The 57,463-nt window shown below is 73.0% G+C and carries 47 protein-coding genes; 33 read left to right on the top strand and 14 right to left on the bottom strand.

Annotation, left to right across the window (positions count from 1 at the left end; genetic code table 11):
* Window positions 1–14: 14 nt before the first annotated feature.
* The 7 genes from hisD to hisF all read left to right on the top strand — a co-directional run bounded on the left by hisD (window position 15) and on the right by hisF (window position 5,844).
* Window positions 15–1,355, top strand: coding sequence for a histidinol dehydrogenase (gene hisD / locus AB0J67_RS09790; RefSeq protein WP_363478822.1), 1,341 nt, complete (start codon window positions 15–17; stop codon window positions 1,353–1,355).
* Window positions 1,352–2,434, top strand: coding sequence for a histidinol-phosphate transaminase (locus tag AB0J67_RS09785; RefSeq protein WP_363478819.1), 1,083 nt, complete (start codon window positions 1,352–1,354; stop codon window positions 2,432–2,434). Before hisD ends, AB0J67_RS09785 begins: the two co-directional genes overlap by 4 nt.
* 61 nt (window positions 2,435–2,495) lie before the next feature.
* Window positions 2,496–3,110: an imidazoleglycerol-phosphate dehydratase HisB gene (hisB, locus tag AB0J67_RS09780; protein ID WP_363478816.1), complete on the top strand. Its 615-nt coding sequence runs from the start codon at window positions 2,496–2,498 to the stop codon at window positions 3,108–3,110.
* A gap of 70 nt (window positions 3,111–3,180) precedes the next feature.
* Window positions 3,181–3,810, top strand: a complete 630-nt coding sequence (gene hisH, locus AB0J67_RS09775; protein WP_363478813.1) for an imidazole glycerol phosphate synthase subunit HisH — start codon at window positions 3,181–3,183, stop codon at window positions 3,808–3,810.
* Between the two features lie 74 nt (window positions 3,811–3,884).
* Complete coding sequence (locus tag AB0J67_RS09770; protein WP_363478811.1) at window positions 3,885–4,217, top strand: hypothetical protein; 333 nt, start codon at window positions 3,885–3,887, stop codon at window positions 4,215–4,217.
* Entirely contained in the window at window positions 4,217–4,936 is a 720-nt protein-coding gene (gene priA, locus AB0J67_RS09765) for a bifunctional 1-(5-phosphoribosyl)-5-((5-phosphoribosylamino)methylideneamino)imidazole-4-carboxamide isomerase/phosphoribosylanthranilate isomerase PriA (protein ID WP_363478808.1), read from the top strand. Before AB0J67_RS09770 ends, priA begins: the two co-directional genes overlap by 1 nt.
* 149 nt (window positions 4,937–5,085) lie before the next feature.
* On the top strand, window positions 5,086–5,844 hold the full coding sequence (hisF, locus tag AB0J67_RS09760; RefSeq protein WP_363478805.1) for an imidazole glycerol phosphate synthase subunit HisF: 759 nt from the start codon (window positions 5,086–5,088) through the stop codon (window positions 5,842–5,844).
* Window positions 5,845–6,127: 283 nt separating this feature from the next.
* Here hisF and AB0J67_RS09755 read toward each other — a convergent pair whose 3' ends face one another.
* Window positions 6,128–6,850, bottom strand: a complete 723-nt coding sequence (locus AB0J67_RS09755) for a Bax inhibitor-1/YccA family protein (RefSeq protein WP_363478862.1) — start codon at window positions 6,848–6,850, stop codon at window positions 6,128–6,130.
* A 266-nt stretch (window positions 6,851–7,116) separates the two neighbouring features.
* Between AB0J67_RS09755 and AB0J67_RS09750 the strand changes: the two genes are divergently transcribed.
* The 3 genes from AB0J67_RS09750 to AB0J67_RS09740 all read left to right on the top strand — a co-directional run bounded on the left by AB0J67_RS09750 (window position 7,117) and on the right by AB0J67_RS09740 (window position 15,405).
* Complete coding sequence (locus AB0J67_RS09750; protein WP_363478802.1) at window positions 7,117–10,752, top strand: efflux RND transporter permease subunit; 3,636 nt, start codon at window positions 7,117–7,119, stop codon at window positions 10,750–10,752.
* Window positions 10,753–10,780: 28 nt separating this feature from the next.
* On the top strand, window positions 10,781–13,936 hold the full coding sequence (locus tag AB0J67_RS09745; RefSeq protein WP_363478799.1) for an efflux RND transporter permease subunit: 3,156 nt from the start codon (window positions 10,781–10,783) through the stop codon (window positions 13,934–13,936).
* 182 nt (window positions 13,937–14,118) lie between these two features.
* Entirely contained in the window at window positions 14,119–15,405 is a 1,287-nt protein-coding gene (locus AB0J67_RS09740) for an alpha/beta hydrolase (protein ID WP_363478796.1), read from the top strand.
* Window positions 15,406–15,555: 150 nt separating this feature from the next.
* On the opposite strand, the gene AB0J67_RS09735 is transcribed toward AB0J67_RS09740, so the two are convergent.
* The 4 genes from AB0J67_RS09735 to AB0J67_RS09720 form a co-directional block, all read right to left on the bottom strand.
* A complete protein-coding gene (locus AB0J67_RS09735) occupies window positions 15,556–17,499 on the bottom strand; it encodes a multicopper oxidase domain-containing protein (protein WP_363478793.1) in 1,944 nt (647 codons plus the stop codon).
* A gap of 501 nt (window positions 17,500–18,000) precedes the next feature.
* On the bottom strand, window positions 18,001–19,287 hold the full coding sequence (locus AB0J67_RS09730; RefSeq protein ID WP_363478791.1) for a ketosynthase chain-length factor: 1,287 nt from the start codon (window positions 19,285–19,287) through the stop codon (window positions 18,001–18,003).
* Entirely contained in the window at window positions 19,284–20,552 is a 1,269-nt protein-coding gene (locus AB0J67_RS09725) for a beta-ketoacyl-[acyl-carrier-protein] synthase family protein (RefSeq protein ID WP_363478788.1), read from the bottom strand. The genes AB0J67_RS09730 and AB0J67_RS09725 overlap by 4 nt, the downstream gene beginning before the upstream one ends.
* 226 nt (window positions 20,553–20,778) lie before the next feature.
* Window positions 20,779–21,633, bottom strand: a complete 855-nt coding sequence (locus AB0J67_RS09720; protein WP_363478786.1) for an AfsR/SARP family transcriptional regulator — start codon at window positions 21,631–21,633, stop codon at window positions 20,779–20,781.
* 283 nt (window positions 21,634–21,916) lie between these two features.
* Between AB0J67_RS09720 and AB0J67_RS09715 the strand changes: the two genes are divergently transcribed.
* From AB0J67_RS09715 to AB0J67_RS09675, 9 genes are read left to right on the top strand one after another with little or no spacing between them, the layout of a single operon-like run.
* Window positions 21,917–22,846, top strand: a complete 930-nt coding sequence (locus tag AB0J67_RS09715) for an SRPBCC family protein (protein WP_363478784.1) — start codon at window positions 21,917–21,919, stop codon at window positions 22,844–22,846.
* Window positions 22,839–24,770 (top strand): AMP-binding protein, encoded by a 1,932-nt coding sequence (locus AB0J67_RS09710; protein ID WP_363478781.1) that lies wholly within the window; start codon window positions 22,839–22,841, stop codon window positions 24,768–24,770. The genes AB0J67_RS09715 and AB0J67_RS09710 overlap by 8 nt, the downstream gene beginning before the upstream one ends.
* A 33-nt stretch (window positions 24,771–24,803) precedes the next feature.
* A complete protein-coding gene (locus AB0J67_RS09705) occupies window positions 24,804–25,064 on the top strand; it encodes an acyl carrier protein (RefSeq protein WP_363478778.1) in 261 nt (86 codons plus the stop codon).
* A 26-nt stretch (window positions 25,065–25,090) separates the two neighbouring features.
* The gene (locus tag AB0J67_RS09700; RefSeq protein WP_363478859.1) at window positions 25,091–26,800 is read left to right on the top strand and encodes an acetyl-CoA carboxylase carboxyltransferase subunit alpha; all 1,710 of its coding nucleotides are present in this window, start codon (window positions 25,091–25,093) and stop codon (window positions 26,798–26,800) included.
* Window positions 26,797–27,417, top strand: a complete 621-nt coding sequence (locus AB0J67_RS09695; protein WP_363478775.1) for an acetyl-CoA carboxylase biotin carboxyl carrier protein subunit — start codon at window positions 26,797–26,799, stop codon at window positions 27,415–27,417. Before AB0J67_RS09700 ends, AB0J67_RS09695 begins: the two co-directional genes overlap by 4 nt.
* Window positions 27,418–27,426: 9 nt before the next feature.
* On the top strand, window positions 27,427–28,812 hold the full coding sequence (locus tag AB0J67_RS09690; protein WP_363478772.1) for a biotin carboxylase N-terminal domain-containing protein: 1,386 nt from the start codon (window positions 27,427–27,429) through the stop codon (window positions 28,810–28,812).
* The gene (locus AB0J67_RS09685; RefSeq protein ID WP_363478769.1) at window positions 28,805–30,073 is read left to right on the top strand and encodes an FAD-dependent oxidoreductase; all 1,269 of its coding nucleotides are present in this window, start codon (window positions 28,805–28,807) and stop codon (window positions 30,071–30,073) included. Before AB0J67_RS09690 ends, AB0J67_RS09685 begins: the two co-directional genes overlap by 8 nt.
* 57 nt (window positions 30,074–30,130) lie before the next feature.
* Window positions 30,131–30,970, top strand: coding sequence for a cyclase family protein (locus AB0J67_RS09680; protein ID WP_363478766.1), 840 nt, complete (start codon window positions 30,131–30,133; stop codon window positions 30,968–30,970).
* 30 nt (window positions 30,971–31,000) lie between these two features.
* Complete coding sequence (locus AB0J67_RS09675) at window positions 31,001–31,459, top strand: nuclear transport factor 2 family protein (protein WP_363478763.1); 459 nt, start codon at window positions 31,001–31,003, stop codon at window positions 31,457–31,459.
* A 101-nt stretch (window positions 31,460–31,560) separates the two neighbouring features.
* On the opposite strand, the gene AB0J67_RS09670 is transcribed toward AB0J67_RS09675, so the two are convergent.
* The gene (locus tag AB0J67_RS09670; protein ID WP_363478760.1) at window positions 31,561–32,706 is read right to left on the bottom strand and encodes a ScyD/ScyE family protein; all 1,146 of its coding nucleotides are present in this window, start codon (window positions 32,704–32,706) and stop codon (window positions 31,561–31,563) included.
* 170 nt (window positions 32,707–32,876) lie between these two features.
* On the bottom strand, window positions 32,877–33,509 hold the full coding sequence (locus AB0J67_RS09665) for a hypothetical protein (RefSeq protein ID WP_363478856.1): 633 nt from the start codon (window positions 33,507–33,509) through the stop codon (window positions 32,877–32,879).
* Window positions 33,510–33,677: 168 nt separating this feature from the next.
* On the opposite strand from AB0J67_RS09665, the gene AB0J67_RS09660 reads away from it, so the two are divergent.
* Together AB0J67_RS09660 and AB0J67_RS09655 are read left to right on the top strand one after the other, a co-directional pair.
* The gene (locus AB0J67_RS09660; RefSeq protein ID WP_363478757.1) at window positions 33,678–35,129 is read left to right on the top strand and encodes a PLP-dependent aminotransferase family protein; all 1,452 of its coding nucleotides are present in this window, start codon (window positions 33,678–33,680) and stop codon (window positions 35,127–35,129) included.
* Window positions 35,130–35,316: 187 nt separating this feature from the next.
* Entirely contained in the window at window positions 35,317–35,919 is a 603-nt protein-coding gene (locus tag AB0J67_RS09655) for a DUF1349 domain-containing protein (protein ID WP_363478754.1), read from the top strand.
* Between the two features lie 182 nt (window positions 35,920–36,101).
* On the opposite strand, the gene AB0J67_RS09650 is transcribed toward AB0J67_RS09655, so the two are convergent.
* Together AB0J67_RS09650 and AB0J67_RS09645 are read right to left on the bottom strand one after the other, a co-directional pair.
* The gene (locus AB0J67_RS09650) at window positions 36,102–37,925 is read right to left on the bottom strand and encodes a long-chain fatty acid--CoA ligase (RefSeq protein WP_363478751.1); all 1,824 of its coding nucleotides are present in this window, start codon (window positions 37,923–37,925) and stop codon (window positions 36,102–36,104) included.
* A 151-nt stretch (window positions 37,926–38,076) separates the two neighbouring features.
* Window positions 38,077–38,709, bottom strand: coding sequence for a TIGR03085 family metal-binding protein (locus AB0J67_RS09645; RefSeq protein ID WP_363478748.1), 633 nt, complete (start codon window positions 38,707–38,709; stop codon window positions 38,077–38,079).
* A 179-nt stretch (window positions 38,710–38,888) separates the two neighbouring features.
* Here AB0J67_RS09645 and AB0J67_RS09640 point away from each other — a divergent pair, with 179 nt between their 5' ends.
* Complete coding sequence (locus tag AB0J67_RS09640; protein ID WP_363478853.1) at window positions 38,889–40,709, top strand: ABC transporter ATP-binding protein; 1,821 nt, start codon at window positions 38,889–38,891, stop codon at window positions 40,707–40,709.
* 49 nt (window positions 40,710–40,758) lie between these two features.
* Window positions 40,759–42,558 carry an ABC transporter ATP-binding protein gene (locus tag AB0J67_RS09635; protein ID WP_363478745.1) on the top strand — a complete coding sequence of 600 codons (1,800 nt, stop codon included), beginning with the start codon at window positions 40,759–40,761 and terminating at the stop codon, window positions 42,556–42,558.
* Between the two features lie 121 nt (window positions 42,559–42,679).
* Here the strand turns inward: AB0J67_RS09635 and rpsD are convergent, their stop codons facing one another.
* Complete coding sequence (rpsD, locus tag AB0J67_RS09630; protein ID WP_363478742.1) at window positions 42,680–43,288, bottom strand: 30S ribosomal protein S4; 609 nt, start codon at window positions 43,286–43,288, stop codon at window positions 42,680–42,682.
* Between the two features lie 79 nt (window positions 43,289–43,367).
* Between rpsD and AB0J67_RS09625 the strand changes: the two genes are divergently transcribed.
* Complete coding sequence (locus tag AB0J67_RS09625) at window positions 43,368–43,835, top strand: hypothetical protein (RefSeq protein WP_363478739.1); 468 nt, start codon at window positions 43,368–43,370, stop codon at window positions 43,833–43,835.
* Between the two features lie 9 nt (window positions 43,836–43,844).
* Here the strand turns inward: AB0J67_RS09625 and AB0J67_RS09620 are convergent, their stop codons facing one another.
* The 4 genes from AB0J67_RS09620 to AB0J67_RS09605 all read right to left on the bottom strand — a co-directional run bounded on the left by AB0J67_RS09620 (window position 43,845) and on the right by AB0J67_RS09605 (window position 48,398).
* Window positions 43,845–44,462 carry a TetR family transcriptional regulator gene (locus tag AB0J67_RS09620; protein WP_363478736.1) on the bottom strand — a complete coding sequence of 206 codons (618 nt, stop codon included), beginning with the start codon at window positions 44,460–44,462 and terminating at the stop codon, window positions 43,845–43,847.
* Between the two features lie 159 nt (window positions 44,463–44,621).
* Window positions 44,622–45,350, bottom strand: a complete 729-nt coding sequence (locus AB0J67_RS09615) for an ABC transporter permease (RefSeq protein WP_363478733.1) — start codon at window positions 45,348–45,350, stop codon at window positions 44,622–44,624.
* On the bottom strand, window positions 45,347–46,108 hold the full coding sequence (locus tag AB0J67_RS09610) for an ABC transporter ATP-binding protein (RefSeq protein ID WP_363478730.1): 762 nt from the start codon (window positions 46,106–46,108) through the stop codon (window positions 45,347–45,349). The genes AB0J67_RS09615 and AB0J67_RS09610 overlap by 4 nt, the downstream gene beginning before the upstream one ends.
* Window positions 46,109–46,427: 319 nt before the next feature.
* Window positions 46,428–48,398 (bottom strand): hypothetical protein, encoded by a 1,971-nt coding sequence (locus AB0J67_RS09605; RefSeq protein ID WP_363478727.1) that lies wholly within the window; start codon window positions 48,396–48,398, stop codon window positions 46,428–46,430.
* Window positions 48,399–48,673: 275 nt separating this feature from the next.
* Between AB0J67_RS09605 and hisI the strand changes: the two genes are divergently transcribed.
* From hisI to AB0J67_RS09560, 9 genes are all read left to right on the top strand, one after another.
* A complete protein-coding gene (hisI, locus tag AB0J67_RS09600; RefSeq protein ID WP_363478724.1) occupies window positions 48,674–49,057 on the top strand; it encodes a phosphoribosyl-AMP cyclohydrolase in 384 nt (127 codons plus the stop codon).
* Complete coding sequence (locus tag AB0J67_RS09595; protein ID WP_363478721.1) at window positions 49,054–50,607, top strand: anthranilate synthase component I; 1,554 nt, start codon at window positions 49,054–49,056, stop codon at window positions 50,605–50,607. The genes hisI and AB0J67_RS09595 overlap by 4 nt, the downstream gene beginning before the upstream one ends.
* A complete protein-coding gene (locus AB0J67_RS09590; protein ID WP_363478718.1) occupies window positions 50,604–50,939 on the top strand; it encodes a hypothetical protein in 336 nt (111 codons plus the stop codon). The genes AB0J67_RS09595 and AB0J67_RS09590 overlap by 4 nt, the downstream gene beginning before the upstream one ends.
* On the top strand, window positions 50,923–51,720 hold the full coding sequence (locus tag AB0J67_RS09585) for a fused MFS/spermidine synthase (RefSeq protein ID WP_363478715.1): 798 nt from the start codon (window positions 50,923–50,925) through the stop codon (window positions 51,718–51,720). Before AB0J67_RS09590 ends, AB0J67_RS09585 begins: the two co-directional genes overlap by 17 nt.
* A 183-nt stretch (window positions 51,721–51,903) precedes the next feature.
* Complete coding sequence (trpC, locus tag AB0J67_RS09580) at window positions 51,904–52,761, top strand: indole-3-glycerol phosphate synthase TrpC (RefSeq protein ID WP_363478852.1); 858 nt, start codon at window positions 51,904–51,906, stop codon at window positions 52,759–52,761.
* A gap of 67 nt (window positions 52,762–52,828) precedes the next feature.
* Entirely contained in the window at window positions 52,829–54,046 is a 1,218-nt protein-coding gene (trpB, locus tag AB0J67_RS09575) for a tryptophan synthase subunit beta (protein WP_363478712.1), read from the top strand.
* Between the two features lie 43 nt (window positions 54,047–54,089).
* Window positions 54,090–54,869 carry a tryptophan synthase subunit alpha gene (trpA, locus tag AB0J67_RS09570; RefSeq protein ID WP_363478709.1) on the top strand — a complete coding sequence of 260 codons (780 nt, stop codon included), beginning with the start codon at window positions 54,090–54,092 and terminating at the stop codon, window positions 54,867–54,869.
* 163 nt (window positions 54,870–55,032) lie between these two features.
* Complete coding sequence (lgt, locus tag AB0J67_RS09565) at window positions 55,033–56,085, top strand: prolipoprotein diacylglyceryl transferase (protein WP_363478707.1); 1,053 nt, start codon at window positions 55,033–55,035, stop codon at window positions 56,083–56,085.
* Window positions 56,086–56,089: 4 nt separating this feature from the next.
* Window positions 56,090–57,292 (top strand): NAD(P)/FAD-dependent oxidoreductase, encoded by a 1,203-nt coding sequence (locus AB0J67_RS09560; protein WP_363478704.1) that lies wholly within the window; start codon window positions 56,090–56,092, stop codon window positions 57,290–57,292.
* The last annotated feature ends 171 nt before the right edge of the window (window positions 57,293–57,463 follow it).

The following is a 57,463-nucleotide window of genomic DNA, read 5'->3' as shown; positions in this document are numbered from 1 at the left end:
GTAGACTTTTGGGAGTGTTGACCCGTATCGACCTGCGTGGACGTGACATCGATCCGCGCAACCTGCTGCCCCGTGCCCAGATCGACGTCAGCCAGGCGGTGGAGCAGATCCGCCCGCTGGTCGACGGGGTGCGCGAGCATGGTGTCGAGGCGGTCAAGGAGGCCACCCATCGGCTCGACGGGGTGGACCTGGCCGCGTTGCGGGTGCCCGCGGAAGCGATCAAGGAAGCCGAGCAGGCGCTGGAGCCCGAGGTGCGGGCCGCGCTGCTGGAGGCGATCGAGCGCACCCGCAAGGTCCACGCCGACCAGCGCCGCACCGACCACACCACCCAGGTCGTGCCCGGCGGCACGGTGACCGAGCGCTGGCTGCCGGTGTCCCGGGTCGGCCTCTACGTGCCCGGCGGGCTGGCCGTCTACCCGTCGACCGTGGTCATGAACGTGGTGCCCGCGCAGGCCGCGGGCGTGGCCAGCCTGGTCATCGCGAGCCCGCCGCAGCAGGCGACCGGGCTGCCCGACGCGCGGGTGCTGGCCGCCTGCGCGCTGCTGGGCGTCGACGAGGTGTACGCCGTGGGCGGCGCGCAGGCCGTGGCGATGCTCGCCTACGGCACCCGCGGCACCGCCGACCCGGAGCGCGAGCTGCCCGCCGCCGACGACTGCGCGCCGGTGGACCTGATCACCGGTCCGGGCAACCTGTGGGTGACGGCCGCCAAGCGCCTGGTGCGCGGGGTGGTCGGCATCGACGCCGAGGCCGGGCCGACCGAGATCGCGATCCTCGCCGACGACACCGCCGACCCGGCGCACGTCGCCGCCGACCTGATCAGCCAGGCCGAGCACGACCCGATGGCGGCCAGCGTGCTGGTCACCGACTCGCCCGCGCTGGCCGACGCGGTCGACGCCGAGCTCGCGGTGCGGGTCGCCCGCACCCGGCACAGCGAGCGGGTGGCCACCGCGCTCGGCGGCCGGCAGTCCGGCGTCGTGCTGGTCGACGACCTGGCGCAGGGGCTGCGGGTGGTCGACGCGTACGCCGCCGAGCACCTGGAGATCCAGACCCGCGACGCCCGCGAGTGGGCGATGCGGGTGCGCAACGCCGGGGCGATCTTCGTGGGGGCGTACGCGCCGGTCTCGCTGGGCGACTACTGCGCCGGCTCCAACCACGTGCTGCCCACCGCCGGGTGCGCCCGGCACTCGTCCGGCCTGTCCGTGCAGTCGTTCCTGCGCGGCATCCACGTCGTGGAGTACACGCAGGACGCGCTGCGCGACGTGGCGCACCACGTGGTGGCCCTGGCCAACGCCGAGGACCTGCCCGCGCACGGCGAGGCCGTGACCGCGCGCTTCGAGAAGGGGAGCGCGGCATGAGCGACGACGCCTGGGTGCAGGGGCTGCTGCGGGAGGAGCTGCGCGGGCGCAGCGCGTACGGCGCGCCGCAGCTGGACGTGCCGGTGCGGCTGAACACCAACGAGAACTCGTACGCGCTGCCCGACGAGGTGGTGCGGGCGGTGTCCCGGGCCATCGCCGGGGAGATCGCGGACCTGAACCGCTACCCCGACCGGGACGCGGTGAAGCTGCGCGCCGACCTGGCCGCCTACTGCGGGCACGGGCTCACCGCCGAGCAGCTGTGGGCCGCGAACGGCTCCAACGAGGTGCAGCAGCAGCTGTTCCAGGCGTTCGCCGGGCCGGGCCGGGTCGCGCTGGGCTTCGGCCCGGCGTACTCGATGCATCCGCTGCTGGCCGCGGGCACAGCCACCACCTGGGTGGACGGCGGGCGCGGCGACGACTTCGGGCTGACCGCCGCGCACGCGGCCGAGCAGGCGCGCCGGCACCGGCCCGCGCTGACGCTGCTCTGCTCGCCGAACAACCCGACCGGCACCGCGCTGGACTTCGACGTGGTCGAGGCGGTGCTGGCCGAGACCGAGGGCCTGGTCGTGGTCGACGAGGCGTATGCCGAGTTCCGCCGGCCGGGCACGCCCAGCGCGCTGGAGCTGCTCGACAAGCACCCGCGGCTGGTGGTCAGCCGCACGATGAGCAAGGCGTTCGCCTTCGCCGGGGCACGCGTCGGCTACCTCGCCGCGCACCCGGCGATCGTGGAGGCGGTGCAGCTGGTGCGCCTGCCGTACCACCTCTCCGCGCTGACGCAGGCCGCCGCCCGCGCGGCGCTGGCGCACGCGGACGTGCTGCTGGGCACCGTCGAGGCGATCAAGGCGCAGCGCGACCGCATCGTGGCGGACCTGCGCGCGAGCGGCTGGACGGTGGCCGACTCCGACTCGAACTTCGTCCTGTTCGGACCGTTCCCCGACCAGCACGCCGCCTGGCGGACCCTGCTCGGCCAGGGCGTGCTGGTGCGCGACGTGGGCCTGCCCGGCTGGCTGCGGGTCACCGCGGGCACCCCGGCGGAGACCAGCGCGTTCCTGGACGCCATGAAGGAGCTGCGACCGTGAGCGGGCGCGGCGAGACGACCACGAACCCCCTCGGTGGGGACGAGCGAAGCGAGGCGACGGCATGACCAGGACCGGACGGGTCGAGCGGGTCACCAAGGAGACCAAGGTCCTCGTCGAGATCGACCTCGACGGCACGGGCCGCGGCGAGATCGGCACCGGGGTCGGCTTCTTCGACCACATGCTCAACCAGATCGCCCGGCACGGCGGGTTCGACCTGACCGTGCGCACCGAGGGCGACCTGGAGATCGACGCGCACCACACCATGGAGGACACGGCGCTGGCCCTCGGCGAGGCGTTCGCCATCGCGCTGGGCGACAAGGCCGGCATCCGGCGGTACGGCGACGCCGTGGTGCCCATGGACGAGGTGCTGGTGCAGGCCGCGGTGGACCTGTCCGGCCGCCCCTACGTGGTGCACGACGAGCCGATGGACCTCGCGCCGTACATCGGCCCGGTGTACCCGACGTCGATGACGCGGCACATCTTCGAGTCGTTCGGCCAGACCGCCAGGATCACGCTGCACGTGTCGGTGCTGCGGGCGGCCCGGCCGGGCACCCGGCCCGACGCGCACCACGTGGTCGAGGGCCAGTTCAAGGCGCTGGCCCGCGCCCTGCGGACCGCCGTCGAGATCGACCCGCGCAGCGCGGGCGCGGTCCCCAGCACCAAGGGGGTCCTGTGAGCGAGCGCAGCGAGCGAACCGTGCGGCCGTGCCTGAGCCGTGCCGCCGACGAGCGCAGCGAGGAGCAGGCATGACGGCGCAGCCGAAGGTGACGGTGCTCGACTACGGGTCGGGCAACCTGCGCTCGGCGCAGCGGGCCCTGGAGGCGGCGGGCGCGGACGTGGTCGTCACGCCCGACCTGGCCGCCGCCGAGCGGGCCGACGGCCTGGTCGTGCCGGGCGTGGGCGCGTTCGCGGCGTGCATGGCGGGCATCGAGGCGGCGCAGGCCGGGCCGGTCATCGCCGACCGCGTCATCGCCGGGCGGCCCGTGCTGGGCATCTGCGTCGGCGCGCAGATCATGTTCGACTCCGGCGACGAGCACGGCGTGGTCACCAAGGGCCTGGGCCTGCTGCCCGGCGCGGTGACCCGGCTGGCCGCGCGGCGCGTGCCGCACATGGGCTGGAACCTGCTCGACGCGCCCGCCGGCTCGCACCTGTTCTCCGGCGTCGACGCCGACGCGCGGTGCTACTTCGTGCACTCGTACGCCGCCCTGCCCAACGCCGACCTCGACGGGGTCGCGCTGGTCACCACGTCGACCCACGAGCACGCGACGTTCGTCGCCGCCGCGGAACGGGGCCCGCTGTCGGTCACCCAGTTCCACCCGGAGAAGTCCGGCGCGATCGGCGCGGCCGTCCTGCGCAACTGGATCGCCACGCTGTGACCCCGCCCGCTAGGCTCGCCGCGAACTGCGGCGAGCCCGGGGCGCGCCGGGCACGGCAGGCGTGAGGAGACACGGTGAGCAAGGAGCGGAAGCTGCGCCGCCAGGCGCGGGAGGCGGCCGCGCGGGCGGCCGTCGCCGCCGAGGAGAGGCGCGCGGCCCGTCGGCTGGCGCGTCGCGCCGTGTGGCGCCGCCTGAGCCTGTACGAACTGCGGGTACGGCGTACCGGGCGCCTGTCGGCGCGGCGCAGCGCCGCCCAGCGGGCCGGGATCGCCGTGGTGGCGGCCATGGTGCTGTTCGTGATCTGGAAACTGGTCCCGTCCACCGCGCTGGCGGTCGCGCTGACGCTGCTGCTGGTGCTGACCCTGCCCGTGTTCGTGATCGTCGCATTCGACCGAAGGAGTTCCTGATGGCCCTGGACCTGCTGCCCGCCGTGGACGTCGTCGGGGGACAGGCGGTGCGCCTGGTGCAGGGCGCCGCCGGCAGCGAGACGTCGTACGGCGACCCGCTGACCGCCGCGCTGTCGTTCCAGTCCGCCGGGGCGCAGTGGATCCACATGGTCGACCTCGACGCCGCGTTCGGCCGGGGCTCCAACGCGGCGCTGCTGGCCGACGTGATCGCGCGGCTGGACATCAAGGTCGAGCTGACCGGCGGCATCCGCGACGACGCGTCGCTCACGGCGGCGCTGGCCACCGGCGCCGCCCGGGTCAACATCGGCACCGCCGCGCTGGAGGACCCGCAGTGGTGCGACCGGGTCGTCGGCGAGTACGGCGACCGCGTCGCGGTCGGGCTCGACGTGCGCGGCCGCACCGTCTCCGTCCGCGGCTGGACCAAGGACGCCGGCGACCTCTACGAGGTGCTGGAGCGCCTCGACAAGGCCGGCTGCGCCCGCTACGTGGTCACCGACATCCTCAAGGACGGCATGCTCCAGGGCCCCAACCTGCAGCTGCTGCGCGACGTCTGCGCGGCCACGTCCGCGCCCGTCATCGCCTCCGGCGGCGTCTCCACCCTCGACGACCTGCGCGCCCTGGCCACCCTCGAACCCATCGGCGTCGAGGGCGTCATCACCGGCAAGGCCGTCTACTCCGGCGCCTTCACGATCCAGGAAGCCCTCACCGCCCTCTCCTGACGGGCCGATCTTGCGTGGACTGTGGGTACGACACGCTCGTACCGGACAAAAGGGCAACAGTTCCCGCAAGATCGTCGTGATCTCGGGTCCGGTCTCAGGAAACGGACCAAAGCGTCAGGGTGGACCGGAGGGCGGGTAGGTTCGGCGGTATGAGTGTCGCGGTGCGGGTCATTCCCTGTCTGGACGTGGACGGCGGGCGGGTGGTCAAAGGGGTGAACTTCGTCGACCTGCGCGACGCCGGGGATCCGGTGGAGCTGGCGGCGGCGTACGACGCGGCGGGCGCGGACGAGATCACCTTCCTGGACGTGTCGGCCTCGGTGGAGGGCCGCGGCACGATGCTCGAGGTGGTGCGGCGCACCGCGGAGACGGTCTTCATCCCGCTGACCGTGGGCGGCGGCGTGCGCTCGGTCGACGACGTCGACGTGCTGCTGCGCGCCGGGGCCGACAAGGTCGGGGTGAACACCGCGGCGATCCACCGCCCAGAGCTGATCACCGAGATCGCCCGCCGGTTCGGCAGCCAGGTGCTGGTGCTGTCGCTGGACGTACGGCGCCTCAAGGAGGGCCGCGGGTTCGAGGTGACCACGCACGGCGGGCGCAAGTCGGCCGGGCTGGACGCGATCGAGTGGGCGCGGCGCGGCGCGGAGCTGGGCGCGGGGGAGATCCTGCTGAACTCCATGGACGCCGACGGCACCAAGGAGGGCTTCGACCTGGAGCTGATCAAGGAGGTGCGTGCCGTGGTGGACATCCCGGTGATCGCCTCCGGTGGTGCCGGGAAGGCGGCGGACTTCCCGCCGGCGATCGAGGCCGGTGCCGACGCGGTGCTGGCGGCGAGCGTGTTCCACTTCGGCGAGGTCGGCATCGGCGAGGTCAAGTCGGCCCTGCGCGCCGCGGGCCACCCCGTCCGCTGACCCTCCGCTGACCCGGAGCCCGGCCGGTCCCCGGCCGATGGTGCTTGAGCGAAGATCGCTTTTCCCGGAAAGTGCGGTTTGACCGCACCACCGGGCCGGGCCGCTTGTGGCTTGGCGGGGAGATCGCTGTTTCCGGTCGGAAAGCGTGGTCCCACCGCACTTTCCGACCCGAAACAGCGATCTTGCGCACCGGCGGGTCCACCGCGGAAAGCCGAGGGGCGGACCGAGGGTTAAGAAGGTGCCCTTCCTCTACGCGGAGCGTTAAGAAGGTGCCCTTCCTTTCCTAGCGGCGGACGTAGCTGAGCAGGCGGATGATCTGCCAGTAGAGGAAGATCAGGCCGACCAGCATGCCGAAGGCGAGATACCAGCCGTAGCGGGGTGGCAGGCCGCCGGCGACGGCGCGTTCGACCTGGTCGAAGTCGAGCACGAAGGTGAGCGCGCCGACGATCACGCAGATCACCGCGAAGATCACGCCGACCGTGCCGGCCTGGTAGATGGGCAGGCCGCGGCCGAAGAAGCGCAGCGCCAGGTCGAGCAGGCTGAGCAGCAGGATGCCCAGCAGCGCGCCGGTGATCACCTGGGCGAAGCGCCGGCTGGCGCGCAGGATGCGGGCCCGGTAGAGCGCCGCCATCGCCAGGAACACCCCGAAGGTGCCGATCACGGCCTGGATCACGATGCCGGGGAACTGCTGCTCCAGCTCGCGGCTCACCACGCCCAGGAAGACGCCCTGCAGTACGGCGTACCCGCTGATCACGAGCGGGTTGGTGATCTGCTTGATCGTGATCACCAGCACCAGGGCCAGCGTGGCCAGCGTGGAGCCGAGCGCGGCCAGCCCGGTCCAGGCCGGGCTCCGCAGCAGGTTCCACGACACCGCCGCGGCGACCACGGTGACCGCGATGAGCACCAGGGTGCGTCCGGCGACCCCGTCCAGGGTCACCCGGCCCCGTTCGTCGAGCACGACGGGGCTGTCGATCCGCCGGGTCAGTACTGGATTGGAACTCTGCATCACCACGGGCGTCCTCCGCTGTTCGCGCATCCATTGTCGAGCGGGTCCCGCACCGGCGCGCCGGGAAGGCGGAAGTCCGCCGGAACCGTTGCGGCGGCACGGGGGCACCGCCTGAGAGCCTGCTGTGCCTCAGCTGATTTGTCCGGTTTTCGGGTTCCGGGCATCTGATGTGCGCTGCCGTAATAGTCTAAAAAAATCTCATGAAATAGGACGTTTCGTCCGGCTCGACCTCATCATTCCACCCCGGTAGGCAGCAGGGGGCAGCGATGCGTTGGATCATCGAAGCGGGTATGCGGTTCCGGCTGCTGGTGCTCCCGCTCGCCGCCGGGCTGATGCTGTACGGCGCGGTGCAGCTGCACAAGATGCCGGTGGACGTGCTGCCGGAGTTCACCCCGACCACGGTGGAGGTGCAGACCGAGGCGCTCGGCCTGTCCGCCGAGGAGGTCGAGCAGCTCATCACCGTCCCGTTGGAACAGGATCTGCTGGTCGGCGTGCCGTTCCTGGACGAGATCGAGTCCGCGTCGCTGCCCGGCCTGTCGTCGGTGGTGATGACGTTCGAGCCCGGCACCGACGTGCTCGACGCGCGCCAGGTGGTGCAGGAGCGCCTCACCCAGGCGGTCGGCGTCGCCGGCCTGCCCGAGGTGGCCAAGCCGCCGCAGATGATCCAGCCCGTCTCGTCGTACCGGCGGGCCGCGATGATCAAGCTGGGCTCGGGGACGCTGAGCCCGATCGACGTCTCGGTGCTGGCCCGCTGGGTGATCAGCCCCCGGCTGATGGGCGTGCCCGGCGTGGCGAACGTGACCGTGTGGGGCTTCCGGGACCGGCAGCTGCAGGTGCTCGTCGACCCGCAGCGGCTCAAGGCGAACGGCACCACGCTGGCGCAGGTGATCGCGACCACGGGCAACGCGCTCGAGGTGTCGCCGCTGACCTTCCTGGAGGCGTCGAGTCCCGGCACCGGCGGCTTCATCGACACCGTGAACCAGCGGCTGAACATCTTCCACGAGCAGACCATCAAGACCGCGGCCGACCTGGCGAAGGTGCCGCTGGAGAGCGCCCCGGGCGAGACCGCCCCGGCGGGCGCGCCCAAGACCCTCGGGGACGTGGCGACCGTGGTGGAGAACCACCAGCCGCTCATCGGCGACGCGGTGTGCGCCGGCGGGCAGCCCTGCCTCTACCTGGTCGTGGAGAAGTTCCCGGAGGCGAACGCGGTCGAGGTGACCAAGGGCGTGGAGGCCGCCATGGCATCCATGGCGCCGGGCCTGGGCGGCGTCACCGTGGACACCTCGCTCTACCGCCCGGCGACGTTCATCGAGTCGTCGTTCGAGCACCTGTCCTGGGTGCTGCTGGGCGGCCTGCTGCTGATGCTGGTCGTGGCGGGGCTGCTGCTGTGGAGCTGGCGCAAGACCGTGATCATCGCGGTGGTGGTGCCGCTGTCGCTGGCCGTCGCCGTCGTGGTGCTGTACCTGCGGGGCACCACGGTCAACCCCATGATCGTGGCGGGCCTCGTGCTGGGCCTGACCGCCGTGATCCACGACGTCGTCGCCGACACCCACCATGCCGCCCGCGGCATCCGCGAGTACCGCCTGCGGGGCGGGTCGCCCGACTCGGTGTGGTCCGCCATCGCGCACGCCCTCGCCGCCGTACGCGGATCGATGGTGTACGCGATCCTCATCGTGGCCGTGGCGACGGTGCCGATCTTCTTCCTGGAGGGCGCGGGCAAGGCCTTCCTGGCCCCCGTCGCGCTGTCCTACCTGCTCGCCGTGGTGGCGTCCATGCTGGTCGCGCTGCTGGTCACGCCGGCCCTGGCGCTGCTGCTGCTGGGCCGCGCGCCGATCCTGCAGGCCGGCTCCCCGGCGGCCGGCCCGCTGCGCACCGGCTACGACCGGTTCGCGCCGCGCCTGCTCGGCCACACCGGGGTCGCGGTCGCCGGGGCCGCCGCGCTCGCCCTGATCGGCGCGCTGGCGCTGCCGTTCCTGCACCCCACGCTGCGCCCCGCGTTCCAGGAACGGGACGTGCTGGTGCACCTCGAAGCCGCGCCCGGCACCTCGCTGCCGCGGATGACCGAGATCACCAGGAAGGCCGTCGCCGACATCGGCGCCCTGCCCGGCGTCGTGGGGGTAGGCGGGCACGTCGGCCGCGCGGTGATGTCCGACCAGATCGTCAACGTCAACGCCGGCAAGGTGTGGGTGAAGATCGAGCCGGGCGCCGACTACGGCGACACGATCGCCTCCATCCGCGACACCGTACGCGGCTACCAGGGCGTCGCGTCCGACGTGGCGACGTACTCGCAGGAGCGGGTCACCGACATCCTGGGCGAGCGCGAGGAGGACGTCGAGGTGCGCGTCTACGGCGAGAACCCCGAGGTGCTCGCCGCCAAGGCCGAGGAGATCAAGGGCCTGCTGGGCAAGGTGGACGGCGTCAGCGGCGTCAACGTCGAGCGCGCGCTGGAGGAGCCGGCGGTCGAGGTGACCGTGGACCTGGCCAAGGCGCAGGCCGCGGGCGTCAAGCCGGGCGACGTACGCCGTGCCGCGGCGACGCTGGTGGGCGGGCTCACCGTGGGCAACCTGTTCGACCAGCAGAAGGTGTTCGACGTCGTGGTCTGGGGCGACCCGAAGATCCGCCAGAGCGCGGCCGACGTCGAGCAGCTGCTCGTGGACACCCCGAGCGGCAAGCAGGTCCGCATCGGCGACGTCGCCACGGTGCAGGTGGCGCCCAACCCGGCGGTCATCCTGCACGAGGACGTCTCCAACCACCTCGACGTGACCGCGGACGTGACCGGCCGCGACGTCGGCGCGGTGGCCGGCGACGTGAACGCGCTGCTCAAGCAGGTGCAGTTCCCGCTGGAGCACCACGCCGAGGTGGTGGGCAAATTCGAGCAGCGGCAGGCGGCGCTGGTCACGGTCGCGTGGACGGCGCTGGCCGCCGCGATCGCGATCTTCCTGCTGCTGCAGGCCGCTTTCCGCAGCTGGCGGCTGGCGCTGCTCGGGGTGATCGCGATCCCGCTGGCCACCGTCGGCGGCGTGGTGGCGGCGCTGCTCGTCGGCGGCCTGACGCTGGGTGCGGCGGCCGGGCTGCTCGCCGTGTTCGGCCTGGCCGCGCGGGCCGTCGTGCTGCTGATCCGCCGGTACCAGCAGCAGGAGCTCACCGAGGGCGTGCCGTTCGGCCGGGACCTGGTCGTGCGCGGCACGAAGGACGCCGCCGCGACGACCGTGGTCTGCGCGGTGTCGATCGCGGCCCTGCTGCTGCCGATCGCGGTCTTCGGCGGGATCGGCGGGCTGGAGATCCTGCGCCCGATGTCCGTCGTCGTGCTGGGCGGGCTGGTGACCCTGCTGATCGTGGTGCTGTTCCTGCTGCCGGTGCTGTACCTGCGCTTCGGCCGGGTGACCGAGCGCGACACCGCCGGCGACCACCTCTTCGACCCGCTGCCGCCGGCCGGCCCGGCGCAGCCCGGCACCGAGGCGGGCCTGGCGCGGCGGATCCGGACGGCGCTGGTCACGGTGCCGCTGGTGGGCGCGCTCGCGCTGGCCGGCTGCGGCGGCGTGGTGCCCGACAAGTACAAGATCGAGGGCGAGCCGGCGACCGTGGAGGAGATCGAGGGCTCCGACCACGTCCGCATCACGCTGACCGAGCAGGCCGCCAAGCGGCTGGCGGTGCAGACCGTCCCGGTCACCGCCACCGCCCAGGGCCTGACCGTGCCCGCCGGCGCCGCGTTCCTCGACGACGACGGCGAGTGGTTCGTCTACACCAACCCGTCGCCGCTGGTGTACGAGCGGCACGCGGTCGTGGTCAAGCAGGAGGACGGGCAGGTCAAGCACCTGTCACACGGCCCGGCGCCGGGCACCCCCGTGGTGGTCGTCGGCGTGCAGGAGCTGGCCGGCATCGAGGACGAGGTCGGCCACTGACGGCCGGGGCAACGGAGAGAGGCCGCTCATGAAGTGGATCGTCGGATGGAGCCTGAAGTTCAGGTACATCGTCGTCGCCCTGACCGTCTTCCTGGTCTTCTTCGGCATCCAGCAGCTGGGCACGATGAAGGTCGACGTCTTCCCGGAGTTCGCCCCGCCGAAGGTGGAGATCCACACCGTGGCGATCGGCCTGGCGCCGACCGAGGTGGAGCAGCTGATCACGGTGCCGCTGGAGCAGTCGTTCAACGGCATACCCGGGGTGAAGACGATCCGGTCGCGGTCGGTCGAGCAGCTGTCGCAGATCGTGCTGCTGTTCGACCAGGGCACCGACCTGCTCACCGCGCGGCAGCTGGTCGCCGAACGCATCGCCGCGGTCACCCCCACGCTGCCGAGCTGGGCCGCGCCGCCGGTGATGCTGCAGCCGCTGTCGGCCACCAGCCGGGTGCTCAAGATCGGCCTGTCCAGCAACGACCCGAAGATCGACATGATGGACCTGTCGATGACGGCGTACTGGAAGATCAGGTCGCGGCTGCTGCGGGTGCCGGGCGTGGCCAACGTGCCGATCTGGGGCGAGCGGCTGGAGATGCTGCAGGTGCAGGCCGACCCGAAGCGGATGGCGCAGCAGAAGGTCAGCCTGGAGACGGTCATGACGGCGACCGCGGACGCGCTCGACGCGGGCCTGCAGCAGTACTCCGCGGGCCACTACATCGGCCGCGGCGGCTGGCTGGAGAGCCAGGGCCAGCGCGTGGGCGTGCGGCACGTGCAGCCGATCGTCACCCACGCCGACCTGGCCAACCTGCCGATCACCACGCGGGACGGGCGCACCATCAAGCTGAGCGACGTCGCCGATCTCGTCCGTGACCACCAGCCGCTCATCGGCGACGCGGTCATCAACGAGGGCGACGGGCTGATGCTCATCGTCGAGAAGCTGCCCTGGGCGAACACCCTGGACGTCACCAAGGGCGTCGAGGAGGCGCTGAAGGAGCTGGAGCCGGGCCTGACCGGGGTCACCGTGGACCCGCAGATCTTCCGGCCCGCCACCTTCATCGAGGACGCGATCAACAACCTGACCAAGGCGCTGGTCCTCGGCGCGATCCTCATGGTCGTGATGCTGTGCCTGTTCCTGTACTCGTGGCGCACCGCCGTGATCAGCGTCGTGGCCATCCCGGTGTCGCTGCTGGCCGCGGTCCTGGTGCTGCACTGGCGCGGCACGACCATCAACACGATGGTGCTGGCGGGCTTCGTCATCGCCCTGGGCGACATCGTCGATGATGCCATCGTCGACATCGAGAACGTGGTCCGGCGGCTGCGCCAGGCCCGCGCCGAGGGCGACCCCAGGTCGACCGCCCGGGTCATCCTCGACGCGTCGATGGAGGTGCGGGGCGCGATCGTGTACGCGACGGTCATCGAGGTCGTCGCGATCCTGCCGATCTTCATGCTGGCGGGGCTGTCCGGCTCGTTCTTCCGGCCGCTGGCGCTGTCGTACGCGCTGGCCCTGCTCGCCTCGATGGTGGTGGCGCTGACCGTCACACCGGCGCTGAGCCTGATCATGTTCCGCAGCCCGAAGTCGCTGCAGCAGCGCGAGTCGCCCCTGGTCCCGCCGCTCAAGCGCGGGTACGAGTGGCTGCTCAGCCGCATCATCCGCCGCCCGCTGCCGGTGTACGGCGGCGTCGCGGTCGTCACCGTGCTGGGCCTGGCCATGCTGCCGCTGCTCGGGCAGTCCCTGCTGCCGAACTTCAAGGAGCGGGACTTCCTCATGCACTGGCTGACCAAGCCCGACACCTCGCTGCAGGAGGAGGTGCGCACCACCAAGCTGGTCAACGGCGAGCTGCTGACCATCCCCGGGGTGCGCAACGCCGGGTCGCACATCGGCAACGCGCTGCTGGGCGACGAGCCCTACGGCGTCTACTTCGGCGAGAACTGGATCAGCGTCGACCGCGACGTCGACTACGACCAGACCCTGGCCAGCGTCAAGGACGTGGTCAACGGCTACCCCGGCATCTACCGCGACGTGCTGACCTACCTCAAGGAGCGGATCCGGGAGGTGCTGACCGGCACCAGCGAGCCCATCACCATCCGCATCTACGGCCAGGACCTCGACCAGCTGCGGGCCAAGGCCGAGGAGGTCGACAAGATCCTCGGCGAGACGCCGGGCGTGGGCGAGCACTACGTGGACTTCCAGGACAACGTCCCGCAGCTCAAGGTGGAGGTCGACCTGGACGCGGCCAAGCAGCACGGCGTCAAGCCGGGCGACGTCCGGCGCGCGGCGGCCTGGCTGATGGCCGGCGAGGAGGCCGGTGACGTGTACGTCGACGGCCGGGCGTACGACGTGCAGCTGTGGAGCCCGCCCGCGAACCGGCAGACCATCACCGACCTGCGCAACCTGCCGATCGACACGCCGTCGGGCGGCCAGGTCCGGCTGGACGACGTGGCCGACGTCAGCATCGTGGCGGTGCCCAACGTCGTGCATCACGAGGACCTGCTGCGCGACATCGACGTCGGGGCGAGCCTGGACGGCACGCGCGACCTCGGCTCGGTGGCCCGCGACATCGAGTCGCGGCTCGACGCGGTCGACTGGCCGCTGGAGTTCCGCGCCGAGATGCTCGGCGAGTACACCGAGCGCCAGGCCGCGCAGGAGCGCCTGCTGCTCGCCGCGGTCGTCGCGGGCGTGGCCATCCTGCTCCTGCTGCAGCTGGCGTTCCGCAGCTGGCGGCTGGCCGTGCTGTCCTTCGTGGTCCTGCCGCTCGCCCTGGTCGGGGGCCTGATCGCCGCGTTCCTCGGCGGGGGGATCGTGTCCCTGGGCTCGCTGGTCGGCTTCCTCACCGTCTTCGGCATCGTGGCCCGCAACGGCATCATGCTGATCAGCCACTGCCAGCATCTGGAGCAGGAGGAGGGCGAGGAGTTCGGCCCGCAGCTGGTGCTGCGCGCCGCCAAGGAGCGCCTGGTGCCGATCCTGATGACGGTGCTCACCACCGGCCTGGCACTGATCCCGCTGCTGGTCACCGGCTCCATCCCGGGCCAGGAGATCGAGCACCCGATGGCTGTGGTGATCATCGGCGGGCTCATCACGGCGACGCTGCTGAACCTGTTCGTGGTGCCCTCCCTCTACCTGCGGTTCGCCAAGAGCCGCCGCAGCGCCCGCCGCCCCGCCCACGCGGCACCGGAACCGGCCCCGGGCGGCTGAGTCCGGCTCCGTGGCCGAAGCTCCGTCCCTGCCGTCGGGACGGCAGGGACGGAGCTTCGACCATGCTGGGGCGCGCTCGGCGGGCCGCTCGTAGGAACGTCTGAGCTGCGCGGATTCGGTCTCGTGGCGGGTCTCGGTATGCCAGGGTGCAGAGGTAGCGCAATCTGGCGAAGGAGACCGAAATGGACATGTCGCACCCTGATGCGGGTGGCTCGGTGACCGTGGCCGCACCGCCCGGCCCGCAGGCGCCGCCCGCGCCGTCGACGCGGCGCTGGATCGCCGAGCGGGACCGGCTGGAGGCCGCGATCGCCGAGACCGGCGTGGACTTCGACCAGCCCCGCTCCATCTACTGGAACGCCGCCTGCGGCGTCGAGGCCGGCGCGGACTTCGCCGCCGTCCGCGCGCGGGTGCGGCGCTACGCCGACTTCGCGCCCACCTTCGAGGCGATCGCCCGCCGCCGCGAGGCGCGCGCCGAGGCCGCCGCCGCCGACGGCCACCAGGTCACCGCGCGCGACAACTACTACATGGCCGCGGTGCACTGGGGCGCCGCGCAGTGGCCGATCCACTGCGACGACGAGGTGAACCGCTTCTACCACCGGCGCAAGCGCGCCTGCTACGCCCGCTACGCCGAGCTGGCCGACCACCGGATCGAGGCGGTGACCATCCCGTTCGCGGGCGGCGCGCTGCCCGCCTGGTTCCACCTGCCGCCCGGCTACCACGGCGGCCGCCTGCCGACCGTGATCGCGGTGCCCGGCATGGACAGCTTCAAGGAGGCCACCGTCGCGCTGTACGCCGACCGCTTCCTGTCCCGGGGGTTCGCGGTGCTCGCCGTCGAGGGCCCCGGCCAGTACGAGGCCGCCATGATGGGCATCCACATGACGGTGCCCGCCTGGGCCCGCACCGGCACCGCCTGCGTCGACTGGCTGTCGCAGCGCGAGGAGGTCGACGCGCAGCGGATCGCGCTGAGCGGCATCAGCTTCGGCTCGTTCGCGGGCACCATCGCCGCGGCGCACGAGCCCCGGCTGCGCGCCTGCGCGGTGATGAACACCTGCCACCAGCCGGGCTGGACGGCGGCGTTCGAGCAGGCCTGGCCGACGTACAAGATGCGCTTCATGTACATGTCGGGGCACACCGACGAGGACGCGTTCGACGCCTTCGCCCGTACGCTGACCTGGGAGGGCCACGCCGAGCAGCTGTCCATGCCGTACCTGGTGCTGGCCGGCGACCGCGACGAGCTGAGCCCGCTGGAGTGCAGCGAGGCGCTGCTGGCCACGGTGCGCGGACCCAAGCAGCTGGTGGTCTACCAGGACTCGCGGCACTCCATCGGCGGCGTGCCCGCGGCGAACCTGGGCCCGTTCGCGCCGACCCTGGCCGCCGACTGGCTGGCAGACCGGCTGCGCGGAGTGCCCTTCGCCAGCGAGAAGTGGTACGTCGACGCGGCGGGCAAGGTCACCAAGACCCCGCTCTGACCGGCCGCGCACGACAGCACCGGCAGCCGGCGCACCGGTGCGTCAAGACCGGCGAACGCGGCTCCACGCGCGGACCCTGCGGGCCCGATGCGTTAGGAAGGGCACCTTCTACCACGCATAGCGTTAAGAAGGTGCCCTTCCTTTCGGGAGCTAGGCGACCTCGATGGGGCGCATCATCTCGTTGTCCTCGTGTTCGAGCATGTGGCAGTGCCAGACGAAGCGGCCGGGCAGGTCGAAGACGGCCTTGACCCTGGTCACCTCGCCGGAGTGCGCGAGGACGGTGTCCTTGCGGCCGGACTCCCAGGCCTCGGCCGGGCGCGGCGTCGGCGGGATGCCGAACGGCTGGCGGCTGATCACCTCGAACTGCACCTGGTGCAGGTGCACCGTGTGCGAGTGGTCGGTGAAGTTGAGGATCTCCCAGGTCTCGCTGCGGCCCAGCACCGGCTTCTCGGTCACGGCGTCGTGCCAGCGCAGGTGCGTCTGGGTGCGGTCGGGCGCGACCGTGCCCAGCATCGCGATCCGGTGGTTGACCCCGGTGACCGCCGCCGAGGGCAGCTCGTCCAGCAGGACGCGCCAGGTCGCCGCCGACTCCGGCAGGGGCGGCGCCGCGGGCAGGGTGAGGTGCTCCGGCGGCACGCTGGTGTCCTGGCCGTGCAGCCCGATCACCTGCAGTTTCATCACCTGGCCGGTGGTGGCCGGGTTGGCCGGCTGGTAGTCGGTGCCGAGCACACCCGCGGCGTACGGCACGTCGGGCGCCTCGTTGATCACGTACAGCGGGGTGCCCTCGGCCACGCCGGTGAAGTCGACGATCACGTCGGCCCGCTCGCCGGGCCCGAGCAGCAGCTGGTCCAGGCGCAGCGGCGTGCGCAGCCAGCCGCCGTCGGAGCCGATCTGCCAGAACGGCAGGGCCGCCGCCGCGGGCCGGGGCGCGGTCGGGCTGGCTGCGATCTTGAAGATGAAGGTGCGCGAGTTGCTGCCGTTGAGCAGCCGGAACCGGTAGCGGCGCGGCTCGACCGCCAGCTGCGGCCAGGTGCGCCCGTTCACCACGATGGTGTCGGCGAGGTAGGCCGGGTTCCAGATGGGGGCGATGTCGCTGGTGGGCGCGTACGGCCCGGCGAACCCGTCGTGGAACTCGCGACGGCTGTCCGGGTAGTACAGCGAGCCGTCGGCGTGGAACGAGCGGTCCTGCACCACCAGCGGGATCTCGTAGTGCCGGGTGCCGGCCGGGTCGTCCGGGCCGGGCGCGGGGCCGGGCAGCGTGCCCTCGGGCAGGTCGGCGTCGCCGCCGCGGATCAGGTAGAAGCCGACCGGTCCGGCGTACACGTTGAGCCGGGTGATGCCGAGGGCGTGGTCGTGATACCACAGCGTGCCCGGCGCCTGGTCGTTGTCGTAGCGGAAGACGGCCTGGCCGGGCTTCCAGGGCGAGCCGTAGTGCTCGGCCTTGGCGCGCATCGCGGCGTAGTCGGAGCCGGTGGCGGCGAAGCCGCGCGGCAGGTCGGCGTGGGGGAGATACCAGGCGGTCGGGAAGCCGTCGGACTCCTCGGCCGCGTGGGCGCCGTGCACGTGCGTCACGATCGGCACCGGCCCGGTGTACGGCTTCGGGTTGGCCGGCAGGTGCGCGGGCATGTCCTGGTGCCCCGCGCCGCCGGCCGGGTTGGCCCAGTGCAGCGTCTGGTCCACCGGCAGCAGGTGCGGCCGCGCCCGGCCCTTGCCGTCGACCAGGCCGTTGATCCAGGTCACCTCGATCGGGCGGTCCACCCGCGCCTCGATGGTGCGCGCCGGGTAGCCGAACGTCTGCGGGTGCGCCGCGGAGCCGTACCCCCAGACCGTGGTCTTGGGCAGGCCGGGCGGCAGGATCTGCTGGCGGAACTGCCGCACCGCCACGGCGTAGCGGTCGGTCGCGCCGTCCCGCGAGGTCGTCGGCATGGCGGCGGGGATCGGCAGCCGCGTCTTGTACTTGTGGATCTTCGTGGCGTCGAGTTTCCGGGCGGCGATCGCCGCGGCCGCGGCGCGCGCGGCGCCGGCCGGGGAGGGCAGGAGGATCGCCGCACCGGAAAGCACACCGGTGGTCAGGAGTTGTCGTCGGGAAGGCATGGCACGCCCTTCGGGTCGCCTATCTCGGAGGACCTGGCGAGCGGCGCAAGAAGCCTGGAGGGACAAATTGTCCGATATGCCAGGAACTCCGCCAACCTACCCACCGACTCCCACCAGGACAATTAGGCGCACCGGTAGCCCCGAAACGGAAGATCGCCGTCACCGGTCAGAACCCGCCTTGTAACCGCAGATCCCGACCGCGGACAGCGGCCTCCACCTCTGCCGCCCGACGCCGGCGGCCGGCGTCCGGCGCGCGGAAGATCGCTGTCTTGGGTCGGAATGTGGAGTGTGACTGCACATCTCGACCGGAAGTAGCGATCTCCGCCGCGCCGCCTGGCGGAACCTGGCGGCCGGAACGCGGAAGATCGCTGTCTTCGGTCGAAATCTGAGGTCTGACCAGAGATTCTGACCGGAAACAGCGATCTTCCATAGGGGCGGCCGCGCCCGCGCCAGGGCCGCCTGCCCCGCGCGGTGCGGAGCAGGCGGCGGAGCCGGGCCGCGTTATGGGGCGGTGACGACGACCGCGGCGTTGAAGCCGCCGAGGCCGCGGGCCACGACCAGGGCGCGGCGTAGCGGGGCCGGGCGCGGGGCGTCCAGCACCAGGTCCAGGTCGGCGCAGCCGTCGGCGAGCGTGCCGACGTTGATGGTCGGCGGGATGACCTGGTCACGCAGCGAGAGCAGGGCCATGGCCAGGTCCAGGCCGCCCGCGCCGGCGGCGAGCCGTCCCGTCATGGTCTTCGGCGCGGTCACCGGCACCCGGCCGGGCCCGAAGACGCCGTGCAGCGCCTGCGCCTCGGCCAGGTCCAGCTCCGGCACCCCGGCCGCGTCGGCGAACACCACGTCCACGTCGGACGCCCCGACGCCCGCATCCGCCAGCGCCAGCTCGATCGCGCGCCGCAAGCCGGGCGGGCGGCCGCTGCCCGGCGCCGGATCGAAGGTCGCGGCGTAGCCGCTGATCTCGCCGTACACCTTCGGGGCGGATCGCCGGGCGGCGCTGTCCGGCTGCTCGACGATGAGGATCGCGCCGCCCTCGCCCGGCACCCAGCCGTTGGCGTCGGCGTCGAACGGCAGGTACGCCCGCGCGGCGTCGTCGCGCTCGCTGATCTGCCCGGTGGCGAGCTGGCCGATCCAGCCCCACGGGCACAGCGAGCCGTCCACGCCGCCGGTGACCGCGAGCGGCGTGCCCGCCCGCAGGTGGCGGCGGGCCTGGCCGACCGCGTCGAGCCCGCCGGCCTGGTCGGTGACGATCACGCCGCTGGGCCCGCGGATGCCGTGCCGGATCGAGATCTGCCCGGTGTTGACGGCGTAGAACCAGGCGAAGGACTGGTACGCGCTGACATGGTCGCCGCCCTTGGACCACAGCTTCTCCAGCTCCTTCTGGCCGAATTCGAAGCCGCCGGCGGAGCTCGCGGTGACCACGCTCATGTCGTACTCGCCGAGTGCGGCGGGGTCGACGCCCGCGTCGGCCAGCGCCTGCGCGGCGGCCGTGAGCGAGAAGCGGGTGACGTGGTCGGTCTGCGCGAGCAGCCGGTCGGGCAGGTGCGCGGCCGGGTCGAAGTCGCGGATCTCGCCGGCCAGGCGCGACGGGTACTGCGCCGGGTCGAAGCGGGCGACGCGGCCGATGCCACCGCGCCCGTCGAGGATGTTCTTCCAGTACGTCTCGGCGTTCAGGCCGGTCGCGGCGATGACGCCGAGCCCGGTGACGACGGGTGCGCCGCTGAGATCGCCCTGGGCGTGCGCTGCGCGTGCGCCCCGGTCGCCGCGCTGCGACGTGACTCGCTCGCTCATCGGGCACCTCCTTCCGGGCGGGCCAGCAGCATGGCGCTCTGGAAGCCGCCGAACCCGCTGCCGACCGACAGCACCGCGTCGAGGTGCCGGTCGCGCGCCTCCAGGGGCACGTAGTCCAGATCGCATTCGGGGTCGGGCTCGTGCAGGTTGGCGGTGGGCGGCACCACGCCGTTGACGATGGCCAGCGCGCATGCGGCGACCTCGATCGCGCCGATGGCGCCCAGCGAGTGCCCGACCATCGACTTGATCGAGCTCATCGGGGTGGCGTACGCGTGCTCCTTGAGCGCCAGTTTCACCGCCGCCGTCTCGTGGCGGTCGTTCTGCTTGGTGCCGGAGCCGTGCGCGTTGACGTACCCGATCGCGTCCGGGTTCAGCTTCGCGAAGTCGAGCGCGCTGCGGATCGCCTCGGCCATCTCCCGGCCGTCGGGGCGCAGCCCGGTCATGTGGAAGGCGTTGCAGCGGGAGGCGAAGCCGACGATCTCGGCGTACACCGGTGCGCCGCGGCGGCGGGCCCGCTCGAAGTCCTCGAGCACGAACATGGCCGAGCCCTCGCCGAGCACGAACCCGTTGCGGCTGTTGTCGAACGGGCGCGAGGCGTGCGCGGGGTCGTCGTTGCGCGGCGTGGTCGCCTTGATGGCGTCGAAGCAGGCGACGGTGATCGGGGAGATCGGGGCGTCGGAGGCGCCGCCGACCACGACGTCGGCGCTGCCCTCACGGATCAGCTCCGCGGCGTACGCGACGGCGTCCAGCCCGGACGTGCAGCCGGTGGAGATCACCGCGGCGGGGCCCTGCGCCCCGACCGACCAGGCCACCTCGGCCGCGAACGAGCCGGGCACGTAGTAGTCGTAGAGGTGGGGTGAGGTGTGTGCGTTGTCGACCAGCCAGCGGCTGCCGCGCTCGGACGCGATGACGTACTCGCGCTCCAGGCTCATCGTCGCGCCGACCGCACTGCCCACGACCGTGCCGAGGCGGTAGGGGTCGAGCTCGGCGGGCTCCAGGCCGGCGTCGGCGACGGCCTCGGCGGCGGCGACGACCGCGAACTGCGCCGCGCGGTCCATCCGGGTGGTCTGCGCCGCGGTGAGCCCGTGCGCCGCGGGGTCGAAGTCGCACTCGGCGGCGACCTGCGACCGGAATGGCGAGGGGTCGAAGAAGCTGATGGTGCGGGTGGCGGTGCGCCCGGAGGTGAGCAGCTCCCAGAACGCCTTGGCGCCGATGCCTCCCGGCGCCACCACGCCCATCCCGGTAATGACGACACGTCGATGCATGGACGCCTCCTGCGGGGTCGGTGGACCTTCGTCGAGCATTTCCCGAGCCCGCTTGAGGCTCGCTTGAGAAACGGCCGCCGGGCGACGGCGGCTGGGGATGGTGTCGTGCGGCTTTGCTCTGCTTACTAATACGCACGTGCGTATTAGTAAGCAGAGCAAAGCGGCCGGCGGCCTATCCGCCCGCGGCTCGGTGCGCGGGGCGAAGCGGCCGGCGGCGCGGCCGCGGTCAGGCGGCCAGGCCGGCCGCGACCAGCTCTCCCACATGCGAGGCGGGCTCGTACGTCCACGCGGTGTCCAGGGCGGACGCGGTGTCCAGCACCGGGTCGCCGGTGAGGATCGCGTGCTGGACCCGCTGGATGCGCCGGGAGGGTTCCAGGCCGAGCTCGCCGATGAGCACCTCGCGCAGCCTGCGGAACGCCTCCAGCGCGTCGGTGCGCCGGCCCGCCCGGTACAGCGCGATCATGAACTGGGCCTGCAGGTCCTCGTGCAGCGGGTGGCGGGCGGCGAGGCAGCCCAGCTCGCCCAGGATCTCGCGGTGGCGGCCGAGGCCGAGGTCGGCGTCGACGCGCTGCTTCCAGGTGGCCAGCCGCGCCTCCTCCAGCCGCGCCGCCTCGACCCGCAGCACCGGGCCGAGGCGCACGTCGACCAGCGCCGCGCCCTGCCACACCTCCAGTGCGGCGGTGAGCAGGCGGGACGCGTGCGCGTGGTCGCCGCAGAGCAGGGCCAGCCGGCCCTGGTCGGCCAGCCGCTCGTACTCGTGCAGGTCCAGCCGGCCGCCGTCCAGCCGCAGCTGGTAGCCGTCGGCGTGGGTGACCAGCAGCTCGCGGGCCACCTGTGCCGGGTCCATGCCGCAGACCCGGGCGAGCATGCGCCGGATCTGCAGGATGTACGTCTGCAGCGTGGTCAGCGCGCTGGCCGGCGGTTCGTCGTCCCACAGCTCGGTGGCCAGCGAGTCGACCGGCACCACGCGGTTGGCGTGGATCAGCAGCAGCGCCAGCACCTTGCGGGGCTTGGGTGCGGTGAGGTCGCCGCGGGCGGCGCCGCAGCGCACGTCCAGCGGGCCGAGTACCCGGTATTCCATGTGCACCCCCGAAGTGGCAGACGCGCTCGCCGTATGCGAATGCCGCCTCCACCACTATTAGTGCTCGCGAGGGGTCATCTGCCCCTTTCGCCGGAATTGGTGATGATCTCCCGGTGACCGCCCCGGGGTGGCCCTTGATCGCGGCGTGGCGGCTTGACCTGGGCATTCAAGTCACTTTCGACCGGTTCTCAAGTCGCCGGCTGAGACGGTTCTTGGCAGACGGCTCGCCGCGGAGGAACGCGTGCGGCCGAAATCCAGCACCCGGCCCGCTTGAGGAGCGCCGATGTCCAAGAACAAGGTCTACACCGAGACGCAACGCGCGGAGGTGGCCGCCTCCGCCGAGGTCGCCTTCGAGATCGTCAACGATCTGCGGAACTGGCCGCAGTTCTTCCCCGACGGCGTGCACGCCGAGCCGGACCCCGACGGCGGTCAGGTGCGCTGGTGGGCCCTGGAGGGCGAGGGCGTACGCCAGTGGACCACCCGCCGCACGGTCGACCGGCAGCACCTGCGGGTCGTCACCGAGCAGACCGACTGCGCCGCACCGCTGCAGTCGGTGCGTTCGGAATGGACGTTCACGCCGCAGGGCCAGCACGCCTGCGAGGCGGAGCTGATCGTGACGGTCACCGCGGCGCCGGGCGCCGAGGGCGCGGACGCCGCCGCCGCGCAGCTCGACGGCTCCGCCGCCCTGGTGGAGAAGGTCAAGGGCCTGGCCGAGCAGTGGGACGAGCTGGAGCAGCTGGTCATCGAGTTCGAAGACCCGCTGTTCATCGCCGGGCAGCCGCAGCAGATCTACGAGTTCCTGTACGCGGCCGACAAGTGGCCCGAGCGGGTGCCGCACGTGACCGCGCTGAAGATGACCGAGGAGCAGCCGGGCGTGCAGTTCTTCGACATGGACACGGTCACCCCCGAGGGTCGCGCGCACACCACCCGGTCGGTGCGGATCTGCCTCCCGCACAAGATCATCTATAAGCAGATCGGGCTGCCGAAGCTGCTCGACGCGCACACCGGACACTGGCACTTCGAGCAGACGCCCGAGGGTGTCACGGTCACCGCGCGGCACACCGCCACCATCAAGCCGTCCGCGCTGAACCTGCTCGGCGACGGCACCACGGTCGCCGACGCGCGCCGCTACCTGCGCCGGGTGCTCAGCACCAACTCCCTGCAGACGTTGCGCCACGCGCAGGCGTACGCCGAGGAGCCGGCCCGTGCCTAGCACCGCCCCCGGATCCGTCGCGGACGCCGAGCGGGAGCTCGCCGACGTGCTCGCCCGTGCGGGCGGCACGCTCGACGGGCTGCTGCGCCGGGCCGCCGCGATCGCGCCGCACCGCAGCGCGATCCAGACCGGGTCCCGCGCGATGACGTTCGGCGAGCTCGACGCGGCCGCCGACGCGTTCGCCGCGAAGCTGTCCGCGCTGCTGCCCTCCGGCAGCGGCGCGGACCGCCCGCCCGGCCTGCCCGGCGCGGTGGTCGGCGTGGCCGCCGCGCTGCACCCCGCGTTCGCCGTCGCCTACTACGGCACGGTGCGGGCGGGCCACGTCTGCGCGGTGGTCAACCCGCTGCAGGGCGAGGAGGAGCTGGCGTACGCGCTGGACTCCGCCGGGGTGCAGGTGCTCGTCGCGGTCGCCGACATGGCGGACAAGCTGCAGCGCATCCGGCTCGACCTGCCCCGGCTCGCGCACGTGTACTACCTGGACCGGCCCGGTGAGCACTGCGTGCCCGCCGGTGGCAGGGCGGCGCACGCGGTGCGGTTCCCGTCGGCCGCGACCGACCCGGACGACGTCGCGGTGCTGCAGTTCACCAGCGGCACCACCGGGCGGCCGAAGGCGGTGCTGCTCACCCACCGCAACGTGGTCTACAACGCGGCCCAGGTCGCCGGGGTGCACGGCCTCGGCCCGGACGCGGTGACGCTCAACCACCTGCCGACGTACCACCCGATGCACCTGAACTCGGCGGTGTTCGCCGCCGCGACCCAGGTGCTGTGCGCCGACGCCGACCCGACGCACGCCGTCGCGACGGCGGTCCGCTCGGGTGCCACGCACTTCTACAGCCTGCCCGTGCGGCTGGCCCGGATGGCCGCCGACCCGCGGCTGCCCACCTGGCACATGCCGGGTGTGCGGGCCGTGCTGTCCGGCGGGTCGGCGCTGGCGCCGGCCGCCGCGGCCCGGCTGTGCGCCGGGCTGGGGGTGCCGGTCGTGCAGGGGTACGGGCTGGCCGAGACCTCGCCGCTGACCCACTGCGACCGGATCGACCGGCCGTCGGCGGGTTCGGTGGGCCGGCCGGTCGCCGCCACCGAGTGCCGGGTCGTCGACCTGGACACCCGGCAGCCGCAGCCCGCGGGCACGCCCGGCGAGGTGCAGGTGCGCGGCCCGCAGCTGATGGCGGGCTACCTCACGCCGGATGGGATCACCCGCCCGTTCGACGCCGAGGGCTGGTTCGACACCGGGGACGTGGGCCGCCTCGACGACGAGGGCACGCTCTTCCTCGTCGACCGGCTCAAGGACGTCTTCAAGTGCGACAACTGGCTGGTCTCGCCGGTCGAGCTGGAGCGCGTGATCATGCGCCACCCGGCCGTCACCGACTGCATGGTCGTCGACATGCCGCACGAGTACCGGGGCGCGGTCGCGTACGCGCTGGTCGTCACCGACGACGAGGACGTCGCCCCGGAGCAGATCACCGAGTTCGTCAACGCCGGCCTGCCCGAGTACCAGCACCTGCACGGTATCGAGCTGGTCCGGGAGATCCCGCGCTCGCCCAACGGCAAAGCCCGCCGCCGGGACGTGCGCACCCATGTTCACGAGCGGCACCGTGCCGCGTCAGGAAGGAGCGACCACATGGTCACGTTCATCAACAAGCTCACCGTCAACGGCGACATCGACCGGTTCGAGCAGGTGCTCGACGAGATCTCGGCGTACATGCAGGCCCAGCCGGGCTTCATCGGCCGCCAGCTCTACCGCTCGCGCCGCCAGCCGGAGGTCTTCATCGAGACCGCGCAGTGGGCCGACGCCGCCGCGCACGCCAAGGCCGTGCAGTCCCCTGGCTTCCGCGAGCAGGTCACCAAGCTCGCCGGACTGGCCGTGCCGGAGCACGACCTGTTCGACGCGGTGGGCGAGCACGCCCCCGCCGCCGCCGCGCGATGAGCGCGCTTATGCCGAAATGGAAGGGAGCGCGAAATGACCGACTTCACCATCGAGGACGTGCGTCGCATCCTGCGCGATGTCGCCGGGGCGGACGAGAGAGTGGACCTGGACGGGGACATCGCCGAAACCAGCTTCGCCGACCTGGGGTATGACTCCCTGGCGCTGCTGGAGGCCACCGCACGGCTGCAGCGGGACCTGAGCATCCGCCTGCCCGACGACGCGGTGCTGGCGGTGAGCACACCTGGACAGCTGATCGACCTGGTCAGCTCCACCAGGGCCGGAGCCCTGTCGTGACCGGAAGGGAGGCCGGACCGGGCGAGCTGCCCGGTCCGGCCGGGCCGGCGGCGCAGTGGGTGTCCTGCGGCCGGTGCCAGGCGGTCGTGTACGGCAAGCGGCTGGCCCGCAGCCACGGCATCTGCCCGCAGTGCGGGCACGGCCGGCCGCTGACCGCGTACGAGCGGCTGGAGCTGCTCGCCGACCCCGGCTCCGTGGAGCTGCTCGACCTCGGCGCGGACACCGCCGACCCGCTGCGGTTCGTCGACGACAAGCCGTACCCGCAGCGCGTCGCCGACGCCCGGCACGCCACCGGGCTGCCCGAGGCGGTCGTCTGCTGCAGGCTGCGGATGACCGGCACGCCGGCGATCGCCGCCGTCATGGACTTCCGGTTCATGGGCGGCAGCCTGTCCGGCGCGGTCGGCGAGCTGATCACCGTCGCGGCGGAGACGGCGCTGGCGCAGCGGCTGCCGCTGCTGCTGGTGACCGCCTCGGGCGGGGTGCGCATGCAGGAGGGCGTCATCGGCCTGATGCAGATGGCGAAGACCGCGCAGGCGCTGCACCAGCTCGACGAGGCGGGACTGCCGACGGTCTGCCTGGTCACCGACCCCACGTACGGCGGGGTGGCGGCCTCGTTCGCGATGCTCGGCGACGTCGTGGTCGCCGAGCCCGGCGCGCGGCTCGGCTTCGCCGGGCCCCGGGTCATCAAGCAGACCATCCGCCAGGAGCTGCCCGCGGGCTTCCAGACCGCCGAGTTCCTGCTGGAACGCGGCTTCCTCGACCTGATCTGCCCGCGGCCGGCGCTGCGCCACCGCATCGGCCGGCTGCTGTCGGTCGGCAGCCGCCGCGACGCCGTGCCGCCCGCCCCCATCGAGGGCGGGGCCAGCACGGTGATCCGCGATCCGGCGCTGCTGCCGGAGCGGCCCGCGTGGGAGGCGGTGCGCCGGGCCCGCAACGTGAACCGGCCCACCACCTCGGACTACTTCAGCATGATCCTCGACGACTTCGAGGAGCTGCGCGGCGACCGGGTGGGCGGCGACTGCCCCGCGATCATCGGCGGGGTCGGCCGGCTGGGCGGCACGCCGCTGGTCGTGATCGGCCACGAGAAGGGCCACAACACCCGCGAGCTCGCCGCCCGCAACTACGGCATGCCCCGCCCGGCCGGCTACCGCAAGGCGGCCCGGCTGCTGCGCCTGGCCGCGAAGTGGGGGCTGCCGGTGGTGACGCTGGTGGACACGCCGGGGGCGTACCCGGGTGTGGACGCCGAGGAGCAGGGGCAGGCCACCGCCATCGCGGAGAACCTGCGGCTGATGGGCGGGCTGCCCGTCCCGGTGGTCACCGTGATCACCGGTGAGGGGTGCAGCGGCGGAGCCCTCGGCATCGCGGTCGCCGACCGCGTACTGATCATGGAGCACGGGGTCTACACCGTCATCAGCCCCGAGGGCTGCGCGGCGATCCTGTGGCGCGACGCCGCCGCGGCGCCCGCCGCCGCGCAGGCGCTGCGCGTGGACGCGCGCTCCCTGCTGGAACTGGGCGTGGTCGAGGCGGTGATCCCGGAACCGCCGGGTGGCGCCGAGGCCGACCATGCCGCCGCGGCCGCCGCGCTGCGTGCCGCCGTACACGCCGAGCTGGTCGATCTCGCGGGGCTGGACCAGACCCGCCTGGTCGCGCAGCGGCGTGCCCGATTCCGGAGGTTCGGCAGCTCCCGCAGTGCGGAGCAGGCCGAGCTGATCCCGACCGAAGGAGGTTTCCGGTGACCGGTCTGTTGGATCCTTCCCTGCGCGTGCCACCCGTCCCGGTGGACACCGCCGACACCTGCCCGCTGCCGTCCGCGCTCGCCGAGCCGGCCCGCACCGTGGCCGACGACCTCGACGACGTACGCCGCAGCGCCCAGCGCCTGCTGTCCAGCGTGGACCGGCGGCCCAGCGCGCTGCGCATCCGGGCGGGCGAGGTGCTGGTCGAGCTGGAGTGGACGGACGAGCAACCGCCCGCGCCCCAGCACGCGGCCCTGTCCGGGCTGACCGTGCCGCAGGCCGCGCCCGCCGTGGTGGTGGCCGCCGAGGCGGCCTCGGGCGGTGCGGCCGCGGTGGCCGCGGTGGCGGCGGCGCCCGCACCGGCCGCGAACGGGTTCGACGTCTGCGCCAGCACCGTCGGCACCTTCTACCGCTCGCCGGAGCCGGGCACGGCGCCGTTCGTCACCGAGGGCGACCACGTCCGGCGCGGCCAGCAGGTCGCGATCATCGAGGTGATGAAGCTGATGATCCCGGTCGAGGCGGAGCACGACGGCCGGGTCGTCGCCGTGCACGTCACCGACGGCACGTCGGTGGAGTACGGCGACCGGCTGCTCACCATCGCCCCGGCGACCGGGCACTAGGGGGCCGCCGTGTTCACCACCGTGCTGATCGCCAACCGGGGCGAGATCGCGCTGCGCGTCGCCCGTACCTGCCGTGAGCTGGGGCTGCGGGTGGTCGCCGTGTACTCCACCGAGGACCGTGACGCTCCGGTGGTGCGCATGGCCGACGAGGCGGTGTGCATCGGGCCGGGTCCGGCCCGCGCCAGCTACCTGAACATGTCGGCGATCCTGGAGGCGGCCCGGCGCACCGGCGCGGACGCGGTCCACCCCGGGTACGGCTTCCTCTCCGAGGTGCCGGACTTCGCCGAGGCCTGCGAGTCGCTGGGGATCACCTTCGTCGGCCCGCCGGCGCCGGTGATCGAGCAGCTGGGCGACAAGGCCGCCGCGCGCGCCGCGATGGCCGCGGCCGGGCTGCCCATGCTGCCCGGCAGCGACGGGCCGGTGGGCTGCCCGGACGCGGCCGCCCGGCTGGCCGGCGAGATCGGCTACCCGGTCATCGTCAAGGCCGTCGCGGGCGGCGGCGGCCGCGGCATGCAGGTCGTCACCGAGCCGTCCGACCTGGTCAGACAGTTCCGCGAGGTGCGCTCGGCGGCCCAGTCGCTGTTCGGCGACGACCGGCTCTACCTGGAGCGCTACCTGCCGGCGGCGCGCCACGTCGAGGTGCAGATCCTCTGCGATCAGTACGGCGACGGCGTGTACCTGGGCCTGCGCGACTGCTCGGCGCAGCGGCGCCGCCAGAAGATCATCGAGGAGACCCCGGCGCCGGGACTGCCGGACGACCTGGTCCGGCGGATGGGCGAGGCGGCGCTGCGCGGCGCGCTCGCGGCCGGGTACGTCGGGGCGGGCACCTTCGAGTTCCTCGTCGACGGCGACGGCGGCTTCCACTTCATGGAGGTCAACTGCCGGATCCAGGTCGAGCACCCGGTCACCGAGCTGACCCACGGCGTGGACCTGGTCCGCGAGCAGCTGCTGGTCGCCGCGGGGGAGCGGCTCGGGCTGCGCCAGGACGGGCTGCAGGCGCGGGGCGCGGCGATCGAGTGCCGGGTCAACGCGGAGGACCCGGCGCGCGGCTTCGTGCCGTCGCCGGGCCGGATCACCGAGCTGCGGCTGCCCGCCGGCCCGTTCGTCCGCGTCGACACCGACGCCTACTCCGGCGGCCGGGTGTCCCCGGCGTACGACCCGCTGCTGGCGAAGGTCGTGGTGTGGGGGCCGGACCGGCCGCAGGCGCTGGAGCGCATGCGGCGCGCGCTCGGCGAGTTCCACGCCGCCGGGCCGGGCCTGGCCACCAACCGCGACTTCCTGCTCGCGGTGCTCGACCACCCGCGCTTCATCGCGGGCACCCATGACACCTCGCTGGTCACCGCCATCACGGACAGCCGGGCGCGAGGTCTGACCGAGGAGGCATCCATTGGCTGACAGGGACAGCGACGTCCTCACCGATGTCTGCGTGATCGGCGGCGGGCCGGCGGGGCTGGCGCTCGCGCTGCTGCTCGCCCGCTCCGGCGTCGACGTGACGGTGGTGGAGAAGTCGTCGAGCTTCGAACGGGCGTTCCGCGGGGAGATCCTGCAACCGGGCGGCCTGGCCGTGCTGGAGGAGCTGGGCGTGCTGCAGGCGGCCCGCAACCGGGGCAGCCGGGTACACGACCGGTTCCAGCTGCTCAGCGGTGGCAGGCCGATCCTCGGCGTGGACTACAAGGCGCTGCCGGGGCCGTACAACTACATGCTCAGCGTGCCGCAGCAGCACATCCTGGAGGAGCTGCTGGCCGCGTGCCGGCGTGAGCCCGCCTTCCGCTACCTGGCCGGCACCCGGGTGACCGACCTGGTGCGCGACGGCGGCGCGGTGCGCGGCGCGGTCGTCACCGGGCCCCGGGGCGTGCGCACCATCCGGTCGCGCTGCGTGGTCGGCGCGGACGGGCGCTACTCCAAGACCCGGCAGCTGTCCGGCATCCCGTACGACCGCCGCGACGTGTTCACCTTCGACCTGCTCTGGTTCAAGCTGCCCGCGACGGGCGAGCCGGAGCGCGACGTGACCATCCGGGGCGGGGGCGGGCGGATGCTGCTCAGCTACAGCTCGTACCCGGACGGCGTGCAGCTGGGCTGGGCGCTGCCGCACGGCGGCTACCGGGCGTTCGCGGCCCGGCCGTTCACCGAGTTCCGCGACCAGCTCTGCCAGGCCGCCCCGGAGTACGCCGGGCGCGTCTACGAGCGCGTGCGCGGGCTGACCGACCTCAGCCTGCTCGACGTGTTCGCGGGCACGGCCCGGGAGTGGGCGCGCGACGGTTTGCTGCTCATCGGCGACGCCGCGCACACGCACAGCCCGCTCGGGGCGCAGGGCCTCAACCTGGCCCTGCAGGACGCGGTGCTGGCCCATCCGGTGTTGATGTCGGCGCTGCGCCGGGGCGGCCCGGTCAACGCCGAGGCGCTGACCGGCTACACCGCGCCGCGCACCGCCGACATCCGCAAGGTGCTGAAGTTCCAGCACCTGCAGGCCAAGGGGATGCTCGGCAGCCCCAGCCGGGCGGTCGAGGCGGGCCGGCAGCTGATGGCGTCGATCGTGCACCGCACCCCGATCGGCCACAAGCTCACCCGGATGGTGGCCTTCGGCAACCCGGCCTGCCGGGTGCGCAGCGACCTCTACGCCACCGCGGGCGCCGCCCGCCCGGCCCCGCCCGCCTAGCACCGCCCCGCGCCCGGCGGTGGGCCGGGCGCGGTCGATCACGACAGGAGCAGCACCATGGCACAGCAGACCGTCCCGTCCCGGCATGCCGCCGGCACGACCCGCGCGGCCCGCCGGCAGCCGCCGGCGCCCCGCATCATCGACCTGTCCACGCCGGTGGACGCCGCGGCCTGGGAACCGGAGCCGGTGGTCCACGAGGTCATGACACCCGCCCAGGGCGCGGTGCACATGGCCGAGGAGATGAAGCACCACTTCGGCGTCGACTTCGACCCGTCCGTGCTGCCCGACGGCGAGCTGCTGTCGGTCGACACGCTGAAGCTCACCACGCACACCGGCACGCACATCGACGCGCCGTCGCACTACGGCAGTAAGGCCAGCTACGGCACGCCCCGGCACATCGACGAGATGCCGCTGGACTGGTTCCACCGCCCCGCGGTCTGCCTGGATCTGCGCCCGGCGACCGGCCCGACGGTGGACGCCGCCTTCCTCGAACAGGAGCTGGCCCGCATCGGCTACCAGGTGCAGCCACTGGACATCGTGCTGCTGCACACCGGCGCGTCGGCCTGGGCCGGCACCCCGCGCTACTTCACCGAGTTCACCGGCCTGGACGCGAGCGCCACGAACTTCCTGCTGGACAAGGGCGTACGCGTCATCGGCACGGACGCGTTCAGCCTGGACGCCCCGTTCGGCGCGATGCTCAAGAACTTCCACGAGACCGGCGACCGCGGCGTGCTGTGGCCGGCCCACTTCACCGGCCGCGACCGCGAGTTCTGCCAGATCGAGCGGCTGGCCAACCTGGACGCGCTGCCGCGGCCGTACGGCTTCACCGTGTCCTGCCTGCCCATCAAGATCAAGGGCGCCGGAGCGGGCTGGACCCGCGCCGTAGCCATCCTCTGACCCGACCGGCCACTACCCAAGGAGACCCACATGGCCACGACCGTCCTGCCCGACCTCACCGACACCTCCGCCCTCTACCTGTCCGTCCAGCAGTTCTACGCCCGCCACATGCACCTGCTCGACTCCGGCCGCGCCCGCGAGTGGGCCGACACCTTCGCCCCCGACGGCACCTTCACCGCCCCCGGCCTCGACGCACCGGTCCGCGGCCGCGAAGCCCTCGCCGCCGCCGTCGAGCAGACCCACGCCCGCCTCGCCGCCTCCGGCGAGACCCACCGCCACTGGCACGGCATGGTCTGGGTGACCCCCGCCGCCGACGGCACCGCCCACGTCAAGTGCTACGGCATGGTCATCGCCGTCGACCCGGCGGGCACCCCCCGCCTCCACCGCCACTGCCTCTGCGAGGACGTCCTCACCCCCGCCCCCGCCGAACCCGAGGGCTGGCTGGTCCAATCCCGCCACGTCACCCCCGACGCCGCCCCGACCGCCTAAAAAGCGACGATCTTGCGTGGACTGTGGGGATGACACGCCCTTTCCGGGCATATCCCTAACAGCTCACGCAAGATCGTCGCGATCTTGCTCCGTGGGACGGGTCAGCCGGCGAGGCGGACCTTGATGACCTTGCCGGCGGTGGGGTGGACCGAGCCGGTGGTGATGTAGGCGTTGCGGCCGCGGATGGCGATGCCGCCGGGGTGGTCCACCTTGTCGAGGACCATCTCGGGGGCGCCGCCGCCCTTCTTGACGCGCATCAGGGCGCCGACGCCGCGGCTCGGGCCGAACATCGAGGTGTGCGTGAACTCGAGCGCGTAGAGATCGCCGTTCGGGGCGAACGCGATGTCGACGACCGTGGTCAGGCCCTCGGCGTACACCGTGGGCTCCTGGCCGGGCACCACCTTGAAGATGCGGGCGCTGCCGGTGGTGAAGGGCCGGCCGGTCAGCTCGGCGACGTAGTACGCGCCGTCGCGGTAGGCCACGCCCATCGGCACCGACTGCATCGGCAGCATGGTGCCGGCCGGCAGGTTCATCGACGGCGGCGCGGGCATCTGCCGCTCCGGGAACGTGGCGAGCGTGCTCACCTCGCCCTGGGGCGTCACGAACAGCAGCGAGTTCGCCCCGGCGTCCACGACGGCCGCGCCGCCGGGCCCGAAGGCGACCGACTGGGCGTTGGAGTCGAGCTCACCGCCGTCGGGGTTGTGCGCGGCCTCCCAGCCGGCGATGTCGGCGACGCGCTCGGTCCGCAGCTTCAGCGAGTACAGGTCGCCGAAGTCCCGGCGCACCGACAGCAGGCGGCCCATCTGCAGGCCGGGGTCGGGCAGCCCGTCCCGGGTGGCCGGGGCCTCGCTCAGCCCGACGGTGAGCAGGCTGCGGCCGTTGCGGTTGAAGGCGATGTCGTCGGGGCCGATCGCCTCGGTGCCGTCCGGCCCGGCCAGCGAGGGCAGGCCGGTCAGCACGCGGGTGAGCGTGCCGTCACGGTCGAGGCGGGCCAGCGAGCCCGTCGCGCCCAGGCAGCCGATGCCCTGGGGACGCGGCAGGCAGACCGGGTTCGGTGCGCCGTCGGCGCCCCGGCCGGCCTCGGTGACGTACAGCACTCCGTCGGAGTCGAACGCCAGGCCACGTGGGTTGCTCAGGCCCGTGTAGAGCACGGACACGTCGGGGGCGGCCGCCCCCGGGGTGCCCTGGGCGAGCGCGGACAGGATCACAGCAGACGCTACGGCCAGCCGTTTCATGGTCACGAACACGGTTGCCTCCGGCAGGCAGGGTCAGGTATCGGTACCAATAAAACGCATTTCGCCCCATTTGCCCTGCTCGACGCGCCCGGCCGCGCCTAATGATCGTCCGACTTGCCTGGCAGATGGGCGAAAGAGCGCTCAAGATACGCCCAGGTGCCTGGCAAGTCGGATGAGCCGGGTCAGCAGGTGGCCGGTTCCGGGATCGCGGGGGTACGCGGCGCGGCCGGCGCGACGGTGAGCATCGGCAGGAAGAACTGCGCCAGCGGGCCGATGGCCAGCGCGTAGAGGACGGTGCCCAGGCCGACCGTGCCGCCGAGCAGCGCGCCGGTGGCGACGACGCCGACCTCCAGCACGGTGCGCCAGCCGCGCAGCGACCAGCTGCGGGCGGCCAGGCCGGTCATCAGGCCGTCCCGCGGGCCGGGGCCGAGATTGGCTCCGATGTAGAGGCCACTGGCGAAGCCGCACAGCACGATGCCGCCGATCATGAACGCCCACCGGAGGGCCAGGTGGGAGGGCTCCGGCAGCATCCGGTTGGCCACGTCCACGACCAGGCCGATCACCACGATGTTGGAGACCGTGCCGATGCCGGGCCGCTGCCGCAGCGGGATCCAGCACACCAGCACCAGCGCGCCGACGATGATCAGGACGGTGCCGACGGAGAGCCCGGTCCGGTGGGCCACGCCCTGGTGGAGCACGTCCCACGGCTGGTTGCCGAGGTGGGCGCGCAGCATCAGGCTGATGCTGACGCCGTACCCGACCAGGCCGGCGTAGAGCTGGCACAGGCGGCGGGGGAGCCGCTCGCGCAGCGGCATCGGGGCGGGTCGGCCGGCGGGGGCGACCCGGCGCCGGGTCGATCGAAGTGGCATTGTCACTGGCTTGCGTGCGCCTGGCATGTCTGCCAGTCTGGAGGCCAATAGCGGGGCCAGAAAGGGCCAATCTCGGGAGAGTGGCCTTACCGGCCGGGAAACCAGGAGGCCACGATGTCCGTCTCGGTGCGCGGCACGCAGCTCGCCCGCCTGCTCGGCCGCTGGCACGCCCTGCCCGCCCGCCGCCGCAGCCCCGACTACGCCGCGCTCGCCTCCGCCGTGCGCGGCCTGCTCGCCGACGGGCGCCTCGCGCTGGGCGTCCGGTTGCCCGCCGAGCGCGAGCTCGCCGAGGCGCTGGAGATCTCCCGGACCACGGTCAGCGCCGCGTACCGCGAGCTGCGCGACTCCGGCCATCTGACCAGCCGGCGCGGCGCCGGGAGCTGGACCACCCTGCCCAACGGGCACCGCGTGGCCAGCAGCGGGCTGTGGATGGCCGACGACGACCTGGACCTGATCGACCTGAGCTGCGCCGCGCTGGGCGCGCCCGAGCCGATGCTGGCGGCGGCCCGGGAGGCGGTCGAGGACCTGCCCGCGCACCTCGGCGGAGCCGGCTACCACCCCAGCGGCATCATCGAGCTGCGCGAGGCCGTCGCCGACTACTACACCGAGCGCGGCCTGGCCACCAGCCCCGAGCAGATCATGATCACGAACGGGGTGCTGCACGCGCTCGACCTGATCCTGCGGCTGCAGGTGCCCGTCGGCTCGTCGGTGCTGGTCGAGTCGCCGACCTACCCCAACGCGCTGGCCGCGCTGGCCGCGCGGCGGGCCCGGATCAGCACGCACGGCCTCGACGAGGCGGGCTGGGACGCCGAGCTGCTGCTGGGCGCGCTGCGGCAGACCCGGCCGAGCCTGGCGTACCTGATCCCCGAGTTTCACAACCCGACCGGCCACCTGATGCCCGCCGCGCTGCGCGAGCAGCTCGTCGCCACCGCCCAGCGCACCGGCACCGACCTGGTCGTCGACGAGTCGTTCGTGGACCTGCCGCTGGACGGGCAGCCCATGCCGCCCGCGGTGGCCTCCTTCGACCGGCACGGCCGGGTGCTGACCATCGGCGGCATGAGCAAGCCGTTCTGGGGCGGGCTGCGGGTGGGCTGGATCCGCGCCTCCGCCCCGATCGTGCAGCGGCTGGCCGCGGTGCGCGTCGGCGTCGACACCGCGGGCCCGGTGCTGGACCAGCTCGTCGCGGTGCGGCTGCTGGCCCGCGCCGGGGACGTCATCCCGCAGCGGCGCGCCCAGCTCGCGGCGCAGCGGGACGCGCTGGTCGCGGCCGTGCGCGAGCACCTGCCCAGCTGGCGGGTGACCATCCCGGCGGGCGGCGTGACGCTCTGGGCCGAGCTGGACGGCCCAGTCTCCAGCGCGCTGGCCCGCGCGGTGGAGCCGCTGGGCGTACGCCTCGCGCCCGGCCCCCGCTTCGGCGTCGACGGCACCCTCGAACGGTTCATCCGCCTGCCCTTCACCCAGCCCGTGCCCGAGCTGGTCGAGGGGGTACGCCGGATCGCGGCCGCCCGCTACGACCTCGACCGCACCGGCCGTCCGCAGTGGAGCGAGCCCGCCCTGATCGCCTGAACGGTGGACCGGGACGCCGCTCCGCTCTTTTCATAGACGTTGGCCTATCTGAATGAAGTCGATCCGCAAATCCTCATCCAGATAGGCCAGCGTCGATGGCAAAACGGGAGCGCGGGAGCAGCACTGCGGGCGGCGGCGGGGCGGGCGTGGGGACCACGCCTTGCCGCGGGTGGGACATAATGCGCCGATGGATCTGACCCTGGGTGGACTCGCCCTGCGCTGGCAGGCGGAACCGGCGTCCTGGCACCTCGCGGGCGGCGTGCTGTCGGTGGCGGCCGGGCCGCGCACCGACATGTTCGTCGACCCCGGTGACCCGGCCGCGCCGCCGGTGCTCAACGCGCCCCGTGCTCTGACCGCCGCGCCCGAGGGCGACTTCACCTACGCCGTGCGCGCCAGGGTGGACTTCGCCGAGAAGTACGACGCCGGCGTGCTGCTGGTCTGGGCCGGCGAGCGGCACTGGGCCAAGCTGTGCTTCGAGCGCTCCCCGGCGGGCGAGAACACCATCGTCACCGTGATCACTCGCGGCGACTCCGACGACGCGAACTCCTGGCCGGTCGACGGCGACACGGTGTGGCTGCGCGCGGCCCGCGTCGGCCCGGCGTGGGCCTTCCACAGCAGCTCCGACGGGCGGCGGTGGCAGCTGGTGCGCTACTTCAGCCTCGGCCCCGACGCGGGCCCGCCGCTGATCGGCGTGGAGGCGCAGTCCCCGGTCGGCGACGGCTGCACCGTCGTCTTCGACCACGCGACGCTGACCCCCGGCCGCCTCGCCGACCTCCGCGACGGCAGCTGACCCCGCCGCATCCCTCCGCGGCCCCCTTGATCGTCCGACTTGCCAGGCAACGGGGCGGAAGCGCGCCCAAGATACGCCCACTTGCCAGGCAAGTCGGACGACCAAGGGAGTGGGCACAAACGTAGGGGCGGCTTGTGGCCGCCCCTACGTACCTCACTCGTGGGATCGAGATCCCCGCCGGATCAGATTTCGACGAGGGAACCCTCGTACATTCTCTCGATCTCGGGGGCGAAATTGGTCTCCACCGTGCGTCGCTTCAGCTTCATCGAGGGGGTGATCTCCCCATGTTCGATCGTCAGGTCGCGCGGCAGGATGGTGAACTTCTTGATGGTCTCCCAGCGGTTGAGCTTCGCGTTCAGCTCGTCCACGTGGCCGCTCACCATGGCCGTGGCCTCGGGCGAGCTGACGATCTCGGCGTACGGGCGGCCCTCCAGCGGGGTGCCCACGGCCCAGCCGACGATCGCCTCGGGGTCGAGGGTCACCAGCATCGAGCAGTAGTTGCGGGCGTTGCCGATGACCAGCACCTGCGAGGTGTACGGGCACAGCGCCTTGAACAGGCCCTCGATGTGGCTCGGCGCGATGTACTTGCCGCCGGACGTCTTGACCAGGTCCTTCTTCCGGTCCGTGATCTTGAGGTACTGCTCGGCGTCCAGCTCGCCGATGTCGCCGGTGCGGAAGAAGCCGTCCTCGGTGAACGAGTTCGCGGTCTCCTCGGGCAGGTTGTGGTAGCCGCGCATCACCGGGGCGCCGCGCAGCAGCACCTCGCCGTCGCTGTCGATGCGCACCTCGAGGTCGCCGAGCGGCTGGCCGACCGTGCCGATCTTCAGCTGGCCGGGCCGGTTGACGAAGTTGCCGGCGCTGGACTCGGTCAGGCCGTAGCCCTCGGAGATGGGTAGACCCGCCGCGGCGAAGAACTCCGCGATCGGCACCGACAGCGCGGCCGAGCCGGACACCATGTAGCGGATGTTGCCGCCCAGGCGCGCGTGCAGCTTGCTGAAGACCAGCTTGTGCGCGATGCCGTACTTGCGCATCAGGCCGCTGGGCACCGGCTTGCCCGCCTGCTCCAGGGCGACCCGCTCGCGGCCGACCCGCAGCGCCCAGCCGAAGATCTTCGCCTTGAGGCCGCCGGCCGAGGTGGCCTGGGTGACGACCTTGTTGTAGACCTTCTCGAAGATGCGCGGCGCGGCGCACATCAGGGTCGGCTTGATCAGGCTCAGGTTGTCGATGATCTTCTCGACCCGGCCGTCGACGTACGTCGGCACGCCGACGTGGATGATGCCGCAGATCAGCGTCTTGCCGAACGAGTGCGACAGCGGCAGCCACAGGAACTGCAGGTCGCTGGGGAGCAGCACGCCCACGTCGGACTGGGCGACGCCCTCCCAGCACCAGCCGCGGTGCAGCAGCTCCACGCCCTTCGGGCGGCCGGTGGTGCCCGAGGTGTAGATCAGGGTGGCCAGGCCGTCCGGCTCGATCGCGCCGACCAGCTCGTCCACCAGGCCGGGCCGGCCCGCCAGCACCTCGGCGCCGCGCTTCTCCAGGTCGGCCAGGGTGAGCTGCGGGATCGCCGCCGCGGGGTCGGCCGCGCCGTCGATCAGCACGACGTGGGTCAGCGCCGGGACGGCGGCCGGGTTCATCTTCGCCGCCTGCGCGGCGTTCTCGGCGATGAGCACCTTCGAGCCGGAGTCGGCCACGATGAAGCAGGCGTCCTCGGGCTCGGTGGTCGGGTACACGGTGGTGGTGGCCGCACCCGAGCACATGATGCCGAGGTCCGCGACGATCCAGTCGAGGCGCGTGTTGGCCAGGACGGCGACCCGGTCCTCGCGGCCGACACCCAGCGTGGTGAGGCCGGCGGCGATCGCCTTGGCGCGGTCGGCGATCTGGGTCCAGGTGTACCAGACCGGAGCGTCGTTGGCGTCGGGGCCGCCGAAGGCGTGCGCGTCGGGCGTGGCCGCGACTCGCTGCAGGAACATGTCCGGAATAGACCGGTAAGGCACGTTGATAGTCATGAGTCAGGCCGCCTCGGGGGTAGGCAAGAGTGACGGGGGACACGTTAACTTGGGTGTTACCGAAGGGTAATGCTGCTAGGGGATACGGGGAACCCCTCGGGAAGATCTTTCTGACCCCGCCTGAAGGATGATTCAGCGCCGGGTCGGCGGCTCAGGCGCCGAGCCGGGCCGCCCGCAGCCGCGCGGTGTGTTCCGGGATCCCGTCCAGGCTCGCGCGCGCGTGCCGCTGGCGGCCGAACAGGAACATCAGCAATTCGCCCGGCTCGCCGGTGAGGTTGACCGGGTGGGTGCCCGGCCGGCCGGTGACCACGGTGCCGTGGCCCGGCGCGATCACCCGCACCTGCACGGGGTAGCGGCGCAGCACCAGCGACGCGCGCCGCCGCGCCTGCGTCCACAGCGCCCGGGACAGGCCGGGGTCCAGCTTGCGCGGCACCCAGCCCGCGGCGGCGCGGCGTACGTCCTCGTGGTGGACGAACATCTCGGACAGGTTGATCAGCTCGTCCAGCGGGGCCAGCCCGGCGGGGCTCCACCGTGGCGGCTTGCGCAGCTGCGCCAGCAGCTCGTCGAAGTCGCCCGCCGCGATCTGCCGCTGCACCCGCTCGGTGCGCCCGGCGAGCCGCTTGATCAGGATGCCCGCGGCCGCGTCGAGCCGGCGCTCCCGCAGCAGCAGGTGGGCCAGCAGGTCGCGCGCCGTCCAGTCACCGCAGAGGGTGGGCGCGTCGGGTCCGACCTCGGCCATCAGGTCGGCCAGGGCTAGCCTTTCGGCGAAGGCGTACCGGGTCATGTCGGCGATCCTACGTATGCGGGCGGCGGTGTGACGCCCGGCACAGGGCATACCCGCTCGCCTGGGATAGTTCCTTTCGGTAAGGATAGGAAGCCAAGCTAATTACTTACCGACCTGACAACGGGGTGCTAGTGGCAGGGGAAGAGGCCGGGGCAAAACCGGAGATCACCGGGCGTGACGTGCTGGCCCGGGGCGCCCGCGTGATGTGGCGCGGCATCCGCGACGAACCGCGCCGGTTCACGCTGGCCGTGGTGGGCAGCTGCCTGTTCGGCGGGCTGGTCATCGGCCAGGCGATGGTCATCGGCTGGATCGTGGAGACGCTGGTCGCCCCGGCCACCAGCGGCGGGGACGTGACCACGGGCGCGGTGGCGCTGGGCGCGACGGTGCTGATCGCGATGGGCCTCGGCCGGGTGGTCGGCATCTTCGGCCGCCGGCTGGGCGCCGGGTTCATGCAGTTCGCGCTGCAGGCCCGCTACCGCCACGAGGTGACCCGCCGCTACCTGCAGCTACCGCTGTCCTGGCACCAGCGCCACCCCACCGGCACGCTGCTGTCCAACGCCAACTCCGACGTCGAGGCGGCTTGGTTCCCGGTGGCGCCGCTGCCGTTCGCGGTCGGCACCGTCTTCATGCTGTTCGTCGCGGTGACCGTGCTGTTCGCCATCGACTGGGCGCTGGCCCTGGTCGGCCTGGTGGTCTTCCCGGTGCTGTTCGTGATGAACGTGATCTTCTCCCGGCGGATGGCCCCGCGCCAGGCCCGCGCCCAGCACATGCGGGCCGAGGTGGCCACCATCGCGCACGAGAGCTTCGACGGCGCGCTGGTGGTCAAGACGATGGGCCGCGAGGAGCTGGAGACGCAGCGCTTCGCCCGGCGCGCGGGCGAGCTGCGCGACGCGCTGATCAGCGTCGGCCGGCTGCGCGGCCTGTTCGACCCGCTGATGGAGTCGCTGCCGTTCCTCGGCACGCTGCTCGCGCTGCTGGTCGGCGCGTGGCGGCTGGACGCCGGGGCGATCGAGCTGCAGCAGCTGGTGCAGGTCACGTTCCTGTTCACCGTGCTGGCGTTCCCGGTGCGGGCGATCGGCTGGGTGCTGGGCGACCTGCCCCGCTCGGTGGCCGGCTGGGACCGCGTGGAGCGGGTGCTGCGCTCCACCGGGCAGATGCCGTACGGCACCGAGGCGCTGCCCGGCGCGGGAGCCGCGCAACTGCGCTTCGACAACGTCGACTTCGCGTACGAGCCCGGCCAGCCGGTGCTGCGCGACGTCACCTTCACCGTGCCCGCCGGGCGGACGGTCGCCCTGGTCGGGCCGACCGGCTCCGGCAAGTCGACCATCGCCACGCTGGCGGCCCGGCTGCTCGACCCGGACGCCGGCCGGGTGGGCCTCGACGGCGTCGACGCCCGCGAGCTGACGTCGGCGGCGCTGGCCGACACGGTGGCGCTGGTGCCCCAGATCGCGTTCGTCTTCGACGACACCGTGCGCGGCAACGTCGCGCTGGACCGGCCCGGCATCGACGACGTCCAGGTGCGCCACGCGCTGGCCACGGCCCAGGCCGACGCCTTCGTCGCGCGGCTTCCCGCCGAGCTCGACACGCAGCTCGGCGAGCGCGGCACCTCGCTGTCGGGCGGCCAGCGCCAGCGGCTCACCCTGGCCCGCGCCCTGGCCGGGCAGCCGCGGCTGCTCGTGCTCGACGACGCCACCAGCGCCGTCGACCCGCGGGTGGAGGCCCGCATCCTCGCCTCGCTGCGCGGCTCGGCGCAGGCCACCACGATCCTGGTGGTGGCGTACCGCCGGGCCACCATCGCGCTGGCCGACGAGGTCGTCTACATCGAGGCCGGCCGTGTGGTCGCGCACGGCACGCACGAGGAGCTGCTGGCCACCGTGCCGGGATACATCGACCTGGTCACGGCGTACGAGAAGGCCGAGGAGGAGCGCGAGCGCGAGCACGTCTACGACGCCGACGGCGACGCGGCCGCGATCACGGAGGAAGAGGAGGTGGCGGCGTGAGCGAGCGATCCATGGCGCGCGCCGGCGCCGAGCACGGCGAGGTGGCGGCGTGAGTACGGGGGCTATCACGGAGGGCCGGCACGAGTCGGCGTGGGCGACGTTCCGGCGCGGGTTCGCGCTGTCGCCGGAGCTGAAGGCGGGCCTGGCGGGCACGCTGGGGCTGGCGCTGGTCGCGATGATCGGCCGGGCCGCCGTGCCGGTCGCCGTGCAGCAGGGCATCGACAAGGGCCTCGGCGTGCAGACCGGGCAGCTCGACATGGGCGTCATCGCGACCGTCGTGGCGATCACCGCGGGGATCCTCGTGATCACCACGACCTGCGGGTACTTCATGATGCGGCGGCTGTTCACGGTCAGCGAGACGGCGCTGGCCAACATGCGGGTGCGCACCTTCCGCCACATCCACGACCTGTCGATGCTGCACCAGCAGTCCGAGCGGCGGGGCACCATGGTGTCCCGGGTGACCAGCGACGTCGACTCGATCACGCAGTTCATCCAGTGGGGCGGCGTGATCCTCATGGTCAACGGCGGCCAGCTGGTGGTCACCCTGATCGTCATGGCCGTCTACTCGTGGCAGCTCACGCTGGTGGTGCTGGCCGCGTTCGTGCCCGCGGTGATCGTGATCAAGTCGTTCCAGAAGCGGCTCGCGGGGGCGTACCAGGAGAGCCGGCGGCGCATCGGCGTCATGCTCGGCGCCATCTCCGAGTCCGTGGTCGGCGCGTCGGTGATCCGGGCGTACGGCATCTCCGGCCGCAGCGGCGCGAAGCTGTCCGAGACCATCGACGACTACCAGCACGCCCAGCGCCGCGCCATGCGCATCAGCGTGACCAGCTTCTCCACCGGCGAGATCGCGGCCGCGGTGGCGCTGGCCGCGGTGGTGGTGTTCGGCGTGAAGCTCGGCGTGGCGGGCGAGATCACGCTCGGCGAGATGACCGCGTACCTGTTCCTGGTGACGCTGTTCATCCAGCCGGTGCAGATCGCCACCGAGGTCCTCAACGAGGCCCAGAACGCGGTCGCCGGCTGGCGGCGGCTGCTGGACGTCGCCGACCTCGAACCCGACGTGGCCGACCCGGCCGAGCACGGCGTCGACCTGCCGGCCGGCCCGCTGGACGTGAGCTTCGAGCACGTCAGCTTCAGCTACCCCGCCGACGGCGCGCCCGGCCCGCGCGTGCTGCACGACGTGGACCTGCACATCGCGGCGAAGACCCGGGTCGCGGTGGTCGGCGAGACCGGCAGCGGCAAGACCACGTTCGCCAAGCTGCTGACCCGCCTGATGGACCCGAGCGAGGGCCGCGTGCTGCTGTCCGGCACGCCGCTGACCGACGTGCGCTTCGCCTCGCTGCGCAGCCGCGTGGTCATGGTCCCCCAGGACGGCTTCCTGTTCGACGCCACCATCGCCGAGAACGTGCGCTTCGCCCGCCCCGACCTGTCCGACGCCGACCTCGAGCGCGCCTTCACCGAGCTGGGCCTGCTCGACTGGGTGCAGACCCTGGCCCACGGCCTGCAGACGCCCGTCGGCGAGCGCGGCGAGGCCCTCAGCGTCGGCGAGCGCCAGCTCGTCGCCCTGGTCCGCGCCTACGTCGCCGACCCCGACCTGCTGGTCCTCGACGAGGCCACCAGCGCCGTCGACCCCGCCACCGAGGTCCGCCTCCAGCGCACCCTCGACGCGGTGACCCGCGGCCGCACCACGGTCGCCATCGCCCACCGTCTCTCCACCGCCCAGTCCGCCGACGAGGTCCTCGTCGTCGACAAGGGCGTCGTGGTCCAACGCGGCCCCCACGACAACCTCGTCAAGGACCCCGACTCCATCTACGCCAAGCTCTACGCCAGCTGGCTCGAACAAACCCGCTGACCCGCCCGCCCGCCCTACCCCGCGTCGATCTTGCGCGAACTGTGGGTACGACACGCCCCTTCCGGGCATATCCCCAACAGTTCGCGCAAGATCGACGCGATCTTGAGCCCGGTGTGGGGCGTCAGCGGGAGTAGAACTCGACGACGAGCTGCTCGTCGCAGATGACCGGGATCTCGCTGCGGATCGGCTCGCGGGTGAGGGTGGCGCGCAGGTCGGCGAGGCTGACCTCGAGGTAGGGGGCCGTGGGGCCGTCGAGGTGGGCGCCGGCGGCGGCGATCTGGAACGGCGGCTTGGTGCGGCTGCGCTCGCGGACCGTGATGGTCTGCCAGGGCTTGACCCGGTACGACGGGCGGTCCACCTTCTGCCCGTCGACGGCGATGTGCCCGTGCGCCACGGCCTGGCGGGCCTGGTAGACGCTGCGGGCGAAGCCGGCCCGCAGCACCAGCGCGTCCAATCGGCACTCCAGCGCGACCAGCAGGCTCTCGCCGGTCTTGCCCGCGCCGCGCGCGGCCTTGTCGAACTGGTTGCGCAGCTGGGTCTCGCTGATGAAGTACTGGTGGCGCAGGCGCTGCTTCTCCAGCAGGCGGACCTGGTAGTCGGAGGGCTTCTTGCGGGCGCGGCCGTGCACGCCCGGCGGGAAGGGCCGGCGCTCGAAGTACTTGACGCACTTGCGGGTCAGCGGGATGCCGAGCGCCCGGGACAGCTTCGCCTTGGGCCGCGACTGGTTCACGAGGGTGCCTCCAACGTCCAACGGTTATAGGTTAGGCTCACCTAACGTAGGTAACCCTAACCGATGTTGGAGGTACGCCGTGCCGCACCCCGCCCAGATCGCCCGAACCCTGGCCGCGGGCCGCCTGCCCGGTGTCGCGCAGGTCCCGTACCACTCCAGCCCGTACCGGGTGCGTCACGCGACCGACCAGGAGGGACGGCCGCTGCTGCTGTGCCGCGAGGGCGGCCGGCTCGACACCGCGCTGCGCCCGCGCGAGGGCGACGACGACACCGCGGTGGTGCTCGCCATCGGCGAGTCGCGCGGCGCTCGCGTGTGGATCTCCGGCTGGGCGACCGCGCTGGCGGACGTCGAGGCCAGGGCCGCCGCGCTGGAGTTCGCCGCGGCCAACCCGGTCAGCGACCTGCTCGACGTCGGGCGCGGCTTCCGGCTCTACCGCATGGACGTGGCCGAGGTGCGGCTGGAGTGCCCGACCGGGCACCTGGCCGACGTCGACGCCGACGACTACGCGGCCGCCGAACCCGAGCCGTCCAGCTCGCCGGTGATGTGACGCGGCGGGCTACGGCGTCGCGGAGCCGGAGCCGCCAAGCTCGCCGGTGATGTAGCGCTGCAGGGTCGGGCCCACCGCGGCCACCACCTGCTCCGCCGGCAGCGAGGCCAGCGGTTCGAGCTTCATGATGTAGCGCATCATGGCCAGCCCGGCGATCTGGCTGGCCACCAGCGACGCGCGCAGCGGCGCCTGCGCCGGGTCGAGCCCCAGGTCAGCCTGGACCCGGCGCAGGATCTGCGTGGTCAGGAACTCGCGCAGCAGCCGCATGCTCAGGTCGTTGCTCATCGCGGTGCGGATCACCGACGCCCCGATCGCGCCGACGGGCGAGTCCCAGATGGTCACGAACAGGCGTACCAGCCGGGTCCCGGCCTGCTCGGCCCCGCCCGCGGTGACCTCGCCGATCATCTCCGACGGCGCCATCGGGAACTGCATGACGCTGACGAACAGCTGCTCCTTGGTGCCGAAGTAGTGGTGCACCAGCGCCGGGTCCACCTCGGCCTCGGCCGCGATGGCGCGCATCGTCGCCGCGTCGAAGCCCTTCTCCACGAACAGCCGCCGCGCCGCGGCCACGATCGCCTCGCGGGTGTCGGGGTTGCCCGGCCGGCGGCCGGTGCGGCTGCGCTTCATCTGTACTCCCGCGGCGAGGTGGCCCCGCGCCCCGGTGCGGCGGGCGGGCCCAGGTCCGTAAGGGACGCGGCCCGCCCTCCGGCCGCCGACGGCGGCGGAGGACGGGCCGATGATCGTCTGTCCCTCGTCGATTCTCCCGGACCGCGCGGCCGCGGCCGATCAGGGGGTACGCCGCCGCAGCGTGCCCGCCGCGGCGACCAGCGCGACCACCACCGCCCCGGCCACGATCGCGAAGTCGCGCCACATGGTGCCGGTCGGCTCCGCGTGCGCGCCCACCTCCTGCAGCGCCTCGACCGCATAGGTCAGCGGCAGCGCGTCGCTGACCGCCTGCAGCCAGCCCGCCATCGCGTCGCGCGGCACGAACAGCCCGCACAGCAGCAGCTGCGGCACCGCGATCACCGGCATGAACTGCACCGCCTGGAACTCCGTCTTGGCGAACGCGCTGGCCAGCAGCCCGAGCGCCATGCCCAGCACGGCGTTCGCGACGGCGATCAGGATGACGTAGCCGGCCGCTCCCCGGGTGTCCAGATCGAGCAGCAGGTACGCCAGCGCGGCGGCGACGGCGGCCTGCAGCGCGGCGGCCAGCCCGAACGCCAGCCCGTACCCGAACAGCAGGTCGGTCTTGCGCAGCGGGGTGGTGAGCAGCCGCTCCAGCGTGCCGGTGGTGCGCTCGCGGAGCATCGCGATGCTGGTGATCAGGAACATGATCACGAAGGGGAAGACGCCCAGCATGATCAGGGCGATCCGGTCGAAGACGAACTCCGACTCCTGGTACATGAAGTACAGCAGGGTGAGCAGCAGCGTCGGCACCGCCACCAGCATCGCCACGGTGCGGCGGTCGTGGCGCAGCTGGCGCAGGATGCGGCCGGTCGTGTGCAGCAGGATCATGCCGGGACCTCGCTGTCGGCGCCGCCGGAGCGGGGAGCGGGCACGGCCGTCTCCCGGCGCCGGATCAGGGTGAGGAAGGCCTGGTCCAGATCGTCCGTGCCGGCGGCGGCCTTGACCGCGGCAGGGGTGTCGTCGGCGATCAGCGAACCCTCGCGGATCAGCAGCAGCCGGTCGCAGCGGTTCGCCTCGTCCATCACGTGGCTGGACACGACCAGCGTCGAACCCGCCTCGGCCAGGCCGCGGAACTGCGCCCACAGCTCGTCGCGCAGCACCGGGTCCTGGCCGACGGTGGGCTCGTCCAGGATCAGCACCTTCGGCTTGCTGACGATCGCGCAGGCCAGCGAGGCCCGGCTGCGCTGCCCGCCGGACAGGTTGCCGACCAGCTGACCCGCGGCGTCGGCCAGGCCCACGTCGCGCACCGCCGCGTCGGCCTCGGCCGCGCCGAGCCCGTAGAGCGCGGCGAAGTAGCGGGCGTTCTCGCGGACGGTCAGGTCGGCGTACACGCTGGGGGCCTGCGTGAGGTAGCCGATCCGCTGCCGCAGCTTCGCGTCGCCCGCGGGGTGGCCGAGCACGGTCACCGTGCCGGAGCGCACCACCTGGACGCCGACGATCGCGCGCATCAGCGTGGTCTTGCCGCTGCCGGACGGGCCCAGCAGGCCGGTCACGCTGCCCTCCGGGATCGTGCAGCTCAGGCCGTGCAGCACCGGCCTGGCTCCCCGGTGTACGACGAGGTCGGCGACCTCGATCGCGGATGTCATGGGCGGTCCCTTCGCTGAAATTCAACGCTGATGAAATACAAGCTAAGGTCGAGGCTGTCACCGGTCAAGCGGCGCTTTTCAGGGAGGCTGGTGCGCGTGCCGGGGCTGGCTGGTCAGCCCGGCTCAGCGGGCCTGGCGGCCTGGCGGGGCCCTGCGGCCGGCGGGCCAGGTCAAGATCGCGGGTTCGGGTCAGAAAGTGGAGTGTGACCGCAGATTCCGACCCGAAACGGCGATCTTCGTCCGATCGATCTTCGCCGTGGGTCGGTGAAGACGGCGCCGCCGCGCGCCCCGGAGCGGGACGCGCGGCGGGCACGATGTGTCAGAGAGCCAGTACGCGCTCGAGGAAGTTCTTGTAGCCCCGCATCGCGATCCGCATCGCCTCGGTGTCGGCCGAATCCGTGCCCTGGCGCGGGTCGAGGTCACCCTGCTCGGCCAGCAGCGAAGCAGCCAGCGCAGCCACCGCCGCGTTGACCAGGCCCTGCGCGTCGTTCAGCGCCGCCTCCGGCTCGTCCACGAACCGGGTCTGCACCTCGCGCCACGCGTCCCGGAACCGCTGCGCCTGGTCCGGCTCCCACACCGCGATGGCCGTCTCGGCCACGTCGCCCGGCCGCAGCGCGGTCGCCGTCGGCGCCACCAGCTCGACGTCCACGTCCTCCGTCTCGTCGGCGTCCACGGCGGCCGCCTCCGGTGCGGCTTCCGCGACGGCCGTGCCGGCCGGGGTGTCCAGCTCCATCTCCGCGTCCACCACGTCATCGGCGTCGGCCGCCGGGGCATCCTCTTCGGACGTCACCCCGAGCAGGTACGCAGACTCGGCCTCCGGCGCGTCGCCGACCTCGGCCTCCGGTGCGTCGCCGCCCTCGGCCTCCGGCGCGTCGGCCACGGCCTGCGCGTCCGGCGTCCCCGCTACGTCGCCCCCAGGCGTCTCGTCCCCGTCAGCCTGCGCGTCGATCGCCTCGCCGGCCTCGCCGTCACCGTCGCCCGCCACCTCGGCCGCGGCCTCGGGTGCGTGGTCGCCATCGGCCTCCGCGTCGAGGACCACCACGTCCTCGGCCTCGGCGTCCAGGCTCGCCACGTCCTCGTCCTGCGCGTGGAGGGTCGCCGCGTTCTCGCTAGCCGCGTCGAGGGTCGCCGTGTCCTCGGCCGTGGTCAGCGGGGCATCCTCGACGTCGGCTTCGTACTCGGCGGTCGCCGCCGCGTCGGCCTCAGCCTCCGGAGCCGCTGCCTCTTCGGCCTCAGCCTCGGGCGACTGCTCGTATCCGGCCTCCGACCCGGGCGCGTCGTCCTCGTCAGCCTCGGCTCCGAAAGCGCCGTCGACGTCGGCCCCGGCAGTGTCCACCTCGTCGGCTGTCGCTTCGACGGACTCGGGAGCACCGGTTTCCGCTGCGGGGGTGTAGGCAGCGTCGCCTTCGGCTTCCGGAGCGTCCGCGCCATCGGCCGCCGCCTCAGGTGAGTCCTCCGTGTCGGCCCCGGCCTCGGGCGAGGCGTGCGTGTCGGCCCCGGCCTCGGGCGACTCCGCGTCGTCGACCTCAGCCTCGGCGACGTCCAGGTCGTCGGCGGTCGCCTCCGGCGCGTCCTCGTCGTCCGCTTCCGCGCTCGGCACCTCGTCAGCCTCGGCTTCGGGCCCCTCGTCGGTCACCGCTTCGGTGTCCGGGGAGCCCTCCGCAGCGGCCTCGGCGTCCGGGGGGCCGTCGGCCTGGGCCTCAGCGTCGACGGTGTCCTCCGCCTCGGCTTCAGGGGATTCGTCGTCGGCCTCAGCCTCCGGAGCGTCGTCGGTCTCAGCCGCCGGGGTGTCGTCGGCATAGGCCTCCGGGATGTCGTCGGCGTCCGCCTCCGCGTCGAGCGCCTCCTCCGCCTCGGCCTCGGGAACGTTCTCGTCGCCGGCCTCGGCCTCGGGGCCGTTCTCGTCGTCGGCCTCGGCCTCGGGGCCGTTCTCGTCGTCGGCCTCGGCCTCAGGGGTGTCGGTCTCGGCCTCGGCGTCAAGGGTGTCTTCGTCGTCTGCCCCGGCCTCGGGCGCGTCGTCGCCCGCCGCTGGCTCAGGCAAGCCGGTGCCGTCGGCCTCGGCGTCCACCGCGTCGGCGTCGGTCTCGGCCGGGGGCTCGTCGGTGCGTACCACCGGGGTCACCAACGGCAGCTCACTGGTGTTCTCCAGCAGGGCGGCCTGCTCCTGCGGGCTCAGCTGGAGGGTCGGCTCGGTCTCGGTCTCGGCCTCGGGCGCGGCGGGCTGGGGCGGCACCGGCGGGATGAACGTCGGGATGCGGGGCGGCAGCGGGGCGAAGTGGGGGTTGGTCATGCGAACCTCGGCTCTCGCGGTGGGGGACAGCGCCCACGACGGGGCGCTCGCGTAGATGCGGGTCAACGTACCGCCGGGCCTGCCGTTCGCGCTTCATACCAGCGGGCGAAACTGTGACCGGGGCCACCTCGATCACTCGACTTGCCTGGCACATGGTGGTAAGGGCGCCCAAGATACGCACAGGTGCCTGGCAAGTCGGGCGATCTTCGGGCAACAGGTGAGACGGTCGCCGCACCGGCGGGGCGATGTGATCGCGCGTGAGGGAGAATTCCGGTGTGTCAGGGACCGAGCAGCTGGATCCGGGGATCGCGGCCCGTCTGAAGCGCGACCGCGACGGGCTCGTCGCGGCGGTGGTGCGCCAGTTCGACACCGGTGAGGTGCTGATGCTGGCGTGGATGGACGACGAGGCGCTGCGCCGCACGCTGTCCACGGGGCGGGCCACCTACTGGTCGCGCAGCCGGGGGGAGTACTGGGTGAAGGGCGAGACCTCCGGCCACCACCAGTTCGTCAAGGCCGTGGCGCTGGACTGCGACGGCGACGCGCTGCTGGTGAGCGTGGACCAGGTCGGTCCGGCCTGCCACACCGGCACCCGGACGTGTTTCACCGACGAGCTCGCGATCAGCATCGACACGGCGCACCGGCAGGAGTTGACGGCATGAGCATCGCGGCGAGCAGCGGGGCGGTCAGTCCCGACCTGGCCGGTTTCCGGGCCCGGGCCGCGCACCGGCGGGTGGTGCCGGTGTCGCGCCGGCTGCTGGCCGACGCCGAGACGCCGGTGGGGGTGTACCGCAAGCTCGCCGGCGGGCCGGGCACGTTCCTGCTGGAGTCGGCGGAGCAGGGCGCGGGCGCGGCGGGCACGGCGTGGTCGCGCTACTCCTTCATCGGGGTGCGCAGCCTGGCCACGTTGACCGAGCGGGACGGGCAGGCGCACTGGCTGGGCAGCCCGCCGGACGGCGTGCCGGCCACCGGCGACCCGGTCGCGGTGCTGCGGGAGACCGTCGCCGCGCTGACCGGCTCCGACGCGGGCGACGAGGACCTGCCGCCGCTGACCGGGGGACTGGTCGGCTTCCTGTCGTACGACCTGGTGCGCCGGTTCGAGCGGCTGCCGCAGCTGGCCGAGGACGACCTGCACGTGCCGGAGCTGGGGCTGTTCCTCGCCACCGACCTGGTGGTGCTGGACCACTACCTGGGCCAGGCGATCGTGGTCGCCAACGCGGTGCTGCCCGAGCACGCCGACGACGAGCAGGTCGCGGCGGCATACCACCACGCGATCGGCCGGCTGGACGCGATGACGACGGCGCTGTCCCGGCCCACCCCGCCGATGATCTCCACGGTCAACCGGGTGCGCCCGACGGAGCTGGTGTCGCGCACCCCGGCCGGGGAGTTCGGCAAGGCGGTGGAGGTGGCCAAGGAGGCGATCCGGGCGGGCGACTGCTTCCAGATCGTGGTGTCGCAGCGCTTCGAGACGAAGACCGACGCCGACCCGCTGGACATCTACCGGGTGCTGCGGGCGACCAACCCGAGCCCGTACATGTACCTGCTGCGCTTCGACGACTTCGACATCGTCGGCTCGTCCCCCGAGGCCCACGTCAAGATCACCAAGGGCGACGACGGGGTACGCCGCGGCCTGCTGCACCCGATCGCGGGCACCCGCCCGCGTGGCGAGTCGCCGGAGGCCGACGCCGCGCTGGCCGCGGAGCTGATCGCCGACCCGAAGGAGCGCTCCGAGCACGTCATGCTCGTCGACCTGGGCCGCAACGACCTGGGCCGGGTGTCGCGCGCGGGCACGGTCGAGGTGCCGGAGTTCGCCATGGTGGAGCGCTACAGCCACGTCATGCACATCGTGTCGACCGTGGTCGGCGAGCTGCGCGAGGACTGCACGGCGCTGGACGCGCTGGCTGCGACGTTCCCGGCGGGCACGCTGTCGGGCGCGCCGAAGGTGCGCGCGATGGAGATCATCGAGGAGCTGGAGCCGACCCGGCGCGGCCTGTACGGCGGCACCGTCGGCTACTTCGGCTTCGGCGGCGACCTGGACATGGCGATCGCGATCCGCACCGCCCTGCTGCGCGGCGGCACGGCGTACGTGCAGGCCGGGGCGGGCGTGGTGGCCGACTCGGACCCGGCGTTCGAGGAGCTGGAGACCCGTAACAAGGCGATGGCGGTGCTGGCCGCCATCGCCACCGCTCAGACCCTGCAGGCCGCCCGATGAGCGCACCGCACACCCCCGCCGACCGGGCGGACGCCGGCGGCCCGCGCGGCGAGGACGCGACGCGCGGCGCTGCCGTGCGGCGTACCCGGATGATGGTCCTGGGCGGGCTGGCGGTGCTGGTGCTGCTGTGGTTCGTGCCGGGGGGCTCGGTGTCCTGGGTGCGGCCGCTGCTGCTGGCGCTGGCCGCGGGCGTGGTCGCGGTCTGGTACTGGCGGCGCTCCGGCGACCATGCCCGGCGCACCGCCGCGAAGGCCCCGCGGGCCGAGGACACCCGGGACCTGTGGGACGCGCTGGACCGGGGCGAGGACCTCACCGATGATGCGCGGGTCTGACCGGGCGCTGATCGTGCGGGTGGACACCGGCACCGCCGAGCTGATCCCCGACCCCGACCTGCCCGACGCATGGCTGCTGCGGCTCAACGGCACCGCCCAGTCGCACGTCAACCTGAACGACCCGACGCTGATCGCGTTCGACTACATCCGCCGCTTCGCCGACGTCATCGACGCGGTGTGCCCGGCGGGGCCGCTGGACGTGCTGCACCTGGGCGGGGGAGCGATGACCCTGCCGCGCTGCCTGGCGGCGATGCGGCCGGGCAGCCGGCAGACCGTGGTGGAGCTGGACCGGGCGCTGGCCGAGCTGGTCACCACCCGGCTGCCGGTCGACGCCGACGGCGTCGAGCTGCTGGTCGCCGACGCCCGGGCGGCGCTGGAGCAGGCCGAGCCGGCCGCGGTGGACGTGATCGTCGCGGACATCTTCACCGGTGCGAAGGTGCCGGCGCACGTGACCACGGTCGAGTTCGCGCGGGCGGCGCGCCGGACGCTGCGGCCGGGCGGGTGGTATCTGGCCAACGTCATGGACGTGGCGCCGCTGACCTTCGCCCGCCGCCAGGCGGCCACCCTGCGCGAGGTGTTCGGCGAGGTCGCGGTGGTGGCCGACGCGGCGCTGCTGCGCGGGCGGGGCACCGGCAACCTGCTGCTGGTGGCCGGGGACGACGCGGCGGGCATCCGCGAGCTGGTGCGGCGCATCGCCGCCGACCCGACCCGGGCCCGGGTCGAGCACGGCCCGCGGCTGGCCCAGTTCGTGCGGAACGTGCCGCCGCGATGGGATGAATGAATCCCCCGGACCGGTGCCGCCGCGCGGCTGAGCGTCCACCCGCTGCCAGGGGAGCGTCGACGGTCCGCCACCGGGTGCGGCATTATGCACTAGCCCATCAGGTGAGGCACGCCATACCCCGTTCACCTTGCGCGAGTGGCGGGTGCCTAGCATCTGCCCATGGCATCCGACGAGCTGAGCAGCATGGAGCCAGGCGAGCCGGCCCCGAGCGCATCGATGCGAGACCACGGCGGCAGCGTGCTCGACGAGATCATCGCGGGGGTCCGTGAGGACGTCGAGGCGCGGGAGCGCCTGGTCTCCATGGACGAGATCAAGAAGCGCGCGGCGGCGGCCGCGCCACCGCTCGACGCGTACGCGGCCCTGCGCCGCGCGGGCGTGGGCGTGATCGCCGAGGTGAAGCGCTCGTCGCCCAGCAAGGGTGCGCTGGCGGAGATCCCCGACCCGGCCGAGCTTGCGGCGGAGTACGAGGCGGGCGGCGCCCGCGCGGTCAGCGTGCTGACCGAGGGCCGCTGGTTCGGCGGCTCCCTGGACGACCTGGCCGCGGTGCGGGCCCGCATCGGCATCCCGGTGCTGCGCAAGGACTTCGTCTGCTCGTCGTATCAGGTGCACGAGGCGCGCGCGTACGGCGCGGACCTGGTGCTGCTGATCGTCGCGGCGCTGGAGCAGAAGGTGCTCACCGGCCTGCTCGACCGCATCGAGTCGCTGGGCATGACCCCGCTGGTCGAGGTGCACACCGAGGAGGAGGCCGACCGGGCCCTGGAGGCCGGCGCCCGCGTCATCGGCGTGAACGCCCGCAACCTGCGCACACTGGAGGTGGACCGGTCGGTGTTCGAGCGGATCGCGCCCGGCCTGCCCAACAGCGTCGTCAAGATCGCTGAGTCGGGCGTCCGGGGTCCGCTGGACCTGATCAAGTACGCCTCGGCGGGCGCCGACGCGGTCCTCGTCGGCGAGGGCCTGGTGACCCAGAAGAGCCCGCGCGACGCCGTCGCCGAGCTCGTCAACGCGGGCAACCATCCCGCGACGCCGCGGCCCGCGCGCTGACGTACCGCACACCCCTCGCCTGACCGCCGCTGCGCCTGCACGGCGGCTGACGCCGAAGGAGGGGCACATGTTGCCCGACGACCGGGGCCACTTCGGCCCGTACGGCGGCAGGTTCGTCCCGGAGGCGCTCATCGCGGCGCTCGACGAGCTGGACGCCCACTACCGCAAGGCCATGGCGGATCCCGAGTTCACCGGCGAATTCGAGCGGATGCTGCGCGAGTACGCGGGCACCCCGTCCCTGCTCTACGACGCCACCCGCCTGTCCGAGCGGGTCGGCGGCGCGCGCATCCTGCTCAAGCGCGAGGACCTCAACCACACCGGCGCGCACAAGGTGCGCAACGTGCTCGGCCAGGCGCTGCTCACCAAGCGCATGGGCAAGACGCGCGTCATCGCCGAGACCGGCGCCGGCCAGCACGGCGTCGCCAGCGCCACCGCCGCGGCGTACCTCGACCTCGAATGCGTCGTCTACATGGGCGAGGTCGACACCCGGCGCCAGGCACTCAACGTGGCCCGGATGAAGATGCTCGGCGCCACCGTCATCCCGGTGACCACCGGCTCCAAGACGCTCAAGGACGCGATCAACGAGGCGCTGCGCGACTGGGTCACCAACGTCGACGCCACGCACTACCTGCTGGGCACCGCGGCCGGGCCGCACCCGTTCCCGGCGATGGTGCGCGACTTCGTGCGCGGCATCGGCGTCGAGGCCCGCGCCCAGTGCCTGGCGCTGACCGGCGCGCTGCCCGACGCGGTCGCGGCCTGCGTCGGCGGCGGCTCCAACGCCATCGGCATGTTCCACGCCTTCGTGCCCGACGCCGACGTGCGCCTGTACGGCTTCGAGGCGGGCGGCGACGGGGTCGAGACCGGCCGCCACGCCGCCAGCATCACCGGCGGCAGCCACGGCGTGCTGCACGGCTCCCGGTCGTACCTGCTGCAGGACGACGACGGCCAGACCATCGAGTCGCACTCGATCTCGGCGGGCCTGGACTACCCGTCGGTCGGCCCCGAGCACGCCTGGCTGCACGACCAGGGCCGCGCGCGGTACCAGCCGGTCACCGACGCCGAGGCGATGGAGGCGTTCGCGCTGCTGTGCCGCACCGAGGGCATCATCCCGGCGATCGAGAGCGCGCACGCGCTGGCCGGGGCGATCCGGGTCATCCCCGCGCTGCGCGAGGAGCTGGGCCACGAGCCGACGGTGATCGTCAACCTGTCCGGCCGCGGCGACAAGGACATGCACACCGCAGGCGAGTACTTCGGCCTGTTCGAGGGCGGGGACGTGATCGGGTGAGCGCGAGCGGCGAGTCCCTCGGGCGCGGCACGGAGGAGACGCGATGAACGTGACCACCGCCTACGAGAAGGCGCGGGCCGAAGGCCGGGCCGCGCTGGTGGGCTACCTGCCCGCCGGGTTCCCGTCGGTGGCCGGGGGCATCTCCGCGGTCAAGGCGATGATCGAGGCCGGGGTCGACCTGGTGGAGATCGGCCTGCCGTACTCCGACCCGGTCATGGACGGCCCCGTCATCCAGCGCGCCACCGAGGTGGCGCTGGCCGGGGGCGTACGCACCCGCGACGTGCTGGCCACCGTCGAGGCCGTGTCCGGCGCGGGCGTGCCGGTCCTGGTGATGACGTACTGGAACCCGGTCGAGAAGTACGGCGTCGACGCGTTCGCCCGCGACCTCGCCGCGGCCGGCGGCGCCGGGCTGATCACGCCCGACCTCATCCCCGACGAGGCCGAGGAGTGGCTGGCCGCCTCCGACGCGCACCACCTGGACCGGGTCTTCCTGATCTCGCCCTCGTCGACCGACGAGCGCATCGCCATGACGGTCGCGCACTGCCGCGGCTTCGTCTACGCGACCGCCGTCATGGGCGTCACCGGCGCCCGCGACAGCACCTCCAGCGACGCCCCCACCCTGGTCGCCCGCGCCAAGAAGGTCGCCGGCACCCTGCCCGTCGGCGTCGGCCTCGGCGTGCGCAGCGGCGTCCAGGCCGCCGAGGTAGGCGCCTACGCCGACGGTGTCATCGTCGGCAGCGCCCTGGTCTCCGCCCTGGCCGAAGGCGGCGAACCCGCCCTCCGCGCCCTGACCCACGACCTCCGCACCGGCCTCACCCCCTGACCCCGGTTCGTGGTCGATCATGAACTTATGGGCGTGCTCGACGGCGTGTCGGCGCCCATAAGTTCATGATCGATCGCTGCCGCCCGCCCGGCTCATGATCAGCGGAAAGTCGGGATGGGCGGGGGGTGGGAGTGTGGGGGCGGGGACGGTAGGGTTTGCGCTCGTGAACCTCGCCTCCATCCCGTCCCCGTCCACGGCGGTCTGGCACCTGGGACCCGTGCCGCTGCGGGCGTACGCGCTGTGCATCATCGCGGGCATCGTGCTCGCCTGCATCGTGACCGACCGGCGTATGCGCAGCCGGGGCGCCCCGCCGTGGGCCGTGCTCGACATCGCCGTCTGGGCGGTGCCGTTCGGCATCGTCGGCGCGCGGATCTACCACGTGCTCAGCTCGCCTGACGCGTACTTCGGCGAGGGCGGCAACCTGGCCAACGCCGTCAAGGTGTGGGAAGGCGGCCTCGGCATCTGGGGCGGCGTCGCGGGCGGCGCGCTCGGCGCCTGGCTGGCCTGCCGCCAGCTCGGCATGTCGTTCAGCTTCGTGGCCGACACCATCGCCGTGGGCCTGCCGCTGGCGCAGGCCGTGGGCCGGCTGGGCAACTGGTTCAACAACGAGCTGTACGGCGGCAAGACCGACCTGCCGTGGGGCCTGCAGGTGCACGTCATGTCCGACACCACGCCCGGCCAGGCGATGATCGGGCCGGACGGCGAGCCGGAGCTGCGCGAGGGCCTCTACCACCCGACCTTCCTGTACGAGCTGCTGTGGAACGTCGGCGTCGCGGGCGTCGTGTACTGGCTCGACAAGCGCTTCAAGTTCGGCCGGGGCCGGGCGTTCGCGCTCTACGTGATGCTCTACACGCTCGGCCGGGGCTGGATCGAGGCCATGCGCACCGACCCGGCGACCATGATCGGCGGCATGCGCCTGAACGTGTGGACCTCGATCATCGTCTTCCTGGGCGCGGCGGCGTTCTTCTTCCTCCGCAAGGGCCCGCAGGAGTTCCTGATCCCGAACGTCGACGCGGCCGGTGAGCCGGTCAAGGGCTTCCAGGTCGTCACCGAGGAGCAGTACCAGGCCTTCCTCGCCGACGGCACCCGCCCGGACGCGGTGGACGGCCCGTCCGGCGACGCCGACCTGCCGGGCGGCTCGGCCGACGAGACAGACGACCCCTCGGACGGCGGTCCGGCACACCTGCCCGCCCAGAAGATCTCCGCGAAGGACTGACGGCATGCGCAGCGCGGTGGTGGTCGGTGCGGGCGTCGGCGGCCTCGCCACGGCGGGGGCTCTGGCCCGCACCGGGTGGCGGGTCACCCTGCTGGAGCGCGCGGACCGGCTGCGTGCCGAGCCCGCCGCGCTGCTGCTGTGGCCCAACGCCGTCGCCGCGCTGCGCTCGCTCGGCCTCGGCGCCGGGCTCGCGGCCATCGCGACCCCGGTCCCGCTGGGCGGCCTGCGCCGCGCCGACGGGCAGTGGCTGGCGCAGCCGTCCGCGGTGAGCCCGACCGCGACCCCGGTCGTGGTGCACGCCGAGGACCTGCACGACACGTTCATCGCCGGGCTGGGCGACCACATCGAGATCCGCACCGGCATCGCCGTGAAGACCATGCACGCGCGGGCCGGCGACCGGCCCGCGGTCGGCGACGGCCGGCACACCTGGGAGGCCGACGTCATCGTCGCCGCCGACGGCGCCGACAGCACGCTGCGCGCCCGGCTCGCCCCGCAGTCGATCGCGGTCAGCTCCGGGTACGCCGCCTGGCGCGCGGTCATCCCGTGGTACCGGGCGCCGAAGCTGCCCGAGGACCTGGTCCTGGCCGGCGAGACGCTCAGCGGCGGCTACCGCTTCCTGGCCGCCTCGCTGGGCGACCGGGGCAGCTCCGGCGCGTCGAGCCGGGGCGGCATCTACTGGACCGCGACGGTGGCCGGCGCCGCCCGGCCGGAGCCGAAGGCCACCCAGCTCACCCTGCTCAAGCGCTGGTTCGCCGGCTGGCACGCGCCGATCTCGGACCTGCTGGCCGCCACCGAGCCCGACGACCTGGTGCAGCAGGACGGCCGCCAGCTGCGGCCGCCGCCCAACGAGCTCGCGTTCCCGATCGGCACCGGCGGGTTCGCGCTGGTCGGCGACGCGGCCCATGCCATGCCGCACCACCTGACCCAGGGCGCCGGGATGGCGCTGGAGGACGCGGCCACGCTGCGCGCCCTGCTGCTGCCCGCGATCCCGGGCCCGGCGTGCAACGCGGCGCTGGCGGCGTACTCGGCCGCGCGCCGGGCCAGGGCGGCGCAGGTGATCCGGCAGACGCAGCGCGTCGGCGCGGTGCTGGCCCCGCGCGGCAACCTGGTCGCCCGCGCCCGTGACCGCGCCTTCGGCGCCCTGGCACCCCGCGTCCTGGACAAGGCCGCGGCCGTCGCCGCCGACTGGCAACCCCCCGCCGCCTGACCGCCCCGCGACTCCACCGGCCCGCTGGGGACCGTCGCGCGCCTGCGTCCCGGCTCGTCCAGCCGGCCCGGCTCGTCCAGCCGCCCGTGCGCCCGTTGATGATCGCGAGTTCTGGTGCTCGCCAAGGCGCTGATCCAGCAGCCGCGGGTGCTGCTCGTCGACGAGCTGTCG

The organism is Catellatospora sp. NPDC049609 (genome assembly GCF_040675365.1).
GTDB lineage: Bacteria > Actinomycetota > Actinomycetes > Mycobacteriales > Micromonosporaceae > Catellatospora.
Note: the sequence above shows the minus strand (reverse complement) of the source record. Positions and strands in the feature narration are given on the sequence as shown.

What these genes read in the sequence shown, in the direction of transcription:
- AB0J67_RS09785 (WP_363478819.1), top strand. Translation starts at nt 1,352, where the DNA reads ATGAGCGACGACGCCTGGGTGCAGGGGCTGCTGCGGGAGGAGCTGCGC.
- hisB (WP_363478816.1), top strand. Translation starts at nt 2,496, where the DNA reads ATGACCAGGACCGGACGGGTCGAGCGGGTCACCAAGGAGACCAAGGTC.
- hisH (WP_363478813.1), top strand. Translation starts at nt 3,181, where the DNA reads ATGACGGCGCAGCCGAAGGTGACGGTGCTCGACTACGGGTCGGGCAAC.
- priA (WP_363478808.1), top strand. Translation starts at nt 4,217, where the DNA reads ATGGCCCTGGACCTGCTGCCCGCCGTGGACGTCGTCGGGGGACAGGCG.
- hisF (WP_363478805.1), top strand. Translation starts at nt 5,086, where the DNA reads ATGAGTGTCGCGGTGCGGGTCATTCCCTGTCTGGACGTGGACGGCGGG.
- AB0J67_RS09755 (WP_363478862.1), bottom strand. Translation starts at nt 6,850, where the DNA reads ATGCAGAGTTCCAATCCAGTACTGACCCGGCGGATCGACAGCCCCGTC.
- AB0J67_RS09750 (WP_363478802.1), top strand. Translation starts at nt 7,117, where the DNA reads ATGCGTTGGATCATCGAAGCGGGTATGCGGTTCCGGCTGCTGGTGCTC.
- AB0J67_RS09745 (WP_363478799.1), top strand. Translation starts at nt 10,781, where the DNA reads ATGAAGTGGATCGTCGGATGGAGCCTGAAGTTCAGGTACATCGTCGTC.
- AB0J67_RS09740 (WP_363478796.1), top strand. Translation starts at nt 14,119, where the DNA reads ATGGACATGTCGCACCCTGATGCGGGTGGCTCGGTGACCGTGGCCGCA.
- AB0J67_RS09735 (WP_363478793.1), bottom strand. Translation starts at nt 17,499, where the DNA reads ATGCCTTCCCGACGACAACTCCTGACCACCGGTGTGCTTTCCGGTGCG.
- AB0J67_RS09730 (WP_363478791.1), bottom strand. Translation starts at nt 19,287, where the DNA reads ATGAGCGAGCGAGTCACGTCGCAGCGCGGCGACCGGGGCGCACGCGCA.
- AB0J67_RS09725 (WP_363478788.1), bottom strand. Translation starts at nt 20,552, where the DNA reads ATGCATCGACGTGTCGTCATTACCGGGATGGGCGTGGTGGCGCCGGGA.
- AB0J67_RS09720 (WP_363478786.1), bottom strand. Translation starts at nt 21,633, where the DNA reads ATGGAATACCGGGTACTCGGCCCGCTGGACGTGCGCTGCGGCGCCGCC.
- AB0J67_RS09715 (WP_363478784.1), top strand. Translation starts at nt 21,917, where the DNA reads ATGTCCAAGAACAAGGTCTACACCGAGACGCAACGCGCGGAGGTGGCC.
- AB0J67_RS09705 (WP_363478778.1), top strand. Translation starts at nt 24,804, where the DNA reads ATGACCGACTTCACCATCGAGGACGTGCGTCGCATCCTGCGCGATGTC.
- AB0J67_RS09680 (WP_363478766.1), top strand. Translation starts at nt 30,131, where the DNA reads ATGGCACAGCAGACCGTCCCGTCCCGGCATGCCGCCGGCACGACCCGC.
- AB0J67_RS09675 (WP_363478763.1), top strand. Translation starts at nt 31,001, where the DNA reads ATGGCCACGACCGTCCTGCCCGACCTCACCGACACCTCCGCCCTCTAC.
- AB0J67_RS09665 (WP_363478856.1), bottom strand. Translation starts at nt 33,509, where the DNA reads ATGCCGCTGCGCGAGCGGCTCCCCCGCCGCCTGTGCCAGCTCTACGCC.
- AB0J67_RS09660 (WP_363478757.1), top strand. Translation starts at nt 33,678, where the DNA reads ATGTCCGTCTCGGTGCGCGGCACGCAGCTCGCCCGCCTGCTCGGCCGC.
- AB0J67_RS09655 (WP_363478754.1), top strand. Translation starts at nt 35,317, where the DNA reads ATGGATCTGACCCTGGGTGGACTCGCCCTGCGCTGGCAGGCGGAACCG.
- AB0J67_RS09650 (WP_363478751.1), bottom strand. Translation starts at nt 37,925, where the DNA reads ATGACTATCAACGTGCCTTACCGGTCTATTCCGGACATGTTCCTGCAG.
- AB0J67_RS09645 (WP_363478748.1), bottom strand. Translation starts at nt 38,709, where the DNA reads ATGACCCGGTACGCCTTCGCCGAAAGGCTAGCCCTGGCCGACCTGATG.
- AB0J67_RS09620 (WP_363478736.1), bottom strand. Translation starts at nt 44,462, where the DNA reads ATGAAGCGCAGCCGCACCGGCCGCCGGCCGGGCAACCCCGACACCCGC.
- AB0J67_RS09615 (WP_363478733.1), bottom strand. Translation starts at nt 45,350, where the DNA reads ATGATCCTGCTGCACACGACCGGCCGCATCCTGCGCCAGCTGCGCCAC.
- AB0J67_RS09610 (WP_363478730.1), bottom strand. Translation starts at nt 46,108, where the DNA reads ATGACATCCGCGATCGAGGTCGCCGACCTCGTCGTACACCGGGGAGCC.
- AB0J67_RS09605 (WP_363478727.1), bottom strand. Translation starts at nt 48,398, where the DNA reads ATGACCAACCCCCACTTCGCCCCGCTGCCGCCCCGCATCCCGACGTTC.
- AB0J67_RS09595 (WP_363478721.1), top strand. Translation starts at nt 49,054, where the DNA reads ATGAGCATCGCGGCGAGCAGCGGGGCGGTCAGTCCCGACCTGGCCGGT.
- AB0J67_RS09590 (WP_363478718.1), top strand. Translation starts at nt 50,604, where the DNA reads ATGAGCGCACCGCACACCCCCGCCGACCGGGCGGACGCCGGCGGCCCG.
- AB0J67_RS09585 (WP_363478715.1), top strand. Translation starts at nt 50,923, where the DNA reads ATGATGCGCGGGTCTGACCGGGCGCTGATCGTGCGGGTGGACACCGGC.
- trpC (WP_363478852.1), top strand. Translation starts at nt 51,904, where the DNA reads ATGGAGCCAGGCGAGCCGGCCCCGAGCGCATCGATGCGAGACCACGGC.
- trpB (WP_363478712.1), top strand. Translation starts at nt 52,829, where the DNA reads ATGTTGCCCGACGACCGGGGCCACTTCGGCCCGTACGGCGGCAGGTTC.
- trpA (WP_363478709.1), top strand. Translation starts at nt 54,090, where the DNA reads ATGAACGTGACCACCGCCTACGAGAAGGCGCGGGCCGAAGGCCGGGCC.
- AB0J67_RS09560 (WP_363478704.1), top strand. Translation starts at nt 56,090, where the DNA reads ATGCGCAGCGCGGTGGTGGTCGGTGCGGGCGTCGGCGGCCTCGCCACG.